The sequence below is a fragment of the Microbacterium sp. HJ5 genome (assembly GCF_054824025.1).
The window spans coordinates 1-57,135 of the sequence record NZ_JSYE01000015.1; the positions used below are offsets into that span (position 1 = coordinate 1).

At 71.3% G+C, this 57,135-nt stretch carries 54 protein-coding genes (1 of these 54 only partly in view); 18 read left to right on the plus strand and 36 right to left on the minus strand.

Annotated elements, in window-relative coordinates; translation table 11 throughout:
• Positions 1-97 precede the first annotated feature (97 nt).
• The 3 genes from OB08_RS08160 to OB08_RS08170 all read right to left on the minus strand — a co-directional run bounded on the left by OB08_RS08160 (position 98) and on the right by OB08_RS08170 (position 3,293).
• On the minus strand, positions 98-952 hold the full coding sequence (locus OB08_RS08160; RefSeq protein WP_461473948.1) for a DUF4184 family protein: 855 nt from the start codon (positions 950-952) through the stop codon (positions 98-100).
• Positions 953-964: 12 nt separating this feature from the next.
• Positions 965-2,269 (minus strand): tyrosine--tRNA ligase, encoded by a 1,305-nt coding sequence (gene tyrS / locus OB08_RS08165; protein ID WP_461473949.1) that lies wholly within the window; start codon positions 2,267-2,269, stop codon positions 965-967.
• 73 nt (positions 2,270-2,342) lie between these two features.
• Positions 2,343-3,293 (minus strand): aldo/keto reductase, encoded by a 951-nt coding sequence (locus OB08_RS08170; RefSeq protein WP_461473950.1) that lies wholly within the window; start codon positions 3,291-3,293, stop codon positions 2,343-2,345.
• A 53-nt stretch (positions 3,294-3,346) separates the two neighbouring features.
• Between OB08_RS08170 and OB08_RS08175 the strand changes: the two genes are divergently transcribed.
• The gene (locus OB08_RS08175) at positions 3,347-3,745 is read left to right on the plus strand and encodes a MerR family transcriptional regulator (protein WP_461473951.1); all 399 of its coding nucleotides are present in this window, start codon (positions 3,347-3,349) and stop codon (positions 3,743-3,745) included.
• Between the two features lie 135 nt (positions 3,746-3,880).
• Positions 3,881-4,495, plus strand: coding sequence for a DNA-binding protein (locus OB08_RS08180; RefSeq protein WP_461473952.1), 615 nt, complete (start codon positions 3,881-3,883; stop codon positions 4,493-4,495).
• Here the strand turns inward: OB08_RS08180 and OB08_RS08185 are convergent.
• A complete protein-coding gene (locus OB08_RS08185; protein ID WP_461473953.1) occupies positions 4,467-6,371 on the minus strand; it encodes a PKD domain-containing protein in 1,905 nt (634 codons plus the stop codon). The genes OB08_RS08180 and OB08_RS08185 overlap by 29 nt on opposite strands.
• Positions 6,372-6,582: 211 nt before the next feature.
• On the opposite strand from OB08_RS08185, the gene OB08_RS08190 reads away from it, so the two are divergent.
• Positions 6,583-7,182, plus strand: a complete 600-nt coding sequence (locus OB08_RS08190) for a hypothetical protein (RefSeq protein ID WP_461473954.1) — start codon at positions 6,583-6,585, stop codon at positions 7,180-7,182.
• Positions 7,183-7,238: 56 nt separating this feature from the next.
• Here the strand turns inward: OB08_RS08190 and argH are convergent, their stop codons facing one another.
• From argH to OB08_RS08230, 8 genes are all read right to left on the minus strand, one after another.
• Positions 7,239-8,669: an argininosuccinate lyase gene (argH, locus tag OB08_RS08195; protein WP_461473955.1), complete on the minus strand. Its 1,431-nt coding sequence runs from the start codon at positions 8,667-8,669 to the stop codon at positions 7,239-7,241.
• A gap of 68 nt (positions 8,670-8,737) precedes the next feature.
• The gene (locus tag OB08_RS08200) at positions 8,738-9,901 is read right to left on the minus strand and encodes a heparan-alpha-glucosaminide N-acetyltransferase domain-containing protein (protein ID WP_461473956.1); all 1,164 of its coding nucleotides are present in this window, start codon (positions 9,899-9,901) and stop codon (positions 8,738-8,740) included.
• Positions 9,902-9,917: 16 nt separating this feature from the next.
• Positions 9,918-10,841, minus strand: coding sequence for an ornithine carbamoyltransferase (gene argF, locus OB08_RS08205; RefSeq protein WP_461473957.1), 924 nt, complete (start codon positions 10,839-10,841; stop codon positions 9,918-9,920).
• Positions 10,838-12,052, minus strand: a complete 1,215-nt coding sequence (locus OB08_RS08210; RefSeq protein WP_461473958.1) for an acetylornithine transaminase — start codon at positions 12,050-12,052, stop codon at positions 10,838-10,840. The genes argF and OB08_RS08210 overlap by 4 nt, the downstream gene beginning before the upstream one ends.
• Complete coding sequence (gene argB, locus OB08_RS08215) at positions 12,049-12,948, minus strand: acetylglutamate kinase (protein ID WP_461473959.1); 900 nt, start codon at positions 12,946-12,948, stop codon at positions 12,049-12,051. Before argB ends, OB08_RS08210 begins: the two co-directional genes overlap by 4 nt.
• On the minus strand, positions 12,945-14,102 hold the full coding sequence (gene argJ, locus OB08_RS08220) for a bifunctional glutamate N-acetyltransferase/amino-acid acetyltransferase ArgJ (protein ID WP_461473960.1): 1,158 nt from the start codon (positions 14,100-14,102) through the stop codon (positions 12,945-12,947). The genes argB and argJ overlap by 4 nt, the downstream gene beginning before the upstream one ends.
• 37 nt (positions 14,103-14,139) lie before the next feature.
• Complete coding sequence (argC, locus tag OB08_RS08225) at positions 14,140-15,189, minus strand: N-acetyl-gamma-glutamyl-phosphate reductase (RefSeq protein ID WP_461473961.1); 1,050 nt, start codon at positions 15,187-15,189, stop codon at positions 14,140-14,142.
• A gap of 222 nt (positions 15,190-15,411) precedes the next feature.
• Positions 15,412-16,386 carry an NAD-dependent epimerase/dehydratase family protein gene (locus OB08_RS08230; RefSeq protein ID WP_461473962.1) on the minus strand — a complete coding sequence of 325 codons (975 nt, stop codon included), beginning with the start codon at positions 16,384-16,386 and terminating at the stop codon, positions 15,412-15,414.
• A gap of 76 nt (positions 16,387-16,462) precedes the next feature.
• On the opposite strand from OB08_RS08230, the gene OB08_RS08235 reads away from it, so the two are divergent.
• On the plus strand, positions 16,463-17,593 hold the full coding sequence (locus OB08_RS08235; RefSeq protein ID WP_461473963.1) for an AAA family ATPase: 1,131 nt from the start codon (positions 16,463-16,465) through the stop codon (positions 17,591-17,593).
• A 98-nt stretch (positions 17,594-17,691) separates the two neighbouring features.
• On the opposite strand, the gene pheT is transcribed toward OB08_RS08235, so the two are convergent.
• From pheT to infC, 10 genes are all read right to left on the minus strand, one after another.
• Entirely contained in the window at positions 17,692-20,220 is a 2,529-nt protein-coding gene (gene pheT / locus OB08_RS08240; RefSeq protein ID WP_461473964.1) for a phenylalanine--tRNA ligase subunit beta, read from the minus strand.
• Entirely contained in the window at positions 20,220-21,260 is a 1,041-nt protein-coding gene (pheS, locus tag OB08_RS08245) for a phenylalanine--tRNA ligase subunit alpha (protein WP_461473965.1), read from the minus strand. Before pheS ends, pheT begins: the two co-directional genes overlap by 1 nt.
• A gap of 43 nt (positions 21,261-21,303) precedes the next feature.
• Positions 21,304-22,215, minus strand: coding sequence for an amino acid ABC transporter permease (locus tag OB08_RS08250; RefSeq protein ID WP_461473966.1), 912 nt, complete (start codon positions 22,213-22,215; stop codon positions 21,304-21,306).
• Positions 22,212-22,868 (minus strand): amino acid ABC transporter permease, encoded by a 657-nt coding sequence (locus OB08_RS08255; protein ID WP_461474067.1) that lies wholly within the window; start codon positions 22,866-22,868, stop codon positions 22,212-22,214. Before OB08_RS08255 ends, OB08_RS08250 begins: the two co-directional genes overlap by 4 nt.
• Before the next feature lie 70 nt (positions 22,869-22,938).
• The gene (locus OB08_RS08260; RefSeq protein WP_461473967.1) at positions 22,939-23,853 is read right to left on the minus strand and encodes a glutamate ABC transporter substrate-binding protein; all 915 of its coding nucleotides are present in this window, start codon (positions 23,851-23,853) and stop codon (positions 22,939-22,941) included.
• Between the two features lie 122 nt (positions 23,854-23,975).
• Positions 23,976-24,767, minus strand: a complete 792-nt coding sequence (locus OB08_RS08265) for an amino acid ABC transporter ATP-binding protein (RefSeq protein WP_461473968.1) — start codon at positions 24,765-24,767, stop codon at positions 23,976-23,978.
• 87 nt (positions 24,768-24,854) lie between these two features.
• Positions 24,855-25,655 carry a TrmH family RNA methyltransferase gene (locus tag OB08_RS08270; protein ID WP_461473969.1) on the minus strand — a complete coding sequence of 267 codons (801 nt, stop codon included), beginning with the start codon at positions 25,653-25,655 and terminating at the stop codon, positions 24,855-24,857.
• A 104-nt stretch (positions 25,656-25,759) separates the two neighbouring features.
• A complete protein-coding gene (gene rplT / locus OB08_RS08275) occupies positions 25,760-26,143 on the minus strand; it encodes a 50S ribosomal protein L20 (protein WP_461473970.1) in 384 nt (127 codons plus the stop codon).
• 30 nt (positions 26,144-26,173) lie between these two features.
• Positions 26,174-26,368, minus strand: a complete 195-nt coding sequence (gene rpmI / locus OB08_RS08280) for a 50S ribosomal protein L35 (RefSeq protein ID WP_191763019.1) — start codon at positions 26,366-26,368, stop codon at positions 26,174-26,176.
• Positions 26,369-26,438: 70 nt separating this feature from the next.
• Positions 26,439-27,104, minus strand: coding sequence for a translation initiation factor IF-3 (infC, locus tag OB08_RS08285; RefSeq protein WP_461473971.1), 666 nt, complete (start codon positions 27,102-27,104; stop codon positions 26,439-26,441).
• A gap of 234 nt (positions 27,105-27,338) precedes the next feature.
• Between infC and OB08_RS08290 the strand changes: the two genes are divergently transcribed.
• Complete coding sequence (locus tag OB08_RS08290; RefSeq protein ID WP_461473972.1) at positions 27,339-27,725, plus strand: DUF1844 domain-containing protein; 387 nt, start codon at positions 27,339-27,341, stop codon at positions 27,723-27,725.
• A 31-nt stretch (positions 27,726-27,756) separates the two neighbouring features.
• On the opposite strand, the gene OB08_RS08295 is transcribed toward OB08_RS08290, so the two are convergent.
• The 7 genes from OB08_RS08295 to OB08_RS08325 all read right to left on the minus strand — a co-directional run bounded on the left by OB08_RS08295 (position 27,757) and on the right by OB08_RS08325 (position 33,778).
• Positions 27,757-29,151, minus strand: coding sequence for a pyridoxal phosphate-dependent decarboxylase family protein (locus tag OB08_RS08295; protein WP_461473973.1), 1,395 nt, complete (start codon positions 29,149-29,151; stop codon positions 27,757-27,759).
• 264 nt (positions 29,152-29,415) lie between these two features.
• On the minus strand, positions 29,416-30,201 hold the full coding sequence (locus OB08_RS08300; RefSeq protein WP_461473974.1) for an SseB family protein: 786 nt from the start codon (positions 30,199-30,201) through the stop codon (positions 29,416-29,418).
• Positions 30,185-30,931: a bifunctional 1-(5-phosphoribosyl)-5-((5-phosphoribosylamino)methylideneamino)imidazole-4-carboxamide isomerase/phosphoribosylanthranilate isomerase PriA gene (gene priA, locus OB08_RS08305; protein ID WP_461473975.1), complete on the minus strand. Its 747-nt coding sequence runs from the start codon at positions 30,929-30,931 to the stop codon at positions 30,185-30,187. Before priA ends, OB08_RS08300 begins: the two co-directional genes overlap by 17 nt.
• Positions 30,932-30,986: 55 nt before the next feature.
• A complete protein-coding gene (gene hisH, locus OB08_RS08310; RefSeq protein ID WP_461473976.1) occupies positions 30,987-31,637 on the minus strand; it encodes an imidazole glycerol phosphate synthase subunit HisH in 651 nt (216 codons plus the stop codon).
• Complete coding sequence (gene hisB / locus OB08_RS08315; protein ID WP_461473977.1) at positions 31,634-32,242, minus strand: imidazoleglycerol-phosphate dehydratase HisB; 609 nt, start codon at positions 32,240-32,242, stop codon at positions 31,634-31,636. Before hisB ends, hisH begins: the two co-directional genes overlap by 4 nt.
• On the minus strand, positions 32,239-33,333 hold the full coding sequence (locus OB08_RS08320) for a histidinol-phosphate transaminase (RefSeq protein WP_461473978.1): 1,095 nt from the start codon (positions 33,331-33,333) through the stop codon (positions 32,239-32,241). The genes hisB and OB08_RS08320 overlap by 4 nt, the downstream gene beginning before the upstream one ends.
• A 58-nt stretch (positions 33,334-33,391) precedes the next feature.
• Positions 33,392-33,778: a LysM peptidoglycan-binding domain-containing protein gene (locus OB08_RS08325; RefSeq protein ID WP_461473979.1), complete on the minus strand. Its 387-nt coding sequence runs from the start codon at positions 33,776-33,778 to the stop codon at positions 33,392-33,394.
• A 271-nt stretch (positions 33,779-34,049) separates the two neighbouring features.
• On the opposite strand from OB08_RS08325, the gene lexA reads away from it, so the two are divergent.
• From lexA to OB08_RS08380, 11 genes are all read left to right on the plus strand, one after another.
• Positions 34,050-34,730 carry a transcriptional repressor LexA gene (gene lexA, locus OB08_RS08330; protein ID WP_461473980.1) on the plus strand — a complete coding sequence of 227 codons (681 nt, stop codon included), beginning with the start codon at positions 34,050-34,052 and terminating at the stop codon, positions 34,728-34,730.
• A gap of 57 nt (positions 34,731-34,787) precedes the next feature.
• Entirely contained in the window at positions 34,788-36,233 is a 1,446-nt protein-coding gene (locus OB08_RS08335; RefSeq protein ID WP_461473981.1) for a hypothetical protein, read from the plus strand.
• 104 nt (positions 36,234-36,337) lie between these two features.
• Entirely contained in the window at positions 36,338-37,177 is an 840-nt protein-coding gene (locus OB08_RS08340; protein ID WP_461473982.1) for a PaaX family transcriptional regulator, read from the plus strand.
• A 149-nt stretch (positions 37,178-37,326) separates the two neighbouring features.
• Positions 37,327-37,767 (plus strand): cupin domain-containing protein, encoded by a 441-nt coding sequence (locus OB08_RS08345; RefSeq protein WP_461473983.1) that lies wholly within the window; start codon positions 37,327-37,329, stop codon positions 37,765-37,767.
• The gene (locus OB08_RS08350; protein ID WP_461473984.1) at positions 37,764-38,630 is read left to right on the plus strand and encodes an acyl-CoA thioesterase; all 867 of its coding nucleotides are present in this window, start codon (positions 37,764-37,766) and stop codon (positions 38,628-38,630) included. Before OB08_RS08345 ends, OB08_RS08350 begins: the two co-directional genes overlap by 4 nt.
• 30 nt (positions 38,631-38,660) lie before the next feature.
• Positions 38,661-40,322, plus strand: a complete 1,662-nt coding sequence (locus tag OB08_RS08355; RefSeq protein ID WP_461473985.1) for an AMP-binding protein — start codon at positions 38,661-38,663, stop codon at positions 40,320-40,322.
• Position 40,323: 1 nt separating this feature from the next.
• On the plus strand, positions 40,324-42,714 hold the full coding sequence (locus tag OB08_RS08360) for a bifunctional salicylyl-CoA 5-hydroxylase/oxidoreductase (protein ID WP_461473986.1): 2,391 nt from the start codon (positions 40,324-40,326) through the stop codon (positions 42,712-42,714).
• 54 nt (positions 42,715-42,768) lie between these two features.
• Positions 42,769-43,179 (plus strand): RidA family protein, encoded by a 411-nt coding sequence (locus OB08_RS08365; RefSeq protein ID WP_461473987.1) that lies wholly within the window; start codon positions 42,769-42,771, stop codon positions 43,177-43,179.
• Positions 43,180-43,183: 4 nt separating this feature from the next.
• Positions 43,184-44,020 (plus strand): fumarylacetoacetate hydrolase family protein, encoded by an 837-nt coding sequence (locus tag OB08_RS08370; RefSeq protein ID WP_461473988.1) that lies wholly within the window; start codon positions 43,184-43,186, stop codon positions 44,018-44,020.
• Positions 44,020-44,781, plus strand: a complete 762-nt coding sequence (locus OB08_RS08375; protein ID WP_461473989.1) for an alpha/beta hydrolase — start codon at positions 44,020-44,022, stop codon at positions 44,779-44,781. Before OB08_RS08370 ends, OB08_RS08375 begins: the two co-directional genes overlap by 1 nt.
• Positions 44,782-44,907: 126 nt before the next feature.
• Positions 44,908-46,224 (plus strand): MFS transporter, encoded by a 1,317-nt coding sequence (locus tag OB08_RS08380; protein WP_461473990.1) that lies wholly within the window; start codon positions 44,908-44,910, stop codon positions 46,222-46,224.
• Positions 46,225-46,303: 79 nt separating this feature from the next.
• On the opposite strand, the gene metE is transcribed toward OB08_RS08380, so the two are convergent.
• Both metE and OB08_RS08390 read right to left on the minus strand, forming a co-directional pair.
• The gene (metE, locus tag OB08_RS08385; protein WP_461473991.1) at positions 46,304-48,640 is read right to left on the minus strand and encodes a 5-methyltetrahydropteroyltriglutamate--homocysteine S-methyltransferase; all 2,337 of its coding nucleotides are present in this window, start codon (positions 48,638-48,640) and stop codon (positions 46,304-46,306) included.
• Complete coding sequence (locus tag OB08_RS08390) at positions 48,637-49,596, minus strand: methylenetetrahydrofolate reductase (protein WP_461473992.1); 960 nt, start codon at positions 49,594-49,596, stop codon at positions 48,637-48,639. Before OB08_RS08390 ends, metE begins: the two co-directional genes overlap by 4 nt.
• Before the next feature lie 236 nt (positions 49,597-49,832).
• On the opposite strand from OB08_RS08390, the gene OB08_RS08395 reads away from it, so the two are divergent.
• Positions 49,833-51,755 (plus strand): S9 family peptidase, encoded by a 1,923-nt coding sequence (locus tag OB08_RS08395; protein WP_461473993.1) that lies wholly within the window; start codon positions 49,833-49,835, stop codon positions 51,753-51,755.
• A gap of 46 nt (positions 51,756-51,801) precedes the next feature.
• Here OB08_RS08395 and hflX read toward each other — a convergent pair whose 3' ends face one another.
• Positions 51,802-53,319, minus strand: a complete 1,518-nt coding sequence (gene hflX / locus OB08_RS08400) for a GTPase HflX (protein WP_461473994.1) — start codon at positions 53,317-53,319, stop codon at positions 51,802-51,804.
• A gap of 106 nt (positions 53,320-53,425) precedes the next feature.
• On the opposite strand from hflX, the gene OB08_RS08405 reads away from it, so the two are divergent.
• Positions 53,426-54,073, plus strand: coding sequence for a class I SAM-dependent methyltransferase (locus OB08_RS08405; RefSeq protein WP_461473995.1), 648 nt, complete (start codon positions 53,426-53,428; stop codon positions 54,071-54,073).
• A 17-nt stretch (positions 54,074-54,090) separates the two neighbouring features.
• Here OB08_RS08405 and dapF read toward each other — a convergent pair whose 3' ends face one another.
• The 4 genes in view from dapF to miaB are tightly spaced (at most 46 nt apart) and all read right to left on the minus strand, a layout consistent with a single transcriptional unit that may run on beyond the window.
• The gene (gene dapF / locus OB08_RS08410) at positions 54,091-54,963 is read right to left on the minus strand and encodes a diaminopimelate epimerase (protein WP_461473996.1); all 873 of its coding nucleotides are present in this window, start codon (positions 54,961-54,963) and stop codon (positions 54,091-54,093) included.
• Positions 54,964-55,009: 46 nt separating this feature from the next.
• Positions 55,010-55,432, minus strand: a complete 423-nt coding sequence (locus OB08_RS08415) for a GNAT family acetyltransferase (RefSeq protein ID WP_461473997.1) — start codon at positions 55,430-55,432, stop codon at positions 55,010-55,012.
• On the minus strand, positions 55,429-56,361 hold the full coding sequence (gene miaA, locus OB08_RS08420; RefSeq protein WP_461473998.1) for a tRNA (adenosine(37)-N6)-dimethylallyltransferase MiaA: 933 nt from the start codon (positions 56,359-56,361) through the stop codon (positions 55,429-55,431). The genes OB08_RS08415 and miaA overlap by 4 nt, the downstream gene beginning before the upstream one ends.
• Positions 56,358-57,135, minus strand: the 3' portion of a protein-coding gene (miaB, locus tag OB08_RS08425; RefSeq protein ID WP_461473999.1) for a tRNA (N6-isopentenyl adenosine(37)-C2)-methylthiotransferase MiaB. The gene runs 773 nt beyond the window's last position; only the last 778 of its 1,551 coding nucleotides appear in the window; the start codon falls outside the window, past its right edge; its stop codon occupies positions 56,358-56,360. The genes miaA and miaB overlap by 4 nt, the downstream gene beginning before the upstream one ends.

Here is a 57,135-nt window from a genome sequence, read left to right on the forward strand (position 1 = left end):
CGAATCGACACGACATCCCGGGCGTGTCGCTCGCGCCGAGCGGCACGACCTCGTCGGAAGAACCCCAGGTCAACGCGGTTCCGGCCGCCCGTCCGGTTCAGGGACGTCCGGCGCGCTCCCCCGACCGCACCGGACGAGTGGCGCGCAGCGTCTGCACCGCGAGACACATGCCGACGGTGACGAGCGCCCACAGCGCGCACGCCGGTGGGAGCACCCGGTAGGCGAGGTGCGCGACGGTGAGCTCGTCGTCGAGCGGACCGAACGCGGCGAGGCCCACGAGCCACGCGCCCGCGAGAACCGCCGGCAGCGACAGCCACCACGCCCAGCGCACCCACACCGGAAGGATGCGCTCGACGACGGGCGCGGCATCCGCTCGCCGCAGCCGCAGCGCGGCCCAGACGCCGATGATCACGAGACCGAGCGCGCTCGAACCGTGCTGCAGCCACTTGTAGCCGAGAAGGGGTCCCCACTGCTCGCTCAACGCAGGGAATAGCGCGACGCCCCAGCGGCCTTCGTGCGTGAACAGGTCCCACGCGATGTGGCTGACCACGCCGATGAGGAGCGAGCCCACGAGGAGCAGCAGTCCGCTCGCGCTGACGCGCCACCGCTGCGGGCTCCCCGGCTCGCGCGCGGCCGTGATCGCGAGGGTGTCGCGCGCCGCCCCGGCGGCCCCGCGATCCCACTGCGGCGACAGGCGGGCGGCCAGCCAACGCGGCGACAGCTCGCGCACAGCAGGACGCAGCACCGACCGCCACAAGAGCAGCAGTCCGAGGGCGACCACCGCCGTGACCGGGAGCCAGAGAAGGTCGTGCGTCATGCCGTAGTGCAGCGGCACGCCGCGCACGAAGAGCGGCAGGTCGGGCGTCATGGCGCCGACCGCGATCGCGGCCGGGACGAGCGGCGTGCGGATGAAGGGCAGCGCGACGACCGCGTGGCTCGGCGTGAACGGCATGCCCGGCCGGACTCAGCCGGTGACGAACACGCCGGCGAGCGTCTTCTTGCCCCGCCGCAGCACCGACACCCCGCCGGGAAGCGAGCCGGTCACCGCGGCGGCCTCGTCGTCGACCTTGACGCCGTCGAGCGACACACCGCCCTGGGCGACCGCGCGCCGGCCCTCCGACAGGCTGCTGACGAGCCCCGTGTCGACGAGCGCCTGCACGACCCCCGTCCCCGGGGCGACCGTCGCGTTCGGCAGTTCGTCGAGCGCCTCGCGCAGGGTCGCCGCGTCGAGCGCGGTGAGGTCGCCTTGACCGAACAGGGCGTCGGATGCCGCGATCACGGCGGCCGTGGCATCCGTCCCGTGCACGAAGGCGGTGACCTCTCGCGCGAGCCGCTTCTGCGCCTCGCGCCGGAACGGCTCGCCGGCGACCAGCCGCTCGTACTCCTCGATCTCGTCGCGCGTCAGGAACGTGAAGACCTTCAGGCGCGACACCACGTCGGCGTCGTCGGTGTTGAGCCAGAACTGGTACATCCGGTACGGGCTGCACATCGCGGCATCCAGCCAGATGGCGTTGCCCTCGCTCTTGCCGAACTTCGTGCCGTCGCTGTTGGTGATGAGCGGCGTGCCGATGGCGTGCACATGGACGCCCTCGACGCGGTGGATCAGATCCGTGCCGCTGGTGAGGTTGCCCCACTGGTCGCTGCCGCCGGTCTGCAGCACGCACCCGTACTGGCGGTACAGCTCGAGGTAGTCCATGCCCTGCAGGATCTGGTAGCTGAACTCGGTGTAGCTGATGCCCGCCTCGGAGTTCAGACGCGCGGCGACCGCGTCCTTCTTGAGCATCGTGCCCACGCGGTAGTGCTTGCCGATCTCGCGAAGGAAGTCGATCGCGCTCATCGGCGCGGTCCAGTCGAGATTGTTGACGATGCGCGCGGCGTTGACGCCCTCGAAGCTCAGGAAGCGCTCGACCTGGGCCCGCAGGTACCCGACCCATTCCTCGACGGTCTCGCGCTCGTTGAGCGTGCGCTCGGCCGTCGGGCGCGGGTCTCCGACGAGCCCCGTCGAACCGCCGACGAGGCCGAGCGGCTTGTGGCCCGCGAGCTGCAGGCGGCGCATGGTGAGCAGCTGCACGAGATTGCCCAGGTGCAGGCTCGGTGCCGTCGGGTCGAAGCCGCAGTAGTACGTGATCGGGTCGCCCGCGAGAAGGGCGCGCAGCGCCTCCTGATCGGTGGACACATGCACGAGTCCGCGCCACACCAGTTCGTCCCAGACGTTCTCGAACGACGGGTCGTTGGCGGGCGCGGTCGCGCTCACGGGGCTGTTCGACACGCGCTTCAGGCTATCAGCGGCGAGCGGATGCCCCGTCCCGCGCGCAGCCCCGCGGGACGAGGCATCCGCTCGCTCAGACTGCCTCCTCGAGGCGTGCCAGCTGCTCCGACGAGAGCGGGAGCCGCACCGCGTCGAGCGCGGCGTCGAGCTGCTCGGGCTTGCTGCCGCCGAGCATCGGGCGGATGCCGCGTGCGACGTGCCACGCGAGCACGGTCTGCCCGCGCGAGGCGCCCAGCTCGGTCGCCACCTCGTCCAGCACCGCGAGACGTGCGGCGTTGCCGGGGTGGTCGTAGATGTCCGGGATCGGCTTCGCCGGGTTGTCGTAGGCGCCCGACAGGAGCGGCGTGTACGCCCACACCTCGAGGCCGTGCGTGACGGCGTAGTCGCGCTGCTCGTCGCTCAGCACTCCGAACGCGTGATTCGTCGGGTTGGTGCCCGGCCGGGGGCGCAGGTAGGTGCTGTTGTGCTGCAGCACGTCGATCGGGGTCGAGCCGAGGAGCCGGGCGTGCGCGCGGGCGCGCTCGACGCGCCACGCGGGGTGGTTGGATGCCCCCACCCGCGCGACGGCGCCCGTGGCGGTGAGCTCAGCGAGCGCGTCGACGGTCTCCTCGATCGGGGTCGCGCGGTCTTCCATGTGCAGCCACAGCAGGTCGACGGCGTCGAGACCGAGGCGGTCCAGGCTGCCGGAGAAGGCCTCGCGCACGGCGCGCTCCGAGAGACCGGCCCGCCGTGCGGGGAACGAGCCCGCCCACAGGGGCTCGGCGCCGACCTTGGTGGCGATCTTCACACGCTCGCGCACTCCGGGGCGCGCGGCGAACCAGCGTCCGAGGACGCGCTCGCTCGCGCCGCCCCGGCCGTCGTCGCTCGCCCAGAAGGCGTAGCAATCGGCCGTGTCGATCCAGACACCGCCGCGCTCGACGAAGCGGTCCAGGAGCGCGAAGGAGGTGTCCTCGTCGACGGCGGTGCCGAACATCATCGCCCCGAGGACGAGGGCGGAAGCGGGGGCGGTGGTGGCAGTGGTCATGGATCCACTGTGCAACCTGGAGTTCGCTCCAGGTCAAGCCCTATCCTGAGGACATGGCGACCTATACCCCTGCGGAGGCTGCCGAGATCTCCGGATTCTCGCTCGACACCCTGCGCTACTACGAGCGGGAGGGCATCCTGCCTCCCGTCGCCCGGACGGCGGGAGGCCATCGCTCGTTCAGCGAGGCAGATCTCGGCACCCTGGGCTTCCTCAAGTGCCTCCGCGAGACGGGGATGCCGATCGAGAAGCTGCGGCGCTACGGCGAGCTGTGCCGGGACGAGACCACGCTCCCCGACCGGGTGGCGCTGCTCGAGGAGCATGCGTCCGCGGTGCAGCGCGAACTCGATGCACTGCTCGCGCAGCAGGCGAAGCTCGCCGACAAGCTCGCGTGGTACCGCGGCGAGCTGGCCTCGACTCAGGCCGCGGCGATCTCGCGCCCCGCCACGCCGTAGGACGACGGCACTGCGAACATCGGGCACTTCAGCCTGCAGGCTGAAGTTCGCAAGATTCAGCCTGAGGGCTTATGTTGTTCAAGCGTTTAGGCTAAACTTCGGATAGTTCAGCCTGCAGACTCAAGGAGGTGGGTGATGTTCGTCGTCACCGCAGACCAGCGCGACAGCCGGGTGAGCGACGACCTCGTGCCGTCCGGCCTGGCCGCGGTGTCGGCACTGGCAGGACCACGTCTCGCGCTCGCCCCCGAACGCACCGCCGGCGACGAGATCCAGCTGGCCGTCCCCGGGGCGCAGGCTCTGCTCGAGGTGGTCCTCCACCTCACGCGGTCACGGGCCTGGAGCGTCGGCATCGGCGTGGGCCCCGTCGAGGAGCCGCTGCCGGCGAACGTCCGCGCGGCGCGCGGGCCCGCGTTCGTCCACGCTCGGGATGCCGTCGACCGCGCCAAGCGTGCCGCGACGCGCGTGGCGCTGACCGCAGGCGAGGAGGGGGCGGACGCCGAAGCCCTCCTGCGACTGCTCATCGAGCTGCGGGATCGCCGCACCCCCGAAGGCTGGGAGGTCCACGATCTCCTCGCCGGCGGACTGAACCAGCGCGACGCCGCCGCCCGCCTCAAGATCACAGAGGCCGCCGTCAGCCTCCGCGTGCGCAATGCGGGCCTGCGCACCGAAGAAGCCGCCGTCCCCGCGATCGAGCGCGTGCTCGCCCGCCTCGACGGGGCGCTCAGCCGAGAGCCGTCATCGCGCGACTGAGGTCGTCGGCGATCTCCGCGAGCTTCCCATCGCTCGTGAGAGCCGAGTCGACGGATGCCTCGGCGTCGGCCATGAGGTCGAGGAAGGCGACCTCCGCGCCCGACGAGCGCGTGATCACGGCATCCGGCGCCACGGATCCGCCCGCGAATGCGAGCCAGGCGCACAGCAGCTCGGCCCGCGCCGCCGCGCGTGCGTCGTCGTCACGTGCGGCGAGGACGGCGATCGCGTCCGCCGGCGTCGCGGCCGGCGTGCTCTCCGAGAACACCTGCGACACCGCCTGGACCGTGTCGAGGTAGCGCGCGACCAGCGCGGGCGAGAGCTCGGAGCGGCCCGTGCCGGCGAGTTCATGCACCCACCAGGCGGTGCCGGCGGGCGACGAGGCCGCAGCCGTCACGATGACCCGCACCGCGGCATCCGTCGTTCCGCCGTCGTCGTCGCGCACGGCCACGCGCAGGATGTCGACGCCCGGCTCGGTGAACACCTGGACCGCCTCGTGGGACGCCCGCACGGGCGAGGTCCCCGACGGGCTCAACGGGGGATCCACCGACCCGCGGACGACAGGGGCGAGGAACTCCTTCCCGCCCGACCAGGCGAAGACGAGATCGTCGCTGCCGGGGTCGGTCGCCGTGGCCGATGCGCGCAGCGTCCCGCCCGCAGGCACCACGGCGAAGACCCCGCCCGGGAACTCGCGCACGCCACCCACCTCGAGCGTCACCGCCGGTGCGACGTTCGTCATCTCGAGCGCCACGGCGTGCGCGCCCACTCCCCCGTCGTCGTCGGTGACCGTGACGGTCACGGGGAACGCGCCGTCGTCGCCGTAGGCATGATCGACCCCCGCGGCGAGCTCGGCGATCGTGACGGCCTGCGGCGCACCCCCATCGCCCCAGTCGATCTGGGCGGCGAGGGTGTCGTCGCCGGGATCGGTCACCGTGGCGCGGATGCGCCCGATCCCGCCCTCGTCGGAGGGCAGCGGGACGACCTCGACGGCAGGCGGCACGTTGCGCACGACCAGCTCGACGGTCGCGTCATCCGTCACCTGCTCGATCCGGTCGTGAACATGGAGCGTCACCGGGCCGGTGAAGTCGTCGGCGACCGTGAGCACGGGCTGCGCTACCGGGGCGAGATCGGCGGCAGCGGTCTCCCACCGGTACGTGAGGGGCTCGCCGTCGGGATCGATGCTCCCGCGCGCGTCGAGCGTCACAGACTGTCCCTCGTCCACGACGAGCGGCCCGGCGCCGAGCGACGCCGTGGGCGGCGCGTGATCGCAGGCCGCCGCGATGTGATCGCCCACCAGGTCTGCGCCGGGGACGCCGCAGACGAGCGGCGCGAAGCGGATGCCGTTCTCGACCGCGCCGTCGTCGGCGCTCCACGCAAGCGGAAGCCCGTCCACGGCGGGCGCAGCGACCTCCCACAGCACGGCGCCTCCGCCGGCTGCCGGGGCGGATCCGAGGATGTCACCCGCGTCGATCCAGTCCCCCTCGGCCCGGGCCTCGACCGTCGCGGCGAGACCCGCGTAGCGCGTGAACTCCCCGTTCGGATGCTCGATCCACACGAAGCCTCCCCCCGGCGCTCCCTGCTCGGCGACGGCGCGGATCCAGCCGGCTGCCGCCGCCACGACGTCGGCGCCCGCGTCCGGCGTGATCGCGTAGACCGCGCTCCCGCTGCGGATCTGGGCGACCGTGACCCCTGTTCCCGCCTCGAAGGGGATCCGGTAGATCCCCGCGGAAGCGGTCGCGGGCTCGACGTCGGCGAGCACCGGCCCGGTGCGCGGACTGCCCTCGGCAGCCGCCGGCAGCGCGACGGCGAGTCCGGCCGCCGTGATGAGCGCGACAGATGCTCCCAGCGCGCACGCGCGCATCCCCCGTGTGCGTGACACGTCCTTCCCCCAGTTCCCCTGTGCGTCCCACCGCGGGCGGCGGAACGTCAGAACGGCCTGAGCTCGTGCCTCCGCTGCGTCCCCACGACGCACGGCACGGCCCATCCCGCCGTTCTCCCCTGCCGACACCGTACGCCGCCCACGCCGATATCGCCAGAGGCACGGCCGTCGCAGCCTTCGACGGTCGGAGGCGCGTGCCAGACTGAGCGACATGGTCGTCCCCCCAGACGTGCTCATGGCCGCGGCCATGTCGCTGTTCCTGTTCGTCGCACTGGGCGCCGCCCTCGTGCTGGTCGTGCTCAGCACGAAGAGGCCCCGCGAGATCCCCCTCCTCGTCGCCGGAGGCCTCGTCGTCCTCGCGCTCTTCGTGGTCGTGGTCGTCCCCGTGAACGTCCCCACCGTCGTCGCGGTGGTGATCGCCCTCCTCGGCACCGCACTGGCGGCCGCGGGCGGCAGCCCGGTGACACGCCGTGTGCTCGAGGTCGCCACGCACGGACGCGTACCCGAGGGCGACAACGGCGGCATCATGCTGCGCCCGGTGACCGTGCCCGGCCTCGTCGCCGAAGACGCCCCCGCGCGCGAGGTGCTGCGCGGCGGCACGACGATCGGCTACCTGGAGCGCCTGGGCGTCGCCATCGCGATCGTCGTCGGGTTCCCGGAGGCGATCGCCGTCGTCGTCGCGATCAAGGGCATCGGCCGGTTCTCGGAGCTGGCAGCCGCCGAGGCGCGGGAGCGATTCATCATCGGCACCCTGGCGAGCCTGCTGTGGGCGTGCGTCGTGGGCGGCCTCGTGCGGCTGGCGATCTGGTGAGGCCGCGCCGCGGGATCACGCGGCACCGACAGCGGCCCTTCGGCCGCTGATCCGGCTCAGAGGCCGAGCGCGTGCGCGGCCGCCTGGATTCGCTCGACGAGTTCCGCGCGCTGCTCCGCCACCCTCACCGGCGCGGTGCCGCCCGCACCGGTGCGGCTTGCGACCGAGCCCTCGACCGTGAGCACCTCCCGCACGTCCTCGGTGAGCAGAGGCGACACTTCGGCGAGCTGCGCAGCGCTCACCTCGTGCAGCTCGATGCCCTCCTCCTCGCACACGCGGACGAGGTGGCCGGAGATCTCGTGGGCGTCGCGGAAGGGCACGCCGCGCTTGACGAGCCACTCGGCCACGTCGGTCGCGAGGGAGAATCCCTGTGGGGCGAGCTCCGCCATGCGGTCGGTGTGGAACCGCAGGGTCGCGATCATGCCGGCGAATGCCGGGAGCAGGGTCTCGAGGGTCCGGACGGAGTCGAAGACCGGCTCCTTGTCCTCCTGCAGGTCGCGGTTGTACGCGAGCGGCAGGGCCTTGAGCGTCGCGAGCAGCCCGGTCAGGTTGCCGAGGAGACGGCCTGACTTGCCGCGCGCCAGCTCGGCGATGTCGGGGTTCTTCTTCTGCGGCATGATGCTGGAGCCCGTCGAGTAGCCGTCGTCGAGCGTGACGAAGCGGAACTCGCGCGTGTTCCAGAGGATGATCTCCTCCGCCAGCCGCGAGACGTCGATGCCGATCATCGCCGTGATGAACGCGAACTCCGCGACCACGTCGCGCGACGACGTGCCGTCGAGGGAGTTCTCGGCGGGTCGCGCGAGACCGAGCTCTCGGGCGACCAGCTGGGGGTCGAGCCCGAGCGTCGACCCGGCGAGCGCGCCGCCGCCGTAGGGCGAGACGGCCGCACGCGCCGACCAGTCCCGCAGTCGCTCGAGGTCGCGCACGAGCGGCCAGGCGTGGGCCTGCAGGTGATGCGCGAGCAGCACCGGCTGCGCGTGCTGCAGGTGCGTGCGCCCCGGCATCACCGCGGCGGGGTGCGCCTCGGCCTGCGCGACGAGCGCGTCGACCAGGCGGAGGATGTCGCGCGCGATGGTGCGCGAGTGATCGAGCAGGTACATGCGCACGAGCGTGGCGATCTGGTCGTTGCGGCTGCGGCCCGCGCGGAGCTTGCCCCCCAGCTCGGGCCCGACGACGCGGATCAGCGCCTGCTCGAGCGCGCCGTGCACGTCTTCGTCGCTCTCGGCGGGGAGGAGCGTCCCGTCGACGACCGATCGGGCGAGCGTGTCGAGGCCCGCGTGCATCGCGCTCTCCTCATCGGCGGTGAGGTAGCCCGCCGCCGCGAGCGCCTTCGCGTGCGCGTGCGAGCCCGCGATGTCGTAGAGAGCGAGATCCCAGTCGAAATGCGTCGAGCGGCTCAGCTCGGCGAGTTCGGGGGACGGCCCCGTCGCGAAACGGGCGCCCCAGAGTGCGCCCTCGTTGGTCCCGTCGCCCTTGCTGTCGCTCACCGGACCAGCCTACCGACGGCCCGCGCGGGGTTTCGGCCGTGCGTCGGGCGGCGGCATCCGTCGCCCGCTCAGCGCGACGGCGCCGAGGCGTCCCACTTCAGCACCGCGAGGGCCACCAGCCGCGACGATCGGTCGACGACCCACTCCAGGGGCCCGCGCCCCACGAGCAGCGCCCACCCCGTGCACAGGACGACCGTCGAGAGGGCGAACGGCCAGAAGGGAGTGAGATCGCGGAAGCCCGCCAGGTCGCCGGCAGCCCCGAGAACGGCCGTCGCGACGACCGCCCAGACGACGAGCTGACCCACGTATGCCGTGAGAGGCATCGCGCCGACCGCCCGCAGGGGCAGCACGGCCCACACGAGGACGGTCCGGCAGGCGAGCAGGCACGCCGCGATCACCGCGAGCGCGAAGCCGCCCGAGCCGACGACCTCCAGCAGTCCCGACGAGTGGGGCCGCGCCGTCCAGAGCGCGCCCAGGTAGCTCGAGCGCTCGGCGTCCCGAACGGCGCCGGACGCGGCATCCGCTCCATAGCCGAGTGCGGCGAGCGCCGATCCGGCGACCAGCATCCACACCTGCACCCGGGTGCGGAGGATGCCGGCCCGCGCGACGCCGAGGCCCGCGACGAGGAACGCGATCCACGTCGGGAACGGATAGTGCCAGCCGACGACGCGGGAGAGGGCCTCGCCCGACGCGGACCCCCACACCGGCAGATCGTCGAGCGCGACCTGGAGCACGGGCATGACCACCGCGAGCGCGGCAGCGAGAGGAAGAAGCGTGCGCGCGTCGAGCGGTATCAGCGGCACGGCGAGGAGGAACAGGAGCGCATAGGCCGGGAGGATCACGTACACCGGCACGCCGGTGAGGATGAGCAGCGCCCCGATGACCCAGAGGAGCACCGCGCGCACCACGAGGCGCAGCCGAGCGGTCGTGAGCGCATCGCCTCGGGCCGGCGGCGCCGCCCCACCCGTGGCGAGGCCGATCGACACCCCGGCCAGCGTCGCGAAGAGGATCGACGACCGGCCCTCCACGACGGCGACCCAGGTCGAGGCATCCGTCCACGAGAAGGGATCGTCGATCCACAGCAGGTGTGCCGAGAACATGCCGAGCACCGCGAGGCCACGGGCGAGGTCGACGCCCGCGATGCGCTGCGGCCCCGTGAGCCGCGCCCAGCGCGACGCGAGCCACGTCCCTCCGACGGAGTCGGCGGGCATCGTCGCGCGTCGCTCGCTCAACGACCGGGATCCGCGGTCAGTCCTGACGGAGGAGCCACACGAGGAGCGCCTTCTGGGCGTGCAGCCGGTTCTCCGCCTCGTCCCACACGACGCTCTGCGGCCCGTCGATCACCGACGCGTCGACCTCGTAGCCACGGTCGGCGGGAAGGCAGTGGATGAAGATCGCGTCGTCCTTGGCGAGGCCCATGAGCTCTTCGGTGACCTTGTAGCCGCCGAGGTCGCGCAGCCGCGCGAGCTTCTCCTCCTCCTTGCCCATCGACACCCACGTGTCGGTGACGATGACGTCCGCGCCCGCGGCCGCCTCGTTCGCATCGGTGTACAGCGTGACGGAGCCGCCCGTCTCGGCAGCGCGGCGGTCGGCGTCGGCGATCACGTCGTCGCGCGGGGCGTAGTCCTCGGGTGAGGCCACCCGCACGTGCATGCCGGCGGTGACGCCGGCCAGCACGTACGAGTGCGCCATGTTCGACATGCCGTCGCCGAAGAAGGCGAGCGTGAGCCCGGCGAGGTCGCCCTTGTGCTCCTTGATGGTGAGCAGGTCGGCGAGCAGCTGACACGGGTGGAAGTCGTCGCTCAGCGCGTTGATGACGGGCACCCGCGTGCCGGCCGCCATCTCTTCGAGGCCGGCCTGCGCGTACGTGCGCCACACGATCGCGGCGACCTGGCGCTCGAGCACGCGTGCCGTGTCGGACGGCGTCTCCTTGCCGCCGAGCTGGCTGTTCGCCGTCGAGATGATGAGCGGCGAGCCGCCGAGATCGGCGATGCCGACCGCGAACGAGACGCGAGTGCGGGTGGAGGACTTGTCGAAGATCACCGCGACGGTCTGCGGCCCCTCGAGCGTCTTCAGCTTCCAGCGGTCCTTCTTGAGGGCGATGGCGAGGTCGAGGATCTCGTCCTGTTCCGCCTGGGTCAGGTCGTCGTCTCGCAGCAGGTGGCGGGTCACGCGGGGACCTCCGTCGGGGTCTCGAGCAGCAGGGCGTCCTCCACGGTGCGCAGCGACGCGGTGAACAGGTCGATGAACTCGTCGACCTCGACGTCGCCGATGGTGAGCGCGGGGACGAGCCGGATGGTGTCGTCGTTCGGAGCGTTGATCACGAGGCCGTGCTCCTGCGCCGCGGCGACCACCGCCTTGGCGACCGGGTGCGTGAGCGCGACGCCGAGCAGCAGGCCCCGGCCGCGTACCTCCCCGACGAGTTCGGAGTCGATCGCGCCGATGGCCGCGCGCAGCTGCGCGCCGCGCTCGGCCGCATTGGCGACGAGCGACGCCCGCTCGATCTCGCCGAGCACGGCGCCTGCGACGGCGGTGCCGAGCGCGTTGCCGCCGAACGTCGAGCCGTGCGTGCCGGGGTAGAACAGCTCGCTCGCCGCGCCGAAGGTGATGAGCGCCCCGATCGGGAACCCGCCGCCGATGCCCTTCGCGACGGTGATCGCGTCGGGGGTGATGCCGGCGTGCTGGAAGGCGAACCACTCCCCCGTGCGCCCCGCACCGGTCTGGATCTCGTCGACGATCAGGAGGGCGCCGTGGCGCTCGGTGAGCTCGCGCGCCGCCTCGAGATAGCCGTCGGGCAGGTCGATCACACCGGCCTCGCCCTTGACCGGCTCGACGAACAGTGCCGCGACGCGGTCGTCGATCGCCGCCTCGAGCGCCTCGACGGTCGAGTCGATGAACTCGACACCCGGCGTCATCGGCAGGAACGGCTCCTGCATGTAGGGCTTGCCCGTGAGCGCGAGCGTGCCCATCGTGCGGCCGTGGAACGCGTCCTTGAGCGCGAGGATCCGCGGACGCCCGGCGCCTCCGTGCAGACGCGCGAGCTTGAAGGCGGCCTCGTTGGCCTCGGCGCCCGAGTTCCCGAAGTACACGCGTCCGGCGTCGCCCGTGCCGGCGAGCCGCTTGAGCCGCGACGCGAGCTCGAGCTGCGGCGGAGTGGCGAAGTAGTTCGACACGTGCGCGAGCGTGGCTGCCTGGGTCGCGAGCGCCTCGACGAACACCGGATGCGCGTGCCCGAGGGAGTCGACCGCGATGCCGGCCAGGAAGTCCAGGTGGCGCTTGCCGTCGGCATCCCACAGGTACGAGCCCTCACCGCGGACGAACATCGCCAGCCGCGGACCGAAACTGCGTACGAGGTCGCGCCCCGCATCATCCTGCCACGTCATCCGAGGACCACCTCTGTTCCGATTCCCTTGCTGGTGAAGATCTCCACGAGCACCGAGTGCGGCACGCGTCCGTCGATGATCGCGGCGGTCTCGACGCCGCCCTCGACGGCCTCGAGGCACGCCTGCATCTTCGGGATCATGCCGGACTCGAGCGAGGGCAGCATCGCCTTCAGCTCGGTCGAGGTCAGGTGCGACACGAGCGAGTCGCGGTTCGGCCAGTCGGCGTAGAGGCCCGCGACGTCCGTGAGGACGACGAGCTTGGCCGCACCGAGGGCGACCGCGAGAGCGGATGCCGCGGCGTCGGCGTTCACGTTGAGCGAGTGCCCCGGGTGGTCGAGGTCGGGCGCGATGCTCGACACGACGGGGATGCGGCCCGCGGCGAGCTGGTCGAGGACGGGTTGCGGGTCGACCTCGACGACATCGCCGACCCGGCCGAGGTCATGCTCGACACCCTCGATGACCACCCCGCGGCGCCGGCCGCCGAAGAGCCCCGCATCCTCACCGCTCAGCCCCGCGGCGTGCGGGCCGTGGGCGTTGATCTTCGCGACGAGCTGCGGGTTGATCTGGCCGGTCAGCACCATGCGCACCACCGAGATCGCCTCCGTGGAGGTGACGCGGTAACCGCCCTTGAACTCGCTCGGGATCGCGAGCCGGTCGAGCATCGACGAGATCTGCGGTCCGCCGCCGTGCACGACGACCGGCTTCACCCCGACGTAGCGGAGGTACGCGATGTCGGCGGCGAAGGCGTCCTGCAGCTCGTCGGACACCATGGCGTTGCCGCCGTACTTGATGACGACGACCTGGTCGCTGAAGCGCTGCAGCCACGGGAGCGACTCGATGAGCGTCGCCGCCTTGACGCTCGCCTCGTTCGGATCGGTGTCCTGGATCTCGGTCATGAGCTGTATGCGCTGTTCTCGTGGACGTAGTCGTGCGTGAGGTCGTTGGTGAGGATCGTCGCCGTCGCGTCGCCGACCTTCAGGTCGATGACCAGGTCGGTCGCACGCGGCGTGAGATCGACGTCCTCACGCGGCGCGTCGGGGCCGCCCTGCGAGCACACCCGCACGCCGTTCATCCACACGTCGACGTCGTACGGGTCGAACTCGGCGTCGGTCGTGCCGATGGCGGCGAGCACGCGCCCCCAGTTGGGGTCGTTTCCGAAGATCGCCGCCTTGAAGAGGTTGTTGCGGGCCACCGAACGGCCGACCTCGACGGCCTCCTCCTCGGATGCCGCACCCCGCACCTCGATCGTGATGTCGTGGCTCGCGCCCTCGGCGTCTCCCTGCAGCTGCTTCGCGAGATCGGCGCTCACCTCGGCGAGCGCCGCGGCGAACTCCTCGAGGTCGGGCGCGACGCCCGAGGCTCCGCTCACGAGGAGCGTCACCTGGTCGTTGGTCGACATGCAGCCGTCGGAGTCGAGCCGGTCGAACGTGCGGCCCGTCGCGGTGCGCAGCGCGGCGTCCGCCTGCGCCGCGTCGAGCACGGCGTCGGTCGTGATGACCACGAGCATCGTCGCGAGGCCGGGCGCGAGCATCCCCGCCCCCTTCGCCATGCCGCCGATCGACCAGCCGTCACGGCTCACGACCGACCGCTTGGGGCGGGAGTCGGTCGTCATGATGGCGAGGGATGCCGCCTCCCCGCCGTCGGCCGACAGCTCGGCGATCCCCTGCTCTGTGCCCGCCAGCACCTTGGCGCGGAAGACCTCGTCGCCGGTGCCGATGAGACCCGTCGAGCAGACGAGGACGTCGCCGGCGCTCACGCCGAGCAGTTCCGCGGCCTTCTCGGCCGTCTGGTGGGTCGTCTGGAAGCCGAAGGACCCGGTGAAGCAGTTGGCTCCGCCGGAGTTCAGCACGATCGCCTCGACCACGCCGTCCTGCACGACCTGCTGCGACCAGATGATCGGGTTCGCCTTGGCACGGTTGGACGTGAACACCGCCGCGCCGACCTTGAGCGGTCCGCGGTTGACGACCACGGCCACATCGGGTCTTCCGGTGGACTTCAGGCCGACCGCGACGCCGGCCGCCTCGAAGCCCTGGGGTGCGGTGACGCTCACGACGCGACACTCCTCTTCTGGATCTGGTGCGCGCCGGTCACGGGGCGACCCCGTTGACGCTCAGCGCGGTGCCCTCGGCGAGGCCCAGCGCGATGTTCATGGACTGCACGGCGGCGCCGGCAGTGCCCTTGACGAGGTTGTCGACCGCCGTCACGACCACCACGCGGTTCGCGGCGCGATCGATCGCGAGGCCCATGAGCGCCGTATTGGCGCCCAGCACGTCGGCGGTGCGGGGGAAGTCCCCCGCCGGGAGCAGCTGCACGAACGTCTCGTCGCCGTACGCCGCCTCCCATGCGTCGCGGATCTCGGCATCCGTCGCCTCGCCCGCGATGGGCGCCGTCGACGTGGCGAGGATCCCGCGCGCCATCGGCACGAGCACCGGCGTGAACGAGATGCGGATGGTCTCGGCGGAGGCGCCCGCGGCGGCCAGCGCCTGCCGGATCTCGGGGATGTGCCGGTGCGTCCCGCCCACCGCGTAGGGATTGGCGGAGCCGAGGATCTCGCTCGCCAGCAGGTTCGGCTTGAGTGCCTTCCCGGCGCCGGACGGGCCGACGGCGAGCACCGTCACGATGTCGGACGCGTCGATGACGCCCGCCGCGACGCCCGGCGCCAGCGAGAGCGAGACGGTCGACGCGTTGCAGCCGGGCGCGGCGATCCGGGAGGCCCCGACGAGCCGTTCGCGCTGCTTCGCGCCGGCGACGGCGAGCTCGGGCACGCCGTAGACCCAGGGGTCGTGGAAGTCGCCGCCGTAGAAGGTGTCCCAGTCGGCGGCGGACTCGAGCCGGTGATCGGCGCCCGCGTCGATCACGAGCGCGGTGTCACCGAGGGCGTCGGTGTACTGGCCCGACTGCCCGTGGGGGAGGGCGAGGAAGACGACGTCATGCCCGGCGAGGATCTCGGGGGTCGTCTCCTGCAGCGTGAGGTGGGCGAGCGACCGCAGGTGCGGCTGGTGCTGGATGAGCGGCTGTCCCGCGTTGGAGTGCGCGGTCACGGTGCGGATCTCGACGTCGGGATGCGCGGCGAGGATCCGCAGGATCTCGCCGCCCGCATAGCCGGATGCGCCGGAGACGGCGACCGAATATGTCATGGATTCCACCTTAGAGTCTGGGTGCGGGGCCGGAGACGGCGACGCCCGCACGGGTCCATGACAGGACCTCTCGCAGGGTCGCCTAGAGTCGGCGCTGGCCCAGACGGCGTCGGCGCGCGGGAGCGGTGCTCGGAGCGAGCGTGGCGGGTCCCTGGGTCGCCGAAGGCATGCCGCGACGATAGCCGCCGGGTCGCGGCATCCGCAAATCGGTGCGTCGGCGCGCTACGCGAGCTCGGCCAGCAGCTCCCGCTCGCCGGCGCGCGACAGCCCGGAGCGACGTTCGCGATCGAGCCCGCGCTCGCGCTCGTCGTCGAGCGTGCGCCGGAGCGTCTCGCCGAGCGGACGCAGCCGGCCTCCGAGCAGCCGGTACGCGGCATTCGAGCGCGTCCAGAACCCCGGCATGCTCGCGGGCAGCCACAGCGGCAGCGAGCGCGGACCCATCCAGTACGCCACGTCGTGCGCCTCGAGCCAGGCGTCGTCGGCCTGCCGCGTCGCTCCGGTGTGCCCGGCGATATCGCGCGCCTGGGCCAGCAGGCCGTCGAGCGATGCCGGATCGCCGACCGCGTTCGCGACGCCCGTCCAGCGCTCGCGGCCCACCGCGTGGACGAAGTCGCCGAGATCGTCGACGTCGATCACCTGGGCGCCGCGGTCCGCTGCATCCGGCACGAGTACATCCTCGTCGCCCGCGAGGGCGAAGCGGCTCACCCAGTAGCCGAAGCGGTCGGTCGGATCTCCGGGTCCGACGATCAGGCCGGGTCGCACGATTGCGGCGCGGAAGCCCAGGACGGAGCGGACGGATGCCTCGGCCCGCCCCTTCGCACGGCCGTAGTCCTCCTCGTCGGGCCCCGCCGGGGCGAGGAGCTCGGCGCTCTCATCGGCCCCGGGCTCGTCGTTCGCCGCGTACACCGACACCGTCGAGATGTACGTCCAGTGCTTCGCGCGCCCGCCCAGCGCCTCCACCGCGGCGGCGACGTGGACAGGGTTCGACGAGATGTCGACGACCTCGTCCCAGTCCCGGCCGGCGACCGCGTCGTACGCCCCGGGCTCGTTCCGGTCGGCGGTGACGAGCGCCGTGCCGTAGGGCGCGGGTCTCCCGCCCCGCGCGAGACACGTGACGGATGCCCCCGCGTCGGCCCACCTCTCGGCGATCCGGCCGCTCAGCCAGCCCGTGCCGCCCAGCACCAGTACGTCGGTCATGGGTCCACCCAACCAGACGGTGCGGGGAACCGGGACCCCGCGCGGCGGTGTCCGGCGGTCCTGCCAGGATGGCGGGGTGCTGACCACCGTCGCCGTCTCGGGCTACCGATCGCTCCGCGACGTCGTGCTGCCGCTCGGTCCCCTCACCGTCGTGACGGGCCCGAACGGCTCGGGCAAGTCGAACCTCTACCGCGCGCTGCGCCTGCTCGCGGCGAGCGCCACCGGCTCGCTCGTGGCGTCGGTGGCCCGCGAGGGCGGACTGTCGTCCCTGTTGTGGGCGGGGCCCGAGCACGGCGGCACGCAGGGCACCGTGCGCAAGGGGCCGATCGCGGTGCGCCTGGGCTTCGCCTCCGACGAGCTCGGCTACCTCGTCGACCTCGGGATCCCTCAGGTCGATCAGCGCAGCCTCTTCGCACGCGACCCCGAGCTCAAGCGCGAGCAGGTCTTCGCCGGCCCGCTCGCCAAGCCGGCGACGCTCCTCATCGACCGGCTGCGCGGTGTCACCCGGGTGCGCGACGGATCGTGGGTGACCCTCGACCAGCAGCTGGCGCCGTTCGAGAGCATCGTCACCGACCTCGCCGACGGCGACACCGCGCCCGAGCTGCTCGCTCTGCGCCGCACGCTCGGCGGGTGGCGGTTCTACGACCACTTCCGCGTCGACGTCGACGCACCGGCACGCCAGCCCCAGGTCGGTACGCGCTCCCCCACCCTCGCGCACGGCGGTGAGAACCTCGCCGCGGTGTGGGCGACGATCCAGGACGCCGGGCACGGCCGCGCCCTCGACTCCGCGGTGGCGGGGGCGTTCCCCGGCGCGCAGGTCGCAGTCGAGGCGACGGACGGGCGCTTCCGGCTCACGATGCGGCAGCCCGGTCTGCTGCGCCCGCTCGAGACCGGCGAGCTCTCCGACGGCACGCTCCGCTACCTGCTGCTGTGCGCCGCCCTGCTTCCCGCGCGCCCCGCGCCGCTCATCGTGCTCAACGAGCCTGAGGCGAGCCTGCACCCCGACCTGCTCGAACCGCTCGCCGAGCTCGTGACCGCGGCGTCCGCGCGCTCCCAGGTGGTCGTCGTGACGCACGCGCAACGGCTGTCCGCGCCGCTCGAGCGCATCGGCGCCGTGACGCACCGGCTCGAAGCGCACCAGGACGGCACGCTGATCGCCGGTCAGGGCCTGCTCGACCGGCCGGCCTGGAACTGGGGCACGCGCTGAGGCTCAGCGCGCGCCGCCGGCACCGCCGGTCTCCTCGTGCAGCGCCGTCACTGGCGCAGCGCCATCACTGACGCAGCGCCGTCACTGACGCAGCGCCGTCACTCGCGCAGCGTCGCGCCGAAGCGCTCCGCGGCCGCCGCAACCCCCGCGAGCTTGGCCTCGGTGGCCTCCGCCGCGGTCAGCGTGCGATCGGCGCCGCGGAAGCGCAGCGCGAACGTGAGGCTCTTCGTGCCCTCCGCGACGCCCGGGCCCCGATAGTCGTCGACCAGTCGCAGAGACTCGAGCAGTTCGCCCGCACCCTGCACGAGCGCCTCGCGCACCTCGGCGGCCGGCACATCGGCGCCCACCACGAGCGAGACGTCCTGCGTGGCGGCCGGGTAGCCCGACAGCGACGCCGCGACGACCTTCTCGCCCGCCAGCGACAGCACGAGGTCGAGATCCAGCTCGGCCACGATCACGCGGCCCGGAAGATCGGATGCCTCGGCCACGGCCGGGAGCAGCTCGCCCACATAGCCGACCTCGGTGCCGCCGACCGACAGAACGCCGGTGCGGCCGGGGTGCAGCGCCGCACGCTGTCCCTGCGCGATATCGATCGCGACGCCGGCCGCGGCGCCCACGGCGCGCACCGCATCGAGGGCATCGGCGAGGTCGGCGGCGATGGGCTGGACGCCGTGCTGCTTGGCGACGAGATTGCCGGCGAGGAGGACGGCGAGGTGCCGGTGCTGCGGCGGGATCGACGCGTCGAGCTCGGCCAGGGTCGCGGCATCCGGTCGCACCGCCAGCGGCGGCACGTGAGCCGTGCCGTACGCGACGCCGGACTTCGAAAGGAAGACGACGCCGGTCTCGAACAGGGCGAGGTCGGTGAAGCCGCGCGCGACGTTGCGGTGCGCGACCTGGAGCAGTCCGGGCACGAGCGAGCGGCGCAGGAACGGCGCCTGGCCGTCGAGGGGGTTGGCGAGCTTGATGCTGGGGAGCTTCTCGCCCGACGCCGAGCCGTGCAGGTCGTTGAGCTCGTCGGTCGTGAAGGCGAACGACGGCGTCTCGACGTATCCGGCCGCGGCGAGCGCGTTCGAGACGCGGCGCCGACCCTGCTGCGCCGGGGTGAGGCCCCGGCCCGACGGGGGCGTCGGGAGGATCGACGGGATGCGGTCGTACCCCTCGATGCGGGCGACCTCCTCGGCGAGCGTCCATTTGTCGGTGAGGTCCGGGCGCCATGTCGGCGGGATCACGTGCCAGCCGTCGGCATCGGACTCCACCTCGCAGCCGATGAGGCGCAGGGCGCTCTCTACCTGGCCTGCGGTGTAGTCGACGCCGATGAGCCCCTGCACGAACCCCGCGGGCAGCGCGATGCCCGCGACGAACACCTCGGCGAACAGCGCGCCGCCGAACTCCTCGTCGCTCGTGCCGCCGGCGTACTCGACCATGAGCTCCGAGACGCGGCGGGCCGCCACGAAGGGCACGAGCGGGTCGACGCCGCGCTCGAAGCGGCGCGAAGCCTCGCTGGGCAGCTTGTGCCGTCGGGCCGTGCGCGCGATCGACACGGTGTCGAAGGTCGCCGCCTCGATGAGCACGTTGCGCGTCGTGCCGCTCATCTCGGTGGTGCCGCCGCCCATCACGCCGGCGAGACCGATGGGGCCGGACTCGTCGGTGATCAGCAGGTCTTCGGGATCGAGCGTGCGCACCTTGCCGTCGAGTGTCTCGAGCTTCTCGCCCGGGGTCGCCCGGCGCACGGTGATGCCGCCCTGGAGCTTGTCGAGGTCGTAGCCGTGGATGGGCTGGCCGAGCTCGATCATGACGTAGTTCGTGATGTCGATGAGGATGCCGAGCGACCGGATGCCGGCGAGAGTGAGACGCGCGACCATCCAGGCGGGCGTGGGCTTGGTGGGGTCGACGTCGCGCACGACGCGGGCGACGAACTCGGATGCCCCGACCCGGCCGCGGATGGGCGCGGCGTCGTCGACCGCGATCGCGAAGCCCGATCCGGGCGCGACCTCGCCCCACTCGCGCGCCGCGGGGTCGCGGAAGGCCGCACCCGTCGCGTGCGAGTACTCGCGCGCGACGCCGCGGACCGAAAGCGCGTAGCCCCGGTCGGGCGTGACGTTGATGTCGACGGCGACGTCGTCGAGGCCGAGCAGCGCGATGGCGTCCGTGCCGACCGGCGCGTCGATGCCCAGCTCGACGAGCCGCAGGATGCCGTTGTGCTCGTCGCCGAGGCCGAGCTCCTTGGCGGAGGCGATCATCCCGTCGGACACGTGACCGTACGTCTTGCGCGCAGCGATGGGGAACGGCCCGGGTAGCACGGCGCCGGGCAGGGTCACGACGACCTTGTCGCCGGCGAAGAAGTTGCGGGCGCCGCACACGATGCCGTGAACGGCGTCGCCGCCGTCGGCCGCGGTCTGGCCGTCGGGGGCGACGCGCACCTGGCACCAGCGGATCGTCTTGCCGTTGGACTGCGGCTCCTCGACGAACTCGACGACCTCGCCGACGACGATCGGACCCTGCAGCTCGAAGCGGTGCACGTCCTCCTCTTCGAAGCCGACGCGCACGAGTGCCTCGAGGACGTCCTCGGGCGCGGCATCCGCCGGAAGATCGACGAACTCACGAAGCCATGAGAGCGGGACGCGCATCAGACCACCATTCCGAACTGCTCGCTGAAGCGGACATCGCCCTCGGCCATGTCGCGCATGTCCTGGACGTCGCTGCGGAACATGAGCGTGCGCTCGATGCCCATGCCGAACGCGAAGCCCGAGTACTCCTCCGGGTCGATGCCCGCCGCGCGCAGCACGTTGGGGTTGACCATGCCGCAGCCGCCCCACTCGATCCAGCGCGCCCCGCCCTTGAAGGTGGGGTGCCACAGGTCGAGCTCGGCCGACGGCTCGGTGAACGGGAAGTAGTTGGCGCGGAATCGCGTCTTCGCCTCGCGTCCGAAGAGCACCTTGGCAGCGTGGTCGAGGGTGCCCTTGAGGTGCGCCATCGTGATGCCCTTGTCGATGACGAGACCCTCGAACTGGGTGAAGACCGGCAGGTGCGTCGCGTCGAACTCGTCGGTGCGGTAGACGCGTCCGGGGCACAGCACGTAGATCGGCAGGTCGCGCTCGAGCATGGAGCGCACCTGCACCGGGCTCGTGTGCGTGCGCATGACCAGGTGCCGATCGACCGGGTCGACGAAGAACGTGTCCTGCATCTGGCGCGCGGGGTGGTCGACGTCGAAGTTCAGGGCGTCGAAGTTGTACCACTCGTGCTCGAGCTCGGGACCTTCGGCGATCTCCCATCCCATGCCGACGAAGATGTCGGCCACCTGCTCCTGCAGGAGGGAGATCGGATGCCGCGCCCCCACGCGCGCCCGCGCGGCGAGCGCCGTGATGTCGACGCGCTCCGCCTCGAGGCGAGCCGCGGTCTCGGCCTCGGCGAGCTCGCTCTCGCGCGCCGCGAACGCCTGGTTCACGCGACCCCGCGCCTGCCCGACGAGCTTGCCGAACTCGGCCTTCTTGTCGCCGGGCACGTTGCGCAACTGCGCGTTGAGCTGGGCGAGCGGCGATCCTTCGGCGCTGTGGGCGGAGCGGGCGGCCTTCAGAGCGGCCGTGTCGCCCGCCGCGGCGACGGCGTCGACAGCCGCCCGGACGGCCGCCTCCACCGCTTCGGGCGTGATCTCGTGAGCATCAGACACGAGAACCGAGTCTACCGAGGGCGGATGCCTCGCCCAGCCGCCGTCAGAGGCGGCTCGAGTCGGACGCGGCCGAGCCCCGCTGGGTCACGATGAGCTCGGTGTCGGTGATCTCCTGCGTCGGCTGCTCCGCGTTCGCGATTCTCACGCCGGACGAAGACCGGCGCAGTCGCTTCTCGACGGTGTTGGCGATGAACGACAGGATGAGGCACAGCCCGATGTAGATCGCGCCGACGATCATCGTGGCGGGGATGATCGGCGACCCGAGTTCGGACTGCGAGCCGATGAAGCGCGCGTAGAAGAGCAGCTCGGGGTACGTGATGATGAAGCCGAGTGCGGTGTCCTTCAGCGTCACGACCAGCTGCGCGATGATCACCGGCATCATGGCTCGGATGGCCTGTGGCAGGAGCACCAGCTGCATCACGCCGGACTTGCGCAGTCCGATCGCGTAGCCGGCTTCCTGCTGGCCGCGCGGGAGCGACTCGACGCCGGCCCGGATGACTTCGGCGAGCACCGAGCCGTTGTAGGCGATCAGGGCGATGACGACGGCCCAATACGGCGGCATCCGCACCCCGATGACCGGGAGTCCGTAGTACAGCAGGAACATGAAGACGAGCACGGGGACGGCACGCAGGAACTCGACGACGGCTCCGACCGGCACCCGGATCCACGCATGATCCGACATGCGGCCGATAGCGAGCGCGAAACCCAGGATGAGTGCACCGATCGCCGCGACGGCGAACGCGGCGAGCGTGCGCAGGGTGGCGAGCCCGATCTGGATCCACACGTTCGTATACGTGAAGGCCTGCCACTTCTCTGCGGAGAACTGGCCGGTGACGATGAGGCGCCAGAGGAAGAAGCCGAGGATCGACGCGACGACGACGACCGTGATGACACCGAGGATGCGGTTGCGGACGATCGCACGAGGTCCGGGGACGTCGTAGAGGACGGAGCTCATCGGGCGACCCTCCACTTGTTCTCGAGCACTCGCTGCGCCCAGGAGAGGAGGAGCACGAGCACGACGAAGATGATCATGACCCAGATGATGACGAGCATCTGGTTGGCGCCGCGCTCACTCAGGTAGTTCCGCGCGGCGCCGAGGTTCACGACGCCGAACCCGGCGGCGACTGTCGTGTTCTTCAGGAGGGCGATGAAGACGCTCATCATGGGCGGGATGACGGAGCGGAACGCCTGGGGCATGACCACGAGTGTCATCACCTGCCCGAACGGGAGGCCGATGGCACGCGCCGCCTCGGCCTGACCGACCGGAACGGTGTTGATGCCCGAGCGGATCGTCTCCGCCACATAGGTGGCCGTGTAGATGCCGAGCGCGCACACTGCGAGTGTCAGCGAGACATCAGCGGTGAGGCGCAGTCCGAGCAGGGGCGGAAGAGCGAACGCGAACGCGAAGAACACGAGAGTGAGCGGAGTGTTGCGGATCGTGTTGACGTAGAGCGAGCCCATCGTCCTCGCAACGGGAATCGGCGAGACCCGCATCGCACCCACGATGATCCCGAGGATGAGAGCCAGCAGCCCTCCTCCGAAGAACAGGATCAGCGTTCCGACCAGACCCTCGGCCCAGACGTCCCAGTTGTCGGTGATGACGTTCAGCGGCCCACTCCTCTCGTTTCAGTTCGCCCGGGGTGGTGGCGACGCCTCCAGGCGCCGCCACCACCGCGTGTCACGACGTCGCGTCCACCTCGGGCTGCGTGCCCGTGATGCCCGCGGGTGCGAGGTGCTCGTCGAAGAGCGCGGTCCACACGTCGCCGCCATCTGTCAGCAGCGTGTTGATGTGGTCGACCATGACGGTGTCGCCCTTGGCGACACCGATGCCGTAGCGCTCCTCGCTGAAGGGCTCTCCCGCGATCTTGAGCTCGTCAGGACGCTGCGCCACGTAGCCGGCGAGGATGGCCTGGTCGGTCGTGATGGCGTCGACCGAACCCGCGAGCAGCTGCTCGACGCACTGCGAGTACGTGTCGTACTCGACGGTGTCGCCCGGGTTGTACTCGTCGCGGATGCGCTGCAGCGGCGTCGAACCGGTCACCGAGCAGACGATCTTGCCCTCGAGGTCGTCGGGGCCGTTGATGTCCTCGTTGTCGGCTGCGACGAGCAGACCCTGCCCCGTGAGGAAGTACGGGCCGGCGAAGTCGATCAGCTCCTTGCGTGTGTCGGTGATCGAGTAGGTGCCCACGTAGTAGTCGATGTCGCCGTTCACGAGCGCCTGCTCGCGGTTGGCCGACGGAATCGTGACGTACTCGATCTGGTCCTCGTCGAAACCGAGGGATGCCGCGACCCAGCGCGCGATGTCGACGTCGAAGCCGGTCCGCTCACCGGTGGTGGCGTCCTCGTAGCCGAGTCCGGGCTGATCGTTCTTGACGCCGACGACCACGCCGTCGCGCTCGGTCATGGCGTCGAAGGTCGGGCTGCCGTCGAGCGAGACGTCGGTGGCGACCTCCCACAGCGCGGCGGTCTCCTCTCCGCCGCCCTCGCCGCCTTCGCTCGGGTCCGCGCCGGGCGTGCCGCTGTTGCACGCCGTGAGCGCGAGCAGGGCGATGGCGGAGATGCCGATGCCCGTGATGATCCGTGATTTACGCATGTTTCCTCCTGGTTGCTGTGTATGCGTACTGGTTCCGTATGTCCGACGTTCGGGTCGTGCGGAGTGATCCTGCGTCTGGTGGTGCTTGTGCTTCCCTCCCTGGATGCGCGGCCTGATCCGGGTCAGTGCGTGAGCAGCTTCGAGAGGAAGTCCTTCGCCCGGTCGCTCTTCGGCTTGGTGAAGAAGTCCTCGGGGGTGGACTCCTCGACGATCTGCCCGTCGGCCATGAACACGACGCGATCGGCGGCCTTGCGGGCGAATCCCATCTCGTGCGTGACGACGATCATCGTCATCCCGTCCTGCGCGAGGCCGACCATGACGTCGAGCACCTCGTTGATCATCTCGGGGTCGAGCGCGCTCGTCGGCTCGTCGAAGAGCATGACCTTCGGCTGCATCGCCAGCGCGCGGGCGATCGCGACGCGCTGCTGCTGGCCGCCGGAGAGCTGTGCCGGCAGCTTCGCCGCCTGGTGCCCGACGCCGACGCGGTCGAGAAGCTGCGTGCCGACCTTCTCGGCCTCGGCCTTTTTCATGCCCTTGACCTTGATCGGCCCGAGCGTGACGTTGTCGAGGATCGTCAGGTGCGAGAAGAGGTTGAACGACTGGAAGACCATGCCGACATCCGCACGCAGGGCGGCGAGTTCCTTCCCCTCTTTGGGAAGCTCCTTGCCGTCGATCGAGATCGTGCCGCTCGTGATGGTCTCGAGCCGGTTGATCGTGCGGCACAGGGTCGACTTCCCTGAGCCGGACGGCCCGATCACCACGACCACCTCGCCGCGGTTGACCGTCAGGTCGATGTCCTTCAGGGCCTGGAACTCACCGTAGTGCTTCTGGACATCGGTGATCTGGACCAGGGGGTCACCGCGGCGGACGTTGATGTTCGACGTCTTCGGCGCGCTGTCATCGGGCGTCGTCATAGCGCAACCCTAGAACCGGCGAGGACCGCTCTGCCAGTAGCGCGCCGCGTCTTTACCGTGTTGTAACAGCGGCGGAACAGCGGGCGATCAGACGGCGGCGCGCTGAGCGAACGCGGTCTCGTAGAGGCACACGCTCGCTGCGGTCGCCAGGTTGAGCGACTCGGCCGCGCCGTAGATCGGCAGCCGGAGCGATAGGTCGGCCAGCGCCAGCGCGTCATCCTCGAGTCCGCGCGCCTCGTTGCCGAACAGCCACGCCGTGGGCTCCGCCAGGAGGGAGCGCGACGCGAGGAAGTCTCCCCCGCCGACATCCGCCGCGATCACCCGCACCCCGGCGGCATGCGCCTTGTCGACCGCCGTCTCCAGGTCGACGCCGACCGCGACGGGAAGGTGGAACAGCGAGCCGGTCGTGGCGCGCACGACCTTCGGGTTGTAGGGGTCGACCGTGCGACCGGTGAGGACGACGGCATCCGCTCCCGCGGCATCCGCCGCTCTGATGATCGTGCCGAGATTGCCCGGGTCGCGCACCTCCTCGCAGATGGCGACGAGTCGGGGCGACGCAGCGAACACCTCGCGCAGGGACGTCGGCGACTGCCGGGCGACGGCGACGATGCCCTGCGGGGTGACGGTGTCGGCCATCGCGTCGAGGACCGCCTCGGTCGTGAAGACGACCTCGAGTCCCGCGTCACGGGCGGCGTCGCGGACATCGGGATGCCGCTCCATCGCCGTCGGCGTCGCGAACAGCTCGACGAGCGTCTCGGGACGGTAGGACAGCGCCTCACGGGCCGCCTGCGGGCCCTCGAGGAGGAACAGGCCGGTCTCTTGGCGCGCACTGCGCTTGGTGAGCTTCGCGACGGCGCGCACGCGCGGAGAGCGAGGGTTCTCGAGCACAGCATCAGTCTAGGGTCGAGCGCCGTCCGCGCAGACGACGCGCGGGCACGCGAAAGGGGCGCCCTCCCCTAGGAGGACGCCCCTTTCGTGAACTGACGGAGGTGTCAGGCGCTCTTGGGAGCGTTGACGTTCTCGGGCAGCGCCTTCTTGGCGGTCTCGACGAGCGACGCGAAGGTGGCGGGCTCGTTCACCGCGAGCTCGGCGAGCATGCGACGGTCGACCTGCACGCCCGCGAGGCCGAGGCCCTGGATGAAGCGGTTGTACGTGATGCCGTTCTGGCGGCTCGCAGCGTTGATGCGCTGGATCCACAGACGACGGAAGTCGCCCTTGCGCTTGCGACGGTCACGGTACGCGTAGACGAGCGAGTGGGTGACCTGCTCCTTCGCCTTGCGGTACAGGCGCGAACGCTGCCCGCGGTAACCGGAGGCGCGCTCGAGGATGACGCGACGCTTCTTGTGGGCGTTTACCGCCCGCTTGACTCTAGCCATTTCTACTGTTTCCTATTCGTGCGTCGGCGCTCAGAGGCCGAGGAGCTTCTTGGCGACCTTGGCGTCACCCGGGGCCAGGACCTGCTCCTGGTTGAGGCGACGCGTGCGGCGCGACGACTTGCCCTCGAGGTTGTGGCGCATGTTCGCCTGCTGCTTCATCAGCTTTCCCTTACCGGTGAGCTTGAAGCGCTTCTTGGCACCCGAGTGGGTCTTCTGCTTCGGCATCTCTTCTTCCTTCGTTTCACATCCCGCGCAGCGGGAGTCGGTGTCCCGCGGCGCGGGAGTCTGTGGGGTCCTACTCGGCGGTGGCCGGCTCGGACGGGGCTTCGGTCTCGCCCTCGGCGGGGGCGCCGTTGCGCGCGGAGCGCGCAGCCTCCTTGTTGGCAGCACGCTGGGCGTTCTGCTCGGTCTTCACCTCGGACTTGTTCTTGTGCGGCGCCACGACCATCACCATGTTGCGGCCGTCGATCGTGGGGTTGGACTCCACGGTGCCGAACTCGGCGACGTCCTCGGCGAACTTGCGGAGAAGCCGCACGCCCTGCTCGGGGCGCGACTGCTCGCGGCCTCGGAACAGGATCATGGCCTTGACCTTGTCGCCGGACTGGAGGAAGCCCTCGGCGCGCTTGAGCTTGGTGATGTAGTCGTGTGCTTCGATCTTCAGACGGAACCGGACCTCCTTGAGGACGGTGTTCGCCTGATTGCGACGCGCTTCCTTGGCCTTCTGCGCAGCCTCGTACTTGAACTTCCCGTAGTCCATGATCTTGACCACGGGGGGCTTCGAGTTGGGGGCCACCTCGACGAGATCGAGGTCGGCCTCCTGGGCCAGGCGCAGCGCCACCTCGATGCGGACGACGCCGACCTGCTCACCCGCGGGTCCGACGAGGCGGACCTCGGGGACGCGGATGCGGTCGTTGGTGCGGGGATCGCTGATGCGGAGCTCCTTCGTGCGGGTGATGGCCACCGCGACACGGGGTGCATCGCGGGCGGAAGAGGACGCATTCCACCCGGCACGACGCTCGAGCGCCGGCTTTCTGCACCCGGTTCCCGCTCGCGAGCGGCTACCCCTTCCGCAGAGCGGTCGGGGCGGAGTGCGTGACCCGGTAGCCTGGAACGGCAAGCGCGGGTGGGATGTGATCCTCTTTCGGTCCGGTGCAGAACGCGCCGGAGCCCGCACAAGTCTAGCAGAGAGAAACGCGTGACCACGATTCCGGCCTCCGACGATGACCGCCACGCCCGCTGGGAGGAGCAGGAGCGCGCCGCGTCCGCCGCCACGCGCGACATCGCCGACGTCCCCGCGGTCGAGGTCATCACGACCGCGGCCGTGCACCTCATGAGCGCCGCCGCGGTCAAGGTGGGTCTGGCCGACGACCCCGCCACGCAGACCGATCTCGACGAGGCGCGCAAGCTCATCAACGCCCTCGCGGGGCTCATCACCGCCGGAGCGCCAGAGATCAGCGACATGCATGCGCGGTCGCTGCGCGACGGCCTGCGCTCGCTTCAGCTCGCCTTCCGTGAGGCGTCGACGATCCCCGACCCGATCGGCAAGGGGCCCGGCGAGAAGTGGACCGGTCCGGTCACCTGACCCCGGGCGCGCTCAGCTGCCGGGGGCCCGCTCAGCCGCCGATCCCCACCGCGGCCGCGCCGCGGGCCACCGCATCGACCGTGCGGCGCACGGCTGCGGCATCCGTCCCCCGGTTGCTCACCGCGAAGCGCACCACCGTGCGACCCTGCCAGTGCGACGACGATGCCCAGACGGTGCCCTCGACGCGCAGCCACTCCCCCAGCGCCGCCGTCGCCCCGTCGTCGGAGGACGCCAGGCAGACCTGCGTGAAGACGACGTCGTTGAGGACCTCGAGCCCGTCGATCGCGCGGAACCCGCCCGCGAGCGCCGTCGCGGCGTCTGCGAGTCCGTCGACGAGGTCGGCGACGCCGCGCCGCCCCAGCGAGCGGAGCGCAGCCCACACCGGCACGCCGCGCGCCCGACGCGAGAGCTCGGGGACCCGGTCGTACGGGTCGGAGACGCTGGCGACGGCCGGCAGGTAGGCCGCATGGGCGCCCAGCGACGCCGTCATAGCCGCCTCGTCGCGCACGATTGCCACCCCGCAGTCGTAGGGAACGTTGAGCGTCTTGTGCGCATCCGTGGCCCAGGAGTCGGCATCCGACATACCCGCGGTCAGCCCCCGCAGCCGGGGACTCGCCGCAGCCCACAGGCCGAAGGCTCCGTCGACGTGCACCCATGCGCCCGCCTCGTGCGCGACGCCGACGGCGGCCTCGAAGTCGTCGAAGGCTCCGGAGTGCACGTCGCCCGCCTGGAGCGCCACGACCGTGGGGGCATCCTCTGCGGCGAGGGCGCGCCGCAGCCCCTCGACGTCGATGCGTCCCTGCTCGTCGGCTCCGACGGTCTCCGGCGCTCCCAAGCCCGAGATGCGGCCGCCGAGCACGACGCTGGTGTGCACGGCGCCTCCTGCGAGGAAGCGCACGCGCGGTGCGCGTCGCACATCGACGACCGGGTCGAATCCGCGCGCCCGAAGCACCGCGTCGCGTCCGGCCACCAAGCACGACAGGTTCGCGCTCGTCGCGCCGGTGGCGAAGCCCACGCCGCTCCCCCGCGGCAGGTCCAGCAGTTCGAGGAGCCAGGCGGCGGCGACCTCCTCGACGGCGGCTGTGGCAGGCGTCGGCTGACGCGAGCCCGTGTTCTGGTCCCACGCCGACACGAGCCAGTCCGCGGCCAGCGCCGCCGGATAGGCCCCGCCGATGACGAAGCCGTAGAACCGGGGGGAGCCCATGGCCATGAGACCGGGAGCGGATGCCTCGACCAGCTCCTCCACCACCTCGACGGACCCGATCCCGTCTTCCGGCAGGTCGCGGCGCAGCCGCGCGAGCACGCCGTCGACGTCGAGCTCGGGCCGCACCGGGCGCTCGGCGACCTCGTCGAGCCACGCCTGCGCATGCCGGTGGGCCACCTCCAGCACCTGGCGGTACTCGTTCGCCGTCGGATCCTCGTCCATCGCCACCTCCGCGGTGCCGATCCTCCGCCGCTTCCGCCGCGCCCGCAAGGGCGGGCTTCGGGGACCGCCCCGGCCCGCCGGGGCTCCCGCCTCCCGACAGACGTGCGGCGTGCCGTGACTCCGCCTCGACTCCGGCATCGGCGCCGTCTTCCCCGCCGGGACACGGCACCTCACGGGCGGGGGCCCGGCGCAGGCGGAGTTACGGCACGCCGGTGACAGCACGCCGGCTCCGGCGAGCCCGCAAGGGTGGGGCGGGGCAGGGAGTCAGGCGCGGATGAGCTGGACGGTGAGCGAGTCGACGAGCACGGCGATGCGGTCGTCCGCGGCCCAGCGCGAGGCGAGACGCCCGAGCACCGCGTCGAGCTCGTCGCGCTCGAGGCCGTGGATGAGCTCGAGCCGCACGACGAGCTCGGGTCCGCGCAGCCGGGCGTCGGGGTCGCCCGGCTCGACGGAGAGGTCGATCACCGCCAGCTCGCCGCCGATGCTCTCCTGCAGACCCGAGAACACCTCCGGCGAGGCGAAGCTCGGCTCCCACGACTGGCCCTGCGCGAGCGCCCACACCGCGGGGCGCCGGAGGATGAACTCGGTGGGCGAGCCGGGGTCGATGACGATGAGGTCGGTGTCGTCGGAGGATGCCGCCACCGCGGTGCGCACGCCGTCGGCGGGCACCGGCCGGGCCGAGGCATCCCACCGCCCCATCGCCTCCACCGACGTGAACACCGGCAGCACCCGACGTCCGTCGGGGGCCGCCACCGTGACGATCGAGAGCTCCTGCGTCTTGTCGACCGCGAGCCCGTGGGCGCCGATCCCCTCGTCGCCCTTCTCGGCGACCAGCGGGATCAGCAGACGGGCGGAGCGGTAGGCCTCGACCACGGCGACCTGGTCGCCCGAGCCGATGCGGAAGGACTGCAGCGCCGCCAGCAGCGCCGGATCGGCCGAGCCGTCGTCACCGGAGTGCGGATTCGCGTGGAAACCGCGCCCCTCCCACGGCACCCCCGCCGAGTCGGCGCGGGGTCCGTGGTGGTCGTGCGGGTCAGTGTCCGGCGACATCCAGCGCCTCGGCGAGCGTGAACGCACCGGCGTACAGCGCCTTGCCGACGATCGCACCCTCGACGCCGAGCGGCACCAGGTCGCGGAGGGCGGCGATGTCGTCGAGGCTCGAGACGCCGCCCGAGGCGACGATGGGCTTCGGGGTGCGCGAGGTCATCTCGCGCAGGAGGTCGACGTTCGGTCCCTGCAGCGTGCCGTCCTTCGTGACGTCGGTGACGACGTAGCGGCTGCAGCCGGCCGACTCGAGACGGTCGAGGACCGTCCACAGGTCGCCGCCCTCGCGGGTCCAGCCGCGCGCGGCGAGCGTCGTGCCGCGGACGTCGAGGCCGACGGCGATCACGTCGCCGTACCGGCCGATGACGTCGGCGGCCCACTCGGGGTTCTCGAGCGCCGCGGTGCCGAGATTGATGCGGGCCGCGCCACTGTCGAGGGCGGCCTCGAGCGTGCGGTCGTCGCGGATGCCGCCCGAGAGCTCGACCTGCACGCCGCGCACCTGCTTGATGACCTTGCGCATGATCCCGGCGTTGCTGCCGCGTCCGAACGCCGCGTCGAGGTCGACGAGGTGAATCCACTGCGCACCCTGGCGCGCGAAGTCCAGCGCGGCGTCGACGGGGTCGCCGTAGCTCGTCTCGGTGCCCGCCTCTCCCTGGGTCAGGCGCACCGCCTTGCCGTCGGCGACATCGACGGCCGGAAGCAGGATCAACTCGGGCATAGAGGCGAAATCGTTCATGGCTCCTCGTGCGGGGAAGTCTCGGAAGGAGGTCGCTCCCGCAGACGGCACGGTTTCAGAGGGTAGCCCCGCCGAGCCCGTCGATCCAATTCGCGAGTAACCGAATACCCGCATCGCCCGACTTCTCGGGATGGAACTGCGTCGCCGACAGGGGGCCGTTCTCGACCGCCGCGAGGAACGGCCGGCCGTACGTGCACCACGTGAGCGTCGGCTCGGGGAACGGCGGCTGCACGTCCAGCGTCCACTTCTGCGCACCGAACGAGTGCACGAAGTAGAAGCGCTCGTCCTCGAGGCCACGGAAGAGGCGCGACCCGGCGCCCGCCTCGACCGTGTTCCACCCCATGTGCGGCAGCACCGGCGCGTCGAGCTCGGTCACCGCGCCCGGCCACTCGCCGAGCCCCTCGGTGTCGACCCCGCGCTCGACGCCGTGCTCGAACAGCACCTGCATGCCGACGCAGATGCCGAGAACCGGGCGACCGCCGGCGAGTCGACGGCCGATGAGCTCATCGCCGCGGCCCGCCTTCAGCGACTCCATGACCGCGCGGAACGCCCCGACCCCCGGGACGACGAGGCCGTCCGCCTGGAGCACGAGGTCGCGGTCGGAGGTCAGACGAGCGTCGGCGCCGGCCGCCGCCAGCGCCTTCACGGCCGAGTGCACATTGCCGGATCCGTAGTCGAGGACCGCCACGAGGGGCTGAGAGCTCACAGAGCGCCCTTCGTGCTCGGGATGCCCTCGACGAGCGGGTCGAGGGCCTTCGCCTGGCGGAAGGCGCGCGCGAAAGCCTTGTATTCCGCTTCGGCGATGTGATGCGGATCGCGGCCCGAGATCACGCGCACGTGAACGGTCAGCGCCGCATTGAAGGAGATCGCCTCGAACGTGTGCCGCACAAGGGAGCCGGTGAAGTGTCCGCCGATGAGGTGGTACTCGAAGCCTGCGGGCTCGCCCTCGTGCACCAGGTACGGGCGGCCGCTGATGTCGACGACCGCCTGCGCGAGCGCCTCGTCGAGCGGCACGAGCGCATCGCCGTATCGCGAGATGCCCGACTTGTCGCCGAGGGCCTCGCGGATCGCCTGGCCGAGCACGATCGAGATGTCCTCGACGGTGTGGTGCGCATCGATGTCGGTGTCGCCCGAGGCACGCACGGTGAGGTCCGTGAGCGAGTGCTTCGCGAACGCCGTCAGCATGTGGTCGAAGAACGGGACCGTGGTGTCGATGCGGCTGCGCCCGGTGCCGTCGAGGTCGAGCTCGAGCTCGACCGTCGACTCGCTCGTGGAGCGTCGGAGGGAGGCGGTACGCGTGGCGGCGCTCATGCGTTCGATTCTACCGAGGCCAGTGCATCGAGGAACGCGGTCGTCTCGTCCTCGGTGCCCGCCGTGACACGGAGGTGATTCGGGATCCCGACGTCGCGGATGAGCACGCCGCGGTCGTACAGGGCCTGCCACGTCGCGGCCGGGTCGGCGACGCCCCCGAACAGGACGAAGTTCGTCCAGGAGTCGTGCGGGACATAGCCGAGCGCTTCGACGGTCGCGGTGATGCGATCGCGCTGGGCGACGATCTCGTCGACCATGCGCAGCATCGTGGGGGCGTGACGAAGGGCCGCGGATGCCGCAGCCTGCGTGAGCGCGCTGAGGTGGTACGGCAGCCGCACCAGGCGCAGTGCGTCGATCAGCGACGGGTCCGCCGCGAGATAGCCGACCCGGGCGCCGGCGAACGCGAACGCCTTGCTCATCGTGCGCGAGACAACGAGGCGTTCCCGGCCCGGCAGCAGGGTGAGCGCCGAGCGCTCCTCACGAGGGGCGAACTCGAAGTACGCCTCGTCGACGACGACGACGCCGGGCGTCGCGTCGTAGACCGCCTCGATCACGTCGAGCCCGAGCGGCGTGCCGGTGGGGTTGTTGGGGGCGCACAGGAAGACGACGTCGGGCGAGGCGTCCGCGACCTGGGATGCCGCATCCGACGCGTCGACGGTGTAGTCCGGCGACCGCGAGCCGGCGATCCACTCGGCGCCGGTGGCGCGCGTGAGCAGCGGATACATCGAATAGGTCGGCGCGAAGCCGAAGGCCGTGCGTCCCGGGCCGGCGAACGCCTGCAGCACGTGCTGGAGCACTTCGTTCGAGCCGTTCGCCGCCCACAGCTGCTCGCGCGTCAGTCCGTGCCCGAGATAGTCCGCGAAGCCTTCGCGGAGTGCAGTGAACTCGCGATCCGGATAGCGGTTGACGTCACGCAGCGCTCGCGCGACGGAGTCCATGATGTCGTCGGCCACGTCCTGCGGGACGGGATGGGTGTTCTCATTGACGTTCAATGCGACCGGGAGCGGTGCCTGCGGGGCGCCGTAGGGCGTCATCCCGCGGAGGTCGTCGCGTATGGGGAGGTCTTCGAGACGTGGACTCACCTCTCCCATCGTAGGGCCGCCGATCGTGCGACTCGCCGGATGTGTCGGCGCGAGGCGGACGCCTCGCTCAGCGCCCCTCGTCGTACTCGGCGGGGATGGCGAGGCTCTGCCCCGCCTGCAGCGAGACGCCTTCGAGCGCGTTGAGCCGGACGATCTCATCGACGACGTCGCGCGGGTCGGCGCCGGGCGCGACGTCCTCGGCGATCGACCACAGCGTGTCGCCGGACGACACGATGATGGTCGTGAAGGAACCGGCGGAGGCGCCGTCGTCGCGCGAAGCCAGCGCCGCCCCGCCGGAGACCATGGCGACGGCGATGGCGACGATCGCCGGCAGCGCCGCGAGCGAGGCGAGCGCTCGACGGCCGCGCACCGTCAGACGCAGGCGCGTCGGCCGCGCAGCGCCGACGAAGGCGGTGCTCGTGCGAGCGGGCATCGTGATGGCGATCGCGGTCATGTTCTGCTCCTCCTTCTGGGGAGAGATTCGCACCCGCCGCTCGGCCGGGAGCGGGGGATGCGAACTTCTGTACCGAAGCTATCTTCGATCGTTAACTGTGTCAAGGGGTCGTGCGGCGTTCTTTCCCTCGAACGCGACACGCGGTGAAGGTGTTCCGTTCGAGGCTCGAACCCGGATACGGTTTCGACACGAGTACCCCACCACGGGCCTCCGACATTCGAAGACCGATGCTCTCCTCGCAGGACGGGAGCGGGCGGGAGAGGAGCCGGACATGAGCGACGCGACCGGTCGCGAGAAGCCGCAGACGCGGCGACGCAAGAGCCTGAGCGACAAGCAGCTGGCCATCCTCGAGGTGATCCAGCGGTCGATCGCACGGCACGGGTACCCGCCGAGCATGCGAGAGATCGGTGACGCGGTGGGCCTCAAGTCGCTCTCGAGCGTGACCCATCAGCTGAACCAGCTCGAGCTCAGCGGCTATCTGCGACGCGACGCCGGCAAGACACGCGCCATGGAGGTGCTGATCGACCTGCCCGGCAGCGCCGCCGAGAACCTCGACGACAGCGTCCCGTCCGTGGGCGACGCCGCCCTCGTCCCGCTCGTGGGCCGGATCGCGGCGGGCGTGCCCATCACCGCCGAGCAGCAGGTCGAGGAGATCTTCCCCCTCCCCCGTCAGCTGGTCGGCAAGGGCGACCTCTTCATGCTCAAGGTGTCGGGCGAGTCGATGATCGACGCCGCCATCTGCGACGGCGACTGGGTCGTCGTGCGTTCGCAGTCGACCGCAGACAACGGCGAGATCGTCGCCGCCATGCTCGACGGCGAGGCCACGGTCAAGACGTTCCGTCAGCGCGACGGGCACACATGGCTGCTCCCGCGGAACTCCGCCTTCGAGCCGATCCTGGGCGACGAGGCCGTCGTGCTCGGCAAGGTCGTGGCCGTCCTCCGCGCGGTCTGATCACCCCCAGCGGGTGAAACTTCCCGCGAGCGGTCCGGCGTCCGCCACAATGGCGCCATGAGCGACATCGACACCACGGACGCGCAGGCGCTCGCCGACCGGATCCGCGAGCTCGAGACCGAGAACGCGCGCCTCGCGGCAGAGGCCGCCGACCAGGCTCACGCTGCGCGACCCCGCCCCACCGGTTCGCGGTGGCGGGCCGTCGTCTCGGCGCTGTGCATCGTCATCGCCGCCATCCTCGTACCTGTGTCGATCGTGAGCGCGTGGGCCCGCGTGCAGCTGGTCGAAGAGGATTCGTTCGTCGCGACGCTCGCGCCCCTCGTCGACGACGCCGCCGTCCAGGCGATGATCATCGACGAGACCATGAAGGCAGTCGACGCCAACGTCGACTTCCATGAGCTCACCGCCAACGTCTTCGGCGGCATCGCCGACATCGACGGCTTCCCGCCACGGGCGGCCCAGGTCCTCACGATGCTCGAGGCCCCCGCCGCCGACGGCCTTCACAACCTGGTCGATCAGGCGGTCACCCGGGTGGTCGAGTCGGATGCCTTCGCCGACGTGTGGGCGACCGCGACGCGGGCCGCTCACCGCGCCCTCACCACCGCCGCGACCTCCGACGGCGGAGGCCTGGTCGTGCGCACGGCGGACGGTGTCGGCATCCAGCTCGGTGCGATCGTCGACACGGTCAAGCAGCGCCTCCTCGACCAGGGCGTCAGCGCCGCTCAGCTGATCCCCGCGATCGACCGGGTCGTCATCATCGGCACCGGCGAGAACCTGGCCCTCGTCCGCACCGCCTACGCCCTGGCGACGACGCTCGGCTGGTGGCTTCCCGTCATCGCACTGGCGCTCTTCGGCCTGGGGATCGCCATCGCGCGCCGACGCAGCGTGGCGGTGCTCGGCACCGGGCTGGGCATCGCGATCGGCGCCGGCGCCCTCGCCGCAGCGCTGTCGATCGGACAGACCTCCGTCCAGATCGTCGCGAGCGACCTCTCGCTGTCGCCGTCGGGACTCGAGGTCATCTACGCGCAGCTCGTCGCCGCGATGACGCAGACGGCGATCGTGCTCAGCGTGCTCGGCGTCTTCGTGGCGGTCCTGGGCTGGGCCATGGGCCGTTCGGCGGCCGCGGAGGGAGCCCGCCGCGCGGTCCGCGGGATGAACTCCACCGCCCGACGTCAGCTCGCATCCCGCGGGCTCGACACCGGCGGAGTGGGCGGATGGCTCGCCCGCTATAGGGTGCTCGTGCGCACCTTCATCGCCGTGCTCGCCGTGCTGTGGCTGTTCGCACTGCGTCCGCTGTCGTTCGGCGATGTGCTGCTCGTGGTCGTCGTCGCCTTCCTGGTCGCGTGGCTGCTGGAGCTGCTGCAGCGCCGCGACGAGGAGCACGTGCCCGCCGACGAGATCGAGGTCGTCAGCGACAGCGAGGGCACGACCCCCGAGGCCGCAGAGCCGGTGGATCCACAGATGACCGCGGCCGCGGCATCCGCTCGCCCGCGAAAGGGGTGAGGGGTCCCAAGAGCGAGCAGGGGTGACTCCGGCGCCACGACAGCCATCGCGGGTCGCGCGTCCGCTGACGGGTGCCTCACGGATGGCCCGATAGGCTCGCGGACATGGGAGTGCACGAGCAGGCGTCTGCCCCGGAAGACCTGCTGGTCGAGCTGGGCGCACGGCCCCAGCACCTGATCGTCACCCTCTTCGGCCGGTATGGGCGCGCGCGCGGTGGTCTCCTCCAGATCGCGGACCTCATCGAGCTGATGGCTGCGCTCGGCGTCGACGCCGGCGCTGTGCGGTCTTCGGTGTCACGGCTCAAGCAACGTGGGGTCCTGGTCAGCGACCGGAGCGGAACCGCGGCCGCGTACCGGCTGTCACGATCGCTGGATGGCGTATTCGAAGCCGGCGATCACCGCATCTTCGAGGCGCAGCGCGCCGAGTTGGACGACCCGTGGCTCCTCGCGTCGTTCAGCGTGCCCGAGCGCGAGCGGCCGTTGCGGCATCAGGTGCGCAAGCTCCTCCACCGGCTGGGATTCGGCCAGGTGAGCGGTGGACTGTGGATCGCCACGGGGCTGATCGTCGACGAGGTGCGCGCGTCTCTGAGCCAGGCGGGACTCGACGAGTACGTCGACCTCTTCCTGGGCTCGCGCGTCGCCGACGAACCGCTCGGCGCCGCCGTGCAGCGGTGGTGGGATCTCCCCGCCCTCGAACCCCTCTACACGTCCTTCGTCGACGCCTATGCGCACGTCGTCGATGAGCGCCTCGGCGACCGAGAGGCGTTCGCGGTGTACGTCGCCGCGATCACTCAGTGGCGGCGCCTGGTCTATCTCGACCCCGGCATCCCGCTCGCACTCCTCCCCTCCGGCTGGGCTGGCGCGGAGGCGGAGCGCCTGTTCGCCGAGCTCCACCGGACACTCGCCCCGCCCGCCGAGCGCTTCGTCGCGAACGTCATGGCCTGACCGGCGCCGCCGCGTCCGGCGCGTCGAGGCGCACGCATGGCTTTCGATATAGCGCTTGCGTGACGATAGTCACATATGCAACACTCCTTCTGTCGGCGGGCGCACACGCGCAGCGACGAGACCTCAGAGACATGAGCGAAGGAGCTTCCATGACCGAGAACGCACTGCGCTGGGACAAGGTCCCGCAGGTCACTCGCGGCGGTGAGGAGGACACTCACACGACCTCCTCCGGCGGCTGCATCCGGGTGTCCGGGGTCGGCCCGCAGCACACCGAGGCGACGCGCATCTGGTTCGGCCAGGTGTCCAACGAGCCCGGTTACCGCTCGCTGCCCCACCACCACGGGGAGGCGGAGACAGGCGGGTACGTCCTTCGCGGCCACGGCCGGATCTACTTCGGCGAGGGCTACCGGGAATTCCTCGACATGACCGCGGGAGACTGGGTGTTCGTTCCCCCGTACATGCCGCACGTCGAGGCCAACATGTCGACCACCGAGGAGCTGGTCTGGCTCACCACTCGCACGCCGGACAACATCGTCGTCAACCTCGACGACGTCGACGACGCGACGCTCGAGGGTTTCCGCCGCGCATGAGCACCTCCGCCGCCTTCCACCGCGCGATCGCCCTCATCGAGGTCGACGCCGGGCACCCCGGCCGGGCATTCACCGCCCAGCCGCAGCCGGTGCCGTGGCCGAAGGCATACGGCGGCGACACGGTCGCCCAGAGCGTGGCCGCTGCGATCCGAACCGTCGACCGGGATCGCAGCCTTCACTCCGTGCACAGCACGTTCCTGCGCGGCGTCGACGTCGCCGAGGAGGTGCGCTACGACGTGGAGATCATTCGCGACGGCCGGAGCTTCTCCACCCGCCACGTGCGGGGCCACCAGCACGGCAAGCTCGCCTTCATGGCGACGGCGTCATTCCATGTGCCCGAGGAGTTCCCCGTCCATCGGCCGACCATGCCGGATGCGCCCTCGCCCGACGGCCTTCCGTCGTCGGCCGAAGTTCTGTCGGGTCTCGAAGGGCCGGACATCGAATACTGGTCGCACGGTCGCAGCTTCGACATGCGTCACGTCCCGGGGCCGGTGTACGCGTCGATCGAGGGCGGCTCCGCTGCGCACCAGGCGGTGTGGGTGCGCGCCTTCGAGGCGCTCGACGACGACCCCCTGACACATCAGCTCGCGATCGCCTACGTCTGCGACTACACGATCCTCGAACCGGTGCTGCGGGTTCTCGGGCTGCCCTGGCGGGCCGACGGGCTCGTCACGGCGAGCCTGGATCACGCCATGTGGTTCCACGCGCCCGCGCGAGCCGACGAATGGCTGCTCTATGCCCAGGAGAGCGCAGGCATCTCCGACGGCCGCGGTCTCGGCACCGGCCGCTTCTACACGTCGGACGGCCAGCTGGTCGCGACCGTCGCACAGGAGGGGATGATCCGCCCGGGTCGTCCGCTCTGAACCCATCTCCATCTTCGAAGGGAACCGGCAATGACGCTCTCCCCCTCCGCGCACACCGACTCGTTCACGCGCGACTCGCTTCCCCCGGCCGAGCTGTGGCCGACGCTCGAGTTCACCATCCCCGACGTGCAGTACCCCGCCGTGCTCAACGCCGCGGAGGAGCTGCTCGATCGCACGATCGACCGCCATGGCCGCGAGCGCCCGGCGATCCTCCTCGCCGACGGTGCGGCGTGGACATACGGCGAGCTGCAGCGCAGGGCGAACCAGTTCGCGCAGGTGCTCACCGAGGACTTCGGCCTGGTGCCCGGTAACCGCGTGATGCTGCGCATGCTCAATGGTCCATGGACCGTGGCCTGCTGGCTCGGCGCCCTCAAGGCCGGCATGGTCGTTGTGACGACGATGGTCGCATGGCGGGCGAAGGAGGTCCGCAACGTCACCGAGCGTGTCTCGCCGACGTTGGCGGTGGTCGACCATCGCGGGCTCTCAGACGCCGAGGCGGCCTTCGCCACGCTGCACGCCGCGCCCGAGGTGCTCGTCCTCGGCGGCGAGGACGATACCCTCCTGGCCGCCTGCGAGGCGAAGAGCGGCGACTTCGAGGCTGTGCAGACGTCGGCCGATGACGTCGCCCTGCTCGGGGCGACCAGCGGCACCACGGGTATCCCCAAGATCACGATGCACTTCCATCGCGACATCCTCGCCAATGCCGACACCTTCGCCCGTCATGTGCTCCGTCTGTCTGCCGACGATGTGAGCGCCAGCACTGCCCCGCTCGCATTCACCTTCGGCCTCGGCGGCAACGTTGTCTTCCCGCTCCGGTTCGGCGGCGCCATGGTGCTCGTCGAGCGGGCGACACCCATCGAGCTGGCGAAGCTGATCGAGCCCTTGGGTATCACGGTGCTCTTCACGGCTGCGACGGGCTACCGGAGCATCCTCAAGGAAGGGCTCGCCGCCGAGCTGCGAAAGCTGCGCATCGGCATCGCCGCCGGGGAGCATCTCAGCTCGTCCACCTTCGAGGCCGTCGAGCAGGCCAGCGGGCTGCGGCTCGTGAACGGAATCGGCTCGACCGAGATGCTGCACATCTTCATCTCTGCCTCGGGCGACGACGTGCGCCCGGGCACGACCGGCAAGGCCGTCCCGGGCTATCGGGCCGCGGTCTTCGACGACGACGGCCGTCAGCTCGGCCCGGGAGTGCCCGGGCGCCTCGGAGTGATCGGTCCGACCGGATGCCGCTACCTCAGCGACGAGCGCCAGAGCGTCTACGTGCAGGACGGATGGAACATCACCGGCGACACTTTCGTGGTCGACGAGGACGGATACTTCACGTTCCAGGCGCGCAACGACTCCATGATCGTCACCGCGGGGTACAACGTCGGCGCTCCGGAGGTCGAGGAGGTGCTGCTGGGCCACGGCGACGTGCTGGAGTGCGCCGTGATCGGCCGCCCCGACGCGGAGCGCGGCACGATCGTCAACGCGTTCGTGGTGCCACGGGAGGGAGTCGACCCCTCGGATGAGCTGACCGCGAGCATCCTCGACCACGTCAAGTCGCAGCTGGCGATCTACAAGTGCCCCCGGCGCATCGACTACCTGCCGTCCCTTCCGCGCAATCCCAGCGGCAAGGTGCAGCACTTCATCCTCCGCGAGCGCGCGGCCGCCGAGGCCGTCGTCGCCGAACCTCTCACCCAAGGAGCCTGACATGCGCGTTGCCGTCATCGGCGGAGGCCCCGGCGGTCTCTACTTCGCCGCTCTCATGAAGCAGCTCGACCCTGCACACGACATCACGGTCTGGGAGCGCAACGCCCCGGACGACACCTTCGGCTTCGGCGTGGTCTTCAGCGACGAGACGCTCGGAGGGATCGAGAACGCCGACCCCGTCATCGCGTCGCGCATGAGCGAGCAGTTCGCGCGCTGGACCGATATCGACATCCTGTTCGGGGGCGACACCCACACGGTCGGCGGGCAGGGATTCGCGGCGATGGGGCGCAAGCAGCTGCTGCAGCTCCTGCAGCGCCGCTGCCTGGAGCTCGGTGTCACGATCCACTTCCGCACCGAGGCACCCGATGCCGCACAGCTGATGGGCGAGTACGACCTCGTCCTCGCGGCGGACGGCATCAACTCCCGCGTACGCGGTCAGTTCGCCGACCGATTCGTGCCGGATCTCGACCGTCGCGTATCGAAGTACATGTGGCTCGGCACCGATCGGGTGTTCGAGGCTTTCACCTTCGCGGTGCTCCACACCCCGCACGGCATCATGCAGCTGCACGGCTACCCCTACTCCGATCAGCGCAGCACATTCCTCATCGAGATGCACGAGGATGTGTGGCGTCAAGCCGGGTTCGACGCGACCGAGAACGACGTCTTCCCGCCCGGTGTGAGCGACGAGTACGCGGTGGAGAAGATCCGCGGTCTCTTCGCCGACGTGCTCGACGGGCACGACGTGCTCACCAACAATTCCAAGTGGCTGAACTTCACCACTGTACGAAACGAGCACTGGCACCACGAGAACCTCGTGATCCTCGGTGACGCCGCGCACACGGCGCACTTCTCGATCGGATCCGGGACGAAGCTCGCCATGGAGGATGCCCTGGCCCTGGCCGCGTGTCTGCACGAGCACGCCTCGCTCGATGACGCCCTGGACGCGTACGAGGCCGAGCGCCGTCCGGTCGTCGCCTCCACGCAGCGGGCGGCGCAGGCCTCGCTCGAGTGGTTCGAGCGGATCGGGCAGTACGCCGGGCAGGACTCGCTGCAGTTCGCCTTCAACCTCCTCACGCGCAGCCGCCGGATCACGCTCGACAACCTCGCGCTGCGCGACCCGGAGTTCGCCGCCGGCGTCGTGCGCGGTGCGCCGCTCGAGGCGCGCCACACCGACGAGCCCGCCATGTTCCGGCCGCATCGGATCGGCCGGCTCGAGCTCAAGAACCGGATCGTCGTCTCGCCGATGGACATGTACTCGTCCGTCGACGGCGTGCCCGGCGACTTCCATCTCGTCCACCTCGGCTCCAAGGCGACCGGCGGTGCGGGGCTGGTGATGACCGAGATGGTGTGCGTCTCGGCCGAGGGGCGGATCACCCCCGGCTGCGCAGGCCTCTACACCGACGAGCAGGCCGACTCCTGGGGGCGCATCGTCTCGTACGTTCACACCCAGTCCACCGCCAGGATCGGCGTGCAGATCGGGCACTCGGGCCGCAAGGGGTCGACCCGGCGGATGTGGGACGGGATCGACGAGCCTCTGGCAGAAGGCAATTGGGAGCTGCTGGCGCCCTCGGCCCTGCCGTACGGACCGGTCAACCAGGTTCCGCAGGAGATCGACCGGGCGACGATGACACGCGTGCGCGACGAGTTCGTCGCGGCCACACGCCGCGCGGCGGTCGCCGGGTTCGACCTCGCGGAACTGCACGCTGCGCACGGGTACCTCATCTCGTCGTTCCTGTCGCCGATCTCGAATCGACGCACCGATGAGTACGGCGGCTCGCTGGAGAACCGGCTCCGCTACCCGCTCGAGGTCTTCGACGCGATGCGGGAGGCATGGCCGGCTGAGCGGCCGCTGACGGTCCGGCTGTCGGCCGAGGACTGGATCGACGGCGGCAACACGGTGGACGACGCCGTGGAGATCGCTCGGGCGTTCATCGCCCACGGCGCGGACGCCATCGATGTCTCCTCCGGCCAGATCGCCAAGCACGAGCGTCCCCTCTTCGGTCGCAGCTACCAGACGCCGTTCGCGGACGCGATCCGCCATCGCGTCGCCGCCCCCGCCGGCGTCACCGTCATCGCGGTCGGCGCAGTCTCCAGCTACGACGACGTGAACTCGATCCTGCTCGCCGGCCGCGCCGACCTCGTCGCGCTCGGTCGCACCCATCTCTGGGATCCGCAATGGACACTCCACGCCGCCGCGGATCAGGGATATCGAGGGGCCGGAGCGGAGTGGGTCGCGCCCTTCCGCGCGGGGTCGCGCAAGCCCCCGACCGCCCGCACCGACGCTGTGCGCCCGCGCCTGTCGCTGGTGCGCGACGCGGAGAACGTCGAAGGGGGCGCGCACCACCGTCGGTGGACGCCCGCGCGCGCATCGGTCGACGCTCTCGTCCACTGACCGCGCGCTCCCCCACCGCCGCCAACCGACCTGATCCAGACAAGGAGACCGCACATGCCGCGTCACATCATCAATCCCGACTCGCTGGTGAGGCCCAGCGGCTTCGCGCACGGCGTGCGCGCCGGCGAGTTCGTGTATCTCGGGGGCCAGACCGCCATGGACGGCGAGGGCCGGATCGTCGACGGAGGCATCGTCGAGCAGTTCGTGCAGGCGTTCTCCAATGTCCTCACGACCCTCGAAGCAGCCGGCGGGACGCCCGGCGACCTCGTCGATGTCACCATCTACCTCACCGACGTCGACGACTATCAGCGCCACGGCCGCGAGATCGGCCGCCGCTGGCGCGAGATGGCGGGGACGGAGTACCCGGCGATGGCGGGGATCGGCGTCACGCGGCTGTGGCAGCCGGAGGCGCTCATCGAGATCCAGGGCGTCGCCCACCTCGCTGCGACCGAGGGTGAGGGGTGAGCGCATGCTGCTCGCCACCGTGAACCGTGACGACGGCCCGGCGACCGCAGCGGCGGTCGGCGACGCCGCCGGGTGGGTGCTGCTCGACGATGCGGACGCGCAGGCCCTGATCGCGCAGCCCGGATGGCGCGAGCGCGCGCAGGCCGCGCTCCGCCATCCGGCACGCCACGCGGTCCCGGACGCGGCGTTCCGCAACCCCGTGCCGCGTCCGGCGAAGATCCTGTGCTGCGGGCTCAACTACCGCGACCACATCCTCGAGGCCGGGCGCGAGCTCCCCGAGTTCCCGACGCTCTTCGCGAAGTTCGCCGATACCCTCACCGGCGCGCGGGACGACATCGTCGTGCACAGCTCGCGGCGCGTGGACTGGGAGGCCGAGCTCGCCGTCGTCATCGGCTCGGAGATTCACCGCGCGACACCGGAGCAGGCGCGGGGGGCGATCCTCGGGTACACGATCGCCAACGACATCTCGATGCGCGATTGGCAGCAGCGGACGCTGCAGTGGCTGCAGGGCAAGGCGTTCGACGCCACGACCCCCGTCGGCCCGCACATCGTCACGGCCGATGCGATCGAGCCGCGTGACGGCCTGCGGATCACCTGCGCAGTCAACGGCGAGGTCCTGCAGGACGGTGACACCGCCGAACTGGTCTTCGACGCGGCCGACCTCGTCGCCTACGCGTCGCAGATCACGCGGCTGCGCCCGGGAGATCTCATCCTCACCGGGACGCCGGGGGGCGTCGCCCTGGGCATGGACGACCCGCGCTGGCTGCGGGAGGGCGACGTCGTCACCACCACGATCGAGGGGATCGGCGAGCTGTGCAACGTGATGAGGATCGAGGCCTGATGATGCCCAACGGGATCGTCGCGTACGGCGGGCACCCCGAGCAGCACTTCGTGCTCACGCCGCCGGCGTCGTCCGCACCGGAGACTCTCGGGACGGTGGCTCTCCTCCACGGCGGGTACTGGCGCGCGGAGTTCACCCGCACGCTGATGGATCCGCTGGCCTCCGATCTCGCCGGCCGGGGGTGGCATGTCGTGAACATCGAGTACCGCCGGGTGGGCGCAGGCGGCGGCTGGCCCGCACCGCTCGTCGACGCCGTCACGGCCTGCCAGCACCTCGCCGACATGGTGCGCGACGGCCGTCTCCCCGGCCCCCTCGTGCTCGTCGGCCACTCCGTCGGCGGTCAGCTCGCCCTGCTCGCCGCACGCTCGATCGGCGTCGACGCCGTGACCGGCGTCGTGGCTCTCGCGCCGGTGACCGACGTCGTCGAGACGCTGCGCGCCGGCCTCGGCGACGACGCCGCGTCGCCCCTGCTCGCCGATCTCCCGGGTACGCGGGAGCAGGCCGCGGTGGAGGCGTCTCCGCTGTACTCCCTCCCGATCGGCGTGCCCGTCGTCATCGTCCACGGGCTCGATGACCGTCGCGTTCCGCATTCCCACACCGACGCCTTCGCAGCGGCCGCCGCGGCGGCGGGCGACCGAGTGCGCGTGGTGAGCCCCCCGTCTCTCGAGCACCGGTCGGCGATCGACCCTGCCGGCGAACACTGGACGACGACGGTGGACGCCCTGCGCGAGTGGGGAGGAATCCGAGTCCCCGCGTCGTAAGCCCCGCCGCATGGCCCAGTCCTCTTAATGACGCACCGAAGCGTCACCGCACACACCGCAACCCCACACCGCACCCCGCGCGCGACGTCCGTTGCCGCGTCGATGCCCACCACGAAGGAGACGACGATGTCTACCAAGACCGCAACCGCACCCCACACCGGCGCCTGGCCGGTACCCAGAGCCGTCACCGGAACTGTGCTCTTCTGCTGCTGGCTCGCGATCCTGGCAGACGGCTACGACATCGGCGTCATCGGTGCTGTGCTGCCCGCCCTCGCCGAAGACCCCGCCTGGGCCCTCGGTCCCGTCGCACTGGGAGGCCTGGCCTCGTGGGCCCTGGTCGGCATGCTGATCGGCGCGCTGTTCATCGGCACGCTGAGCGATCGCCTCGGGCGCAAGCGCATGCTGCTCGTGTCGATGGCCATCTTCACCCTCATGCAGCTCGGCGCAGCCCTCGCGCCGACGCCCGAGATCTTCGGACTGTTCCGCTTCCTCGGCGGGCTCGGCATGGGAGGCGTCATCCCGGTGGCTGCCGCCCTCACCATCGAGTTCTCCGCTCCGAACCGGCGCGCGCGCAACTACGGGATCATGTACTCCGGGTACTCGCTCGGCATCGTCGTCTCGGCGATCGTGGCGATGGCCTTGCTGCCGAACCTCGGATGGCGCTGGGTGATCGCCGTCGGCGCGTTCCCCATCCTCCTCATCCCGGTCATCGCCAAGCTTCTGCCCGAGTCGCTCGAGTCGCTCGAGAACCGCGGACAGCATGATCGCGCGTCCGCTCTCGCCGCTAAGCTCGGCATCACCCCGTACGTGCCCGCCGACCCCCAGCACACGACGCCCGGCGAGCGGATCCCGTGGCACCGCATCCTGCAACAGCTGTTCTCGCGGAAGTACCTGCGGTCGACGATCCTGCTGTGGATCGCCCTCTTCGGCGGCCTCCTGCTGGTGTACGGCCTGAACTCCTGGCTGCCGTCGATCATGCGCGCCGCAGGGTACGACCTCGGCCCTGCGCTCGCCTTCCTGCTCGTGTTCAGCCTCGCCGCGGCGATCGGCGGCCCGTTGCTCGGCATGCTCGCCGACCGGTTCGGTGCGAAGCCGATCCTCGTCACCTTCTACGCACTGGGCGGCGTCGCGTGCCTGCTGATGATGTTCCCCAACTCGATGCTGCTCAACCTCATCTTCGTCGGCATCTCGGGAGTGGGGTCGATCTCGACCTCGCTCGTGCTGACGGCCTACATCACCGATTACTACCCCGCCTCGGTGCGCGCCACGGCTGCGGGCTGGGCGCTGAGCTTCGCGCGAATCGGCGCGATCACCGGTCCGATCCTGGGCGGGTGGATCGCGGCGATCGCGATCGGCGTGGAGTGGAACTTCATCGCGTTCTCACTCGTCGCGATCCTCGCCGCGATCGCCATCGCCCTCGTGCCGAAGAAGCCGAGCCTGTAGGCGGGCCGATCCGCGGCACATGACACGGTCCGGGGGCTCGCCCTTTGCAGCGAGCCCCCGGACCGTTCTGCGTGCGCCGCTAGACCGTCGCGCCGACCTTGTCGCGGATCGAGCGGGTCGCCTCGATGATGTTGCGCAGCGACTCGACGGTCTCGTCGTAGCCGCGGGTCTTCAGGCCGCAGTCCGGGTTGACCCACACCTGACGCAGCGGCAACTCGGTCGCGGCGCGATCGAGCAGCTCGGCGACCTCTGCCACTGAGGGAACGCGCGGCGAGTGGATGTCGTACACGCCCGGCCCGACCCCGTGGGTGAAACCGGACTCGGCGATGTCGCCGATGACCTCACCGCGGCTGCGCGCCGCCTCGATCGACGTGACGTCTGCATCGAGCGCGGCGATCGCGTCGATGACGACGTCGAACTCCGAGTAGCAGAGGTGCGTGTGCACCTGCGTCGCCTCGGCGGCGCCCGCGGTCGACAGGCGGAATGAGCCGACCGACCACTCGAGGTACGACGGCTGGTCCGCCTTCTTGAGCGGCAGCAGTTCGCGCAGCGCGGGCTCGTCGACCTGGATCACGCCGATGCCGGCGGCCTCGAGGTCGGCGATCTCGTCGCGCAGAGCGAGCGCGACCTGGTTGGCGGTGTCGGCCAGGGGCTGGTCGTCGCGCACGAACGACCACGCGAGGATCGTCACCGGGCCGGTGAGCATGCCCTTCATCGGCTTGTCGGTGAGGGACTGCGCGAAGGTCGACCACGCGACGGTGATGGGCGCCGGGCGCGACACGTCGCCCCAGAGGATCGACGGACGCGTCGCACGCGAGCCGTACGACTGCACCCAGCCGTTCTCGGTGACGTCGAATCCGTCGAGGTTCTCGGCGAAGTACTGCACCATGTCGTTGCGTTCGGCCTCGCCGTGCACGAGGACGTCGAGCCCGAGGTCCTCCTGCAGCGTGACGACGCGCGCGATCTCGTCGCGGAGGAACTGCTCGTACTCCTCCGTCGTGATCTCGCCCTTGCCGTGGCGGGCGCGCGCACGGCGGATGTCGCCGGTCTGCGGGAAGGACCCGATCGTCGTGGTCGGCAGCACGGGGAGCCCGAGCGCCGTCTCCTGCGCGGCGACTCGGGCCTCGTAGTCGCCGCGGTCGAAGTCGTCCTGCGTGAGGGCGGCGGCGCGCTCGCGCACGGCGCCGTCGCGCACGCCCGGGGCGCTCCGGCGGTCGGCGAGGGCAGCGGATGCCGCAGCCACGGCGTCGGCGATCGCGTCGGCGCCCTCGGCCAGGCCCTGCGCGAGCGTCACGACCTGCGAGGTCTTCTGGTCGGCGAAAGCCAGCCACGACGCCAGGCGCGGGTCGAGGGCGGACTCGTCCTCGACGTCGTGCGGGACGTGCTGGAGCGACGTCGACGTGCCTGCCGACACCTGAGCCGCGCCGAGCGCCTCGAGCGCCTCGAGCTTCGCCCACGCGCCGGCGAGGTCGCCGCGCCAGATGTTGCGGCCGTCGATGACGCCGCCCACGAGAGTCTTGCCGGCCAGGCCGTCGGCCTCCGCGGGCACCGAGCCGCGTGTCAGGTCGATCGCGAGCGCTTCGACTGGAGCGGCGGCGAGCGCCGTCCAGGCCTCGGGCGACAGCTGGGCGTAGCCGGCGGTGACGAGGATCGCGGGGCGGTCGGCCGCTCCCCCGAGGACCGCGTACGCACGCGACGCCGCCTCGGCGAGCGCGGCCGGCGCTGCCGGGAGGCTCTCGCTGACGAGGGCGGGCTCGTCGAGCTGCACCCACTCGGCGCCCGCTGCGCGCAGCGACGCGAGCAGCTCCGCGTACACGGGCAGGAGGTCCTCGAGACGGCTGACCGGGTCGAAGCCGTCGGGCGCGGCATCCGTCGCCTTCGCCAGCGCCAGCAGCGTGACCGGGCCGACCACGACGGGCCGGACGGTGAAGCCGTCGGCCTTCGCCTCGGACACCTGGCGTGCGAAGCGGTCGCTCGACAGCGAGAAGACGGTCTCGGGACCGATCTCGGGCACGAGGTAGTGGTAGTTCGTGTCGAACCACTTCGTCATCTCGAGCGGTGCGTTCTCGCCCTCGCCGCGTGCCGCGGTGAAGTACGCGCCCAGTCCGACCGCGCCGTCCGCATCGCGCAGACCCGCGAATCGCTCGGGCAGTGCGCCCACAGCGACGGCGGCGTCGAGCACCTGGTCGTAGTAGGAGAACGACTCGGGGATGGACGAGTCGGCGCGGCCGAGGCCGAGCGCGGCCAGGCGCTCGCGCGTCGCGCGGCGCAGCCCGGCGGCGGTCTGCTCGAGCTCGGCGGCGTCGGTCCTGCCCGCCCAGTGCGCCTCGACGGCGCGCTTGAGCTCGCGGCGGCGGCCGATGCGCGGGTAGCCGAGGATGGTTCCGCGGGGGAAGTCGGGGGTGGTGTCGGTCATCGTGCGGCTTCCTTCTCGAGGGGGTGGGTGAGGATGCCGGCGTCGCGGAGCACCGCGAGCACCGTCTCATGGCTGTTGAATGCGTACAGGTGGACCCCGGGTGCGCCGCCCGCGACGACGTCGCGCGCGAGCTCCGCGGCGTACTCGATGCCCAGCGCGCGCTGACCCTCGAGCGTCGGCTCGACCTCGAGGGCGATCGCGAGCTCGGCGGGGAGCTCCTCGCCGCTGAGCTCGAGGACCCGGCGCAGGCGCGAGGGGGACGTGATGGGCATGATGCCGGGGAGGATGGGGATCGTGACGCCGGCCTCGCGCGAACGCTGCACGAACGCCAGGTAGTCGTCGGCGTGGAAGAAGAGCTGGGTGATGGCGAGGGTCGCACCGGCCGCCTGCTTGGCGAGCAGCGCGTCGATGTGCTCGCGCGGATGCCGCGAGCGAGGGTGGCCGTTCGGGAACGCCGCGACGGCGATGTCCACCTTCCGGCGCGGCTCGACCTGCACCGCCCCCGGAACGCCGGGGATCGACCGCTCGGTGTACGGCGCGCGCTCCGCCTGGACGCGGTCGATGAGCTGCACCAGCTGCGCCGAGCTCTCGAGGTCGCCGAGGAACACCTCCTCTTCGCGCACTCCGGCGGGCGGGTCCCCGCGCAGGGCGAGGAAGCTCGTGATGCCGGCGTCGAGGAACTCGCGGATGAGGGCGTTTGCACCCGCGTATGTGCTGCCCACGCACGTGAGGTGCGCGAGCGGTGCCACATCGGTCTCGCGCAGGATGTGCCGCAGCACCTCGAGCGAGCGTCCTCCCGTGGACCCCCCGGCGCCGTACGTCACGGAGATGAACCGCGGGCGCGCGGCGGCGAGCTGACGGAGCGACTCGTGGAGCGCGAGGATCCCCGCGTCCGACTTGGGCGGGTAGACCTCGAACGAGAACGGCACCGGAGGGGCGCTGAGGTCGATCGACATGGCGTGCTTCTCGGGGTGGGACGGAGTGGCCGGGCGGCCGCGGACGGGCGCACGCACGGGGTGACCGGCGGCGCGGTGTCATCGCGGGCGGGTGCCGGGCTCGGCTGTCGCTCCCTGCCCGGCCCCTTGCGGGGACCGTCCGAGTGGGACGACCGGGCGACGATGGGTCCAAGGTAGCCGAGCGCCCGACGCAACCCCCTCCCTGTGACCTTGTGTTTCGCCGTACCGTGGGTCTCGTGACCACCGAGCTCCCCTATGGTTCCTGGCCATCCCCCCTGTCGGCGGCGGCGGTCTCTGCCGCGTCGCCTCGGATCGAAGGGGCGCGCTACGTCGGCGGCGAGGTGTGGTGGGGCGAGTCGGTGCCCGAGGAGGGCGGCCGCACCGCGGTGCGCCGGAGGACGGCATCCGGCGACGTCGAAGACCTCATCGCGGCACCGTGGAGCGCGCGCTCCCGCGTGCACGAGTACGGCGGCGGCGCGTGGACGACCGTCGCGGGCGACGCCCTCGTCTTCGTCGAGAAGGCCGATCAGCGGGTATGGCGGGTCGCCCTGGGCGAGCAGCCGAAGCCGCTCACCCCGGCCGCCGGCGACATGCGGTACGGCGGGCTCACCTGGCAGCGCGGGCGGTTGCTCGCGGTGCGCGAGACGCATCACGGCGACGAGGCGCCCCACCGCGACATCGTCGAGATCCCGACCGACGGCAGCGCCGCGAGGGATGCCTCTGCCCTGTCGTCTCTCGTCGAGGACAGCGACTTCCTCGCCCACCTCGCACTGTCCCCCGACGGCTCGCACCTCGCGTGGATCGCGTGGAACCACCCCGACATGCCCTGGGACCGCGCCGAGCTGCGCATCGGCCGGCTCGAGGACGGCCTCGTCGCCGAGTGGACCACGGTGGCCGGCGGCTCGTCCGCGCCGCTGCAGCCGGTGTGGCTGGACGACGTGGACATCCTCTACAGCGACGACCCCGACGACCGCTGGAACCTGTGGCGCCTCCGCCTCACCGCCGACCTGCGCTGCGAGCCGGTCGCGCCCGCGGACGCCGACACCGGCGGTCCGCTGTGGTCCCTGGGTGGGCGCTGGTTCGCCGTCCTCGCCGACGGCCGCATCGTCGCCGTCCGCACCGACGGGTCCGACGAGCTCGTGCTGATCGGCACCGACGGCGCCGCGGAGCGGATCGCGGTCGACGCGGTGGCCGGCATGTCGATCGAAGACGTCCGCGGCACGCGCATCCTCCTCACCGGATCCGCCGCCGACGGGGCGGGCCTGTGGGACATCGACGTGGACGCGCCCGGCGACGCACGGCAGATCGTGGGCGGCTCCGCCGCGTGGGGTTCCGACTGGATGCCGCGTTCCCGGCCGCTGACCGTCGACGGGCCGCGCGGGCCGGTGCACGCGTTCGACTTCCCGCCGACCAATCCGGACGTCCGGGGCCCGGCCGACGAGCGGCCCCCGTACGTCGTGTTCGTCCACGGCGGGCCGACCGCTCACGTCGGGGGCGCGGCATCCAGCAAGATCGCGTACTTCACGAGCCGGGGCATCGGCGTGCTCGACGTGAACTACGGCGGCTCGAGCGGCTACGGCCGGGCCTACCGCGAGCGGCTCCTCGGGCAGTGGGGCGTCGTCGACGTCGACGACGTCATCGCCGCAGCCCAGGGGCTCGCCCGGACGGGCGCCGCCGACCCCGATCGCCTGGCGATCGCAGGCGGCTCGGCCGGAGGCTGGACGGTGCTGTGCGCCGTCACCCTCTCCGACGCCTTCGCCGCGGGCATCAGCCGCTACGGCGTCGCCGACCTCCGCCGCCTCGCGGAGGACACGCACGACTTCGAGGCGCGCTACCTCGACGGCATGGTCGGTCCCCTGCCGGAGGCCGAGGCGCTCTACGTCGCCCGCTCGCCGCTGTCACGCCTCGAACGGCTCCGCACGCCGATGCTCCTCGAGCAGGGGCTCGAGGACCGCGTCGTGCCGCCGTCGCAGGCCGAAGCCGTCCGCGACGCGCTGCGCGCCAACGGGGTGCCGCACGCGTACCTCGCGTTCGAGGGCGAGGGCCACGGCTTCCGCCGGACCGAGACGGTCATCCGCCAGCTCGAGGCCGAGGTCGCGTTTCTCGGGCAGGTCCTCGGCTTCGAACCCGACGGTATCCCGCCGCTCGACCTGGACTGAGCCTCGCGGTCGCGCCCGGGACGAGCCGCCCCAACCGGGCCGCGGGTCAGCGGGCGAACGGGGCGAGCCGTGCCGCGAGGTGCTCGCCCACACGGGCACGGACGGCGGTGCCGCCTTCCTCGTGGGCCTGCGACAGGATCATGCCGTGCTCGTGGATCGCCGAGACCAGGTCACCCCGGTCGTACGGCACCAGCACGTCGACCTCGACAGCGGGCAGCGGCAGGGCGGCCTCGACCGCGGCGCGCAGCTCGTCGATACCCTCGCCGGTGCGCGACGACGCGAACAGCGCCTTGGGCTCGAGGCCGCGCAGCAGCAGTCGCGTGTCCTCGTCGACGAGATCGGCCTTGTTGAACACGACCAGCTCGGGAATGTCGCGTCCGCCCACGTCGCCGATCACGTCGCGCACCGTCGCCAGCTGAGCCGCGGGGTCGGGGTGCGAGCCGTCGACGACGTGCACGATGACGTCGGCCTGGCCGACCTCTTCGAGCGTCGAGCGGAACGCCTCGACGAGCTGATGCGGGAGGTTGCGCACGAACCCGACCGTGTCGGTCAGCGTGTACACGCGGCCGTCGGTCGTCTCGGAGCGGCGGACCGTGGCATCGAGCGTCGCGAACAGCGCGTTCTCGACCAGCACGCCGGCGCTCGTCAGGCGGTTGAGCAGACTGGACTTGCCGGCGTTGGTGTACCCGGCGATCGCGACCGAGGGGATCGTGTTGCGCTTGCGCTCGGCGCGCTTCGCGTCTCGCGCGGGGGCGAAGTCGCGGATCTGCCGCCGCAGCTGCGCCATCTTGGTGCGGATGCGGCGGCGATCGAGCTCGATCTTGGTCTCACCGGGACCGCGCGAGCCCATGCCCGCGCCGCCGGCGCCGACCTGGCCACCGGCCTGGCGGCTCATCGAGTCACCCCAGCCGCGCAGGCGCGGCAGCAGGTACTCGAGCTGGGCGAGCTCGACCTGGGCCTTGCCCTCGCGGCTCTTGGCGTGCTGGCTGAAGATGTCGAGGATCACGGTGGTGCGGTCGATGACCTTCACCTTCACGACGTCCTCGAGCGCCCGGCGCTGGCTGGGCGCGAGCTCGGTGTCGGCGATCACGGTGTCGGCCCCGACGGCGGCGACGATGTCGCGCAGCTCCTGAGCCTTGCCCCGGCCGACATAGGTCGCGGCATCCGGATGCGGGCGCCGCTGCAGCACGCCGTCGAGCACGACCGCACCGGCCGTCTCTGCGAGCGCGGCGAGTTCGCGCAGCGAGTTCTCGGCGTCCTCCTGCGCGCCCTGCGGGTGCACGCCCACGAGCACGACGTTCTCCAGGCGGAGCTGGCGGTACTCGACCTCGGTGACGTCTTCGAGTTCGGTCGAGAGCCCCGGCACGCGGCGCAGCGCCGCGCGCTCCTCGCGGTCCCACTGCTCGCCGTCGGTGTCGGCGACGCCGACCGTCGTCTCGTCCTGCAGGGCCTGAGCGGCGCCGAACACACGGACCCCCGAACGCGCATCGGCGCGCGCCAGCACGCGATCCACCGGGTCCAGCGGCGTCTCGTCGGTGCTCGGGGGTGTTGTCGTATCCGTCATGGGTTCCTTTCGGGATGCCGGTTTCCGGAGGTGACCTGCCGGTTCCGAGGCATCCGTGAATTCTAGTCTCACGGCGGGCCGAGGGACTCCGCTACGCTCGGAGGCCATGGGAAGCGATCACTACTTCAGTGCTTCCCCCGCAAGTGCCGAGAATCTGCGTCGCATCAGGGTCACGCTCGCCGGGCGCGACCTCGAGGTGACCACCGCCGGAGGGATCTTCAGTCCCGACCACGTGGATTCGGGAACGGCCGTGCTCCTCGCGAACACGCCTCCGCCGCCACCCGGCGGGAACCTGCTCGATCTCGGCTCTGGTTGGGGGCCGATCGCGCTGACACTCGCAATCGAATCACCGCACGCGACGGTCTGGGCGGTGGACGTCAACGAACGTGCGCTCGATCTCGTCCGCCGCAACGCCGCTGCGCTGGGCCTCTCGAATGTCAACGCCGTCCTGCCCGACGATGTTCCCGACGACGTCGTGTTCCGCAGCATCCGCTCCAATCCGCCGATCCGCGTCGGGAAGAACGAACTGCACGGCCTGCTGGAGCGCTGGATCCCGCGCCTCGACGAGCGCGCCGACGCGTGGCTCGTCGTGCAGCGCAACCTCGGCTCGGATTCGCTGCAGCGGTGGCTGGCGTCCACCTTCGAGCGCGGCTACAGCGTGCATCGGGCCGCCACCGGCCGGGGCTTCCGCGTGATCAAGGTGCGCCGCCACGGCTCGCCCCGCAGCGAGCCGATCGACCTGCCCGAGCTCTGACGCCGGTCGCCGGCGGGTCAGGCGAGGGTGACCTCGCCCGAGTAGACGAGCGTGGCCGGGCCCGACAGCAGCACATGGCGCTCGCCACCGACCTCCGGCATCCGCACGCCCAGCACGCCCCCGGGCACCTCGACGCTCCAGTGGTCGGGTGCGGCGGGTCCTGCCCAGTGGCGCACCCCGAGCGCGGCCGCGGCGACGCCCGTGCCGCAGCTGAGTGTCTCGCCGACACCGCGCTCGAAGACGCGCATGCGGATCGAGCCGACGCCGTCACGCACGAGAGGGTCGCCCGGAACGACGAACTCGACGTTCGCGCCGTGCGGGGGCTCGGGGTGGAGCTGCGGGAGCACGCCGAGATCGAGGCCCTCGAGCTCGCCGTGGTCGGGCAGCGCGACGACGATGTGGGGATTGCCGACGTCGATGCCGAGACCGGGGCGCGGGGCGCCGATGCCGCGGGCCCGCACCAGGACGTCGTCCTGCTCGACGCGCCACGGCCCGAGGTCGACCTCGAAGCCGAGGTCGCTGCGCGTCACCTTCTTGACGCCGGCGCGGGTCGCGATCGCCAGCGGATCGCCGTCGAGCGACGCCCAGCCGACGTCGGCGAGGTAGCGCGCGAACACGCGGATGCCGTTGCCGCACATCTCGGCGCGGGACCCGTCGGCATTGCGGTAGTCCATGAACCACTCGACACCGGATGCCGCGGCCTCCGCGCCTTCGTCGATGGCGTCCGCGCGCACGACGCGGAGGATGCCGTCGCCGCCGATGCCGAACCGGCGATCGCACAGCACGGCGACCTGGTCGTCGGAGAGATCGAGTGCTCCGTCGGGGTCGGGCACGATCACGAAGTCGTTGCCCGTGCCATGACCTTTCGTGAACGAGACGGTCTGCGGCATGGCCTCAGTCTACGGGCGGGGCGGCATCCGCCGGCGCCGGGCGACGTCAGTCGGCGATGAGACGCTTCCCGGTCGCCCACGTCTCAAACGCCTCGAAGCCGAGCGCCTCGTAGAAGCCCTGCGCGATGTCGTTGTCGGGCCGCACCATGAGCTGGACCTTCGGGCACCCCATGTCGAGCAGCAGGTGCTCCGCCGCCTCGACCAGGCTGCGCGCGATGCCCTGCCCACGGCGGGCCGGGTCGCTGGCGAGGTAGTAGAGCCAGCCGCGATGCCCGTCGTACCCGGCCATGACCGTGCCGACGATGTCGGCCCCGTCCACGGCGACGAGGAACAGCTCGGGCTGGACCTTCAGCTTGCGGTTGATGTCCTGGTAGGGGTTGTTCCACGGACGGGTGAGCCCCGTCGTCTGCCACAGCGAGACGACCGCTTCGGTGTCGGACATTTCGAACGCTCGGATGCCGGTGCTCATGCCCTCGAGTCTGCCAGGGCCGCCGCATCCGCTCCGGGCGACACCCATGTCACGTCGGCGTACCGCTTGAACCACGACACCTGACGACGCGCGTAGCGCCGGGTCAGCGCCTGGGTCTCGGCGATCGCCTCGGCCTCGGTCAGGGTTCCGTGCAGCTGCGCGAGAGCCTGGGCGTAGCCGATCGCGCGCGACGCCGTGACGCCGAGCTCGATCCCCTGCTCGCGGAGCCCGTGGACCTCGTCGACGATGCCGTCCTGCCACATCGTCTCGACGCGCGCATCGAGACGCGCGACCAGCTCGGCGCGGTCGACGGTCACCCCGATGATGCGGGTGTCGTCGCACCACAGCACCGGCTCATCGGGCAGAGCCGCACCGTGCGTGCGCTCCCCCAGCTCGAGCACCTCAAGGGCGCGCACGATCCGGCGCCCGTTGCGCGGATCGACGCGCGCGGCGGTGGCCTCGTCGAGGGCGCGCAGCCGCGCGAACAGCGCACCCGCGCCCTGCGCCTCGAGCTCCTCCTCGAGTCGCGCGCGGACGTTCGCGTCGCGCGGCGGGAATCGGAAGTCGAACAGCACACTGGAGACGTACAGCCCTGACCCGCCCACCAGGATCGCGTCGGCTCCGCGCGCGTGGATGCCCTCGATGACGCCGCGCGCCGTCTCCTGATACCAGGCCACCGCCGCATCGTCGGTGACGTCGAGGACGTCGAGGAGATGGTGGGGGATGCCGCGCCGTTCGGCCGTCGGGAGCTTCGCCGTGCCGATGTCCATACCCCGGTAGAGCTGCATCGCGTCGGCGTTGACGATCTCGGCCCGGCCGCCGCGGGCGGCGAGCGCCTCGGCCACGTCGAGCGACAGCGCCGTCTTGCCGGTCCCGGTCGCGCCCACGACCGCCCACAGTCGGGAGGCCGCAGCGTGGGCGACGGTCACACGCCGATGCGGAGGGTCGGAAGCCCCAGCGAGACGGCGCGGGGCGCGCTCGCCTGGCCCGCGGGGGCGGGGACGCCGCAGGACTCCGCCTGCGTGCGGTCCCACGCGTCGCCGGAGCGCGTGCGGCGGATGCGCAGCGGCGCTCCGTCGAGGCTGTCGGCGAGGAGGTGGAACGGCGCCGCGTGCGTCACGACCGCCGAGACGATGTCTCCGGGCCTCGGCAGGTCGGAGCCACCGGGCACCTCGAAATGCACGAGGCGATTGTCTTCGGCCCGGCCGGTGAGGCGGTGCGTCTCGGCGTCCTTCTTGCCCTCGCCGGTCGACACGAGCACGTGCACCTCTCGCCCGAGCTGCTTCTGATTCTCCTCGAGCGAGATCCGCTCCTGCAGGGCGATGAGGCGCTCGTAGCGCTCCTGCACGACAGCCTTCGGCACCTGGTCGGGCATCGTCGCAGCGGGAGTGCCCTCGCGGATCGAGTACTGGAACGTGAAGGCGCTCGCGAAGCGGGCCTGCTCGACCACGCGCATGGTGTCTTCGAAGTCCTCGTCGGTCTCGCCCGGGAACCCGACGATGATGTCGGTGGAGATCGCGGCGTGAGGGATCTGGGCGCGGACGCGGTCGAGGATGCCGAGGAACTTCTCGCTGCGGTAGGAGCGGCGCATCGCCTTGAGGATGCGATCGCTGCCCGACTGCAGGGGCATGTGCAGCTGCGGCATGACCGCAGGCGTCTGCGCCATCGCGTCGATCACATCGTCGGTGAAGGCGGCGGGATGC

Bases quoted from the DNA above. Each gene is read 5' to 3' on its own strand.
- OB08_RS08160 (WP_461473948.1), bottom strand. From the start codon at position 952: ATGCCGTTCACGCCGAGCCACGCGGTCGTCGCGCTGCCCTTCATCCGC.
- OB08_RS08170 (WP_461473950.1), bottom strand. From the start codon at position 3,293: ATGACCACTGCCACCACCGCCCCCGCTTCCGCCCTCGTCCTCGGGGCG.
- OB08_RS08175 (WP_461473951.1), top strand. From the start codon at position 3,347: ATGGCGACCTATACCCCTGCGGAGGCTGCCGAGATCTCCGGATTCTCG.
- OB08_RS08180 (WP_461473952.1), top strand. From the start codon at position 3,881: ATGTTCGTCGTCACCGCAGACCAGCGCGACAGCCGGGTGAGCGACGAC.
- OB08_RS08190 (WP_461473954.1), top strand. From the start codon at position 6,583: ATGGTCGTCCCCCCAGACGTGCTCATGGCCGCGGCCATGTCGCTGTTC.
- OB08_RS08210 (WP_461473958.1), bottom strand. From the start codon at position 12,052: ATGACGTGGCAGGATGATGCGGGGCGCGACCTCGTACGCAGTTTCGGT.
- argB (WP_461473959.1), bottom strand. From the start codon at position 12,948: ATGACCGAGATCCAGGACACCGATCCGAACGAGGCGAGCGTCAAGGCG.
- argC (WP_461473961.1), bottom strand. From the start codon at position 15,189: ATGACATATTCGGTCGCCGTCTCCGGCGCATCCGGCTATGCGGGCGGC.
- OB08_RS08230 (WP_461473962.1), bottom strand. From the start codon at position 16,386: ATGACCGACGTACTGGTGCTGGGCGGCACGGGCTGGCTGAGCGGCCGG.
- pheT (WP_461473964.1), bottom strand. From the start codon at position 20,220: ATGCGCGTCCCGCTCTCATGGCTTCGTGAGTTCGTCGATCTTCCGGCG.
- OB08_RS08250 (WP_461473966.1), bottom strand. From the start codon at position 22,215: ATGAGCTCCGTCCTCTACGACGTCCCCGGACCTCGTGCGATCGTCCGC.
- OB08_RS08260 (WP_461473967.1), bottom strand. From the start codon at position 23,853: ATGCGTAAATCACGGATCATCACGGGCATCGGCATCTCCGCCATCGCC.
- OB08_RS08265 (WP_461473968.1), bottom strand. From the start codon at position 24,767: ATGACGACGCCCGATGACAGCGCGCCGAAGACGTCGAACATCAACGTC.
- rplT (WP_461473970.1), bottom strand. From the start codon at position 26,143: ATGGCTAGAGTCAAGCGGGCGGTAAACGCCCACAAGAAGCGTCGCGTC.
- rpmI (WP_191763019.1), bottom strand. From the start codon at position 26,368: ATGCCGAAGCAGAAGACCCACTCGGGTGCCAAGAAGCGCTTCAAGCTC.
- OB08_RS08295 (WP_461473973.1), bottom strand. From the start codon at position 29,151: ATGGACGAGGATCCGACGGCGAACGAGTACCGCCAGGTGCTGGAGGTG.
- OB08_RS08300 (WP_461473974.1), bottom strand. From the start codon at position 30,201: ATGTCGCCGGACACTGACCCGCACGACCACCACGGACCCCGCGCCGAC.
- priA (WP_461473975.1), bottom strand. From the start codon at position 30,931: ATGAACGATTTCGCCTCTATGCCCGAGTTGATCCTGCTTCCGGCCGTC.
- hisB (WP_461473977.1), bottom strand. From the start codon at position 32,242: ATGAGCGCCGCCACGCGTACCGCCTCCCTCCGACGCTCCACGAGCGAG.
- OB08_RS08320 (WP_461473978.1), bottom strand. From the start codon at position 33,333: ATGGGAGAGGTGAGTCCACGTCTCGAAGACCTCCCCATACGCGACGAC.
- OB08_RS08325 (WP_461473979.1), bottom strand. From the start codon at position 33,778: ATGACCGCGATCGCCATCACGATGCCCGCTCGCACGAGCACCGCCTTC.
- lexA (WP_461473980.1), top strand. From the start codon at position 34,050: ATGAGCGACGCGACCGGTCGCGAGAAGCCGCAGACGCGGCGACGCAAG.
- OB08_RS08335 (WP_461473981.1), top strand. From the start codon at position 34,788: ATGAGCGACATCGACACCACGGACGCGCAGGCGCTCGCCGACCGGATC.
- OB08_RS08340 (WP_461473982.1), top strand. From the start codon at position 36,338: ATGGGAGTGCACGAGCAGGCGTCTGCCCCGGAAGACCTGCTGGTCGAG.
- OB08_RS08345 (WP_461473983.1), top strand. From the start codon at position 37,327: ATGACCGAGAACGCACTGCGCTGGGACAAGGTCCCGCAGGTCACTCGC.
- OB08_RS08350 (WP_461473984.1), top strand. From the start codon at position 37,764: ATGAGCACCTCCGCCGCCTTCCACCGCGCGATCGCCCTCATCGAGGTC.
- OB08_RS08355 (WP_461473985.1), top strand. From the start codon at position 38,661: ATGACGCTCTCCCCCTCCGCGCACACCGACTCGTTCACGCGCGACTCG.
- OB08_RS08360 (WP_461473986.1), top strand. From the start codon at position 40,324: ATGCGCGTTGCCGTCATCGGCGGAGGCCCCGGCGGTCTCTACTTCGCC.
- OB08_RS08365 (WP_461473987.1), top strand. From the start codon at position 42,769: ATGCCGCGTCACATCATCAATCCCGACTCGCTGGTGAGGCCCAGCGGC.
- OB08_RS08370 (WP_461473988.1), top strand. From the start codon at position 43,184: ATGCTGCTCGCCACCGTGAACCGTGACGACGGCCCGGCGACCGCAGCG.
- OB08_RS08375 (WP_461473989.1), top strand. From the start codon at position 44,020: ATGATGCCCAACGGGATCGTCGCGTACGGCGGGCACCCCGAGCAGCAC.
- OB08_RS08380 (WP_461473990.1), top strand. From the start codon at position 44,908: ATGTCTACCAAGACCGCAACCGCACCCCACACCGGCGCCTGGCCGGTA.
- metE (WP_461473991.1), bottom strand. From the start codon at position 48,640: ATGACCGACACCACCCCCGACTTCCCCCGCGGAACCATCCTCGGCTAC.
- OB08_RS08390 (WP_461473992.1), bottom strand. From the start codon at position 49,596: ATGTCGATCGACCTCAGCGCCCCTCCGGTGCCGTTCTCGTTCGAGGTC.
- hflX (WP_461473994.1), bottom strand. From the start codon at position 53,319: ATGACGGATACGACAACACCCCCGAGCACCGACGAGACGCCGCTGGAC.
- OB08_RS08405 (WP_461473995.1), top strand. From the start codon at position 53,426: ATGGGAAGCGATCACTACTTCAGTGCTTCCCCCGCAAGTGCCGAGAAT.
- dapF (WP_461473996.1), bottom strand. From the start codon at position 54,963: ATGCCGCAGACCGTCTCGTTCACGAAAGGTCATGGCACGGGCAACGAC.
- OB08_RS08415 (WP_461473997.1), bottom strand. From the start codon at position 55,432: ATGAGCACCGGCATCCGAGCGTTCGAAATGTCCGACACCGAAGCGGTC.